Origin of the sequence: Streptomyces atratus (assembly GCF_040655115.1) — a bacterium.
GTDB classification, from domain to species: Bacteria; Actinomycetota; Actinomycetes; order Streptomycetales; family Streptomycetaceae; genus Streptomyces; species Streptomyces atratus_D.
The window spans coordinates 1-42,500 of sequence record NZ_JBFAJH010000056.1; the positions used below are offsets into that span (position 1 = coordinate 1).

The 42,500-nt window shown below is 69.2% G+C and carries 38 protein-coding genes and 1 pseudogene; 15 read left to right on the plus strand and 24 right to left on the minus strand.

Going from position 1 to position 42,500, the window contains the following annotated elements; all coding sequences use genetic code 11:
• Nucleotides 1-108: 108 nt before the first annotated feature.
• From AB0I23_RS35090 to AB0I23_RS35105, 4 genes are read right to left on the minus strand one after another with little or no spacing between them, the layout of a single operon-like run.
• Nucleotides 109-1,968 (minus strand): IucA/IucC family protein, encoded by a 1,860-nt coding sequence (locus AB0I23_RS35090; RefSeq protein WP_359115794.1) that lies wholly within the window; start codon nucleotides 1,966-1,968, stop codon nucleotides 109-111.
• A 60-nt stretch (nucleotides 1,969-2,028) separates the two neighbouring features.
• Nucleotides 2,029-2,763: a GNAT family N-acetyltransferase gene (locus AB0I23_RS35095; protein ID WP_359115797.1), complete on the minus strand. Its 735-nt coding sequence runs from the start codon at nucleotides 2,761-2,763 to the stop codon at nucleotides 2,029-2,031.
• 60 nt (nucleotides 2,764-2,823) lie between these two features.
• A complete protein-coding gene (locus tag AB0I23_RS35100) occupies nucleotides 2,824-4,719 on the minus strand; it encodes an IucA/IucC family protein (protein WP_359115800.1) in 1,896 nt (631 codons plus the stop codon).
• Nucleotides 4,720-4,748: 29 nt separating this feature from the next.
• A complete protein-coding gene (locus AB0I23_RS35105; protein ID WP_359115803.1) occupies nucleotides 4,749-6,140 on the minus strand; it encodes a diaminobutyrate--2-oxoglutarate transaminase family protein in 1,392 nt (463 codons plus the stop codon).
• Nucleotides 6,141-6,522: 382 nt separating this feature from the next.
• Between AB0I23_RS35105 and AB0I23_RS35110 the strand changes: the two genes are divergently transcribed.
• A complete protein-coding gene (locus tag AB0I23_RS35110; protein ID WP_359115805.1) occupies nucleotides 6,523-7,680 on the plus strand; it encodes a trypsin-like serine peptidase in 1,158 nt (385 codons plus the stop codon).
• Nucleotides 7,681-7,897: 217 nt separating this feature from the next.
• Nucleotides 7,898-9,070, plus strand: coding sequence for a trypsin-like serine peptidase (locus tag AB0I23_RS35115; RefSeq protein ID WP_359115807.1), 1,173 nt, complete (start codon nucleotides 7,898-7,900; stop codon nucleotides 9,068-9,070).
• A gap of 440 nt (nucleotides 9,071-9,510) precedes the next feature.
• On the opposite strand, the pseudogene AB0I23_RS35120 reads toward AB0I23_RS35115, so the two are convergent.
• From AB0I23_RS35120 to miaA, 7 genes and pseudogenes are all read right to left on the minus strand, one after another.
• Nucleotides 9,511-9,963: pseudogene (locus AB0I23_RS35120) on the minus strand (helix-turn-helix domain-containing protein); the annotation flags it as partial.
• Between the two features lie 86 nt (nucleotides 9,964-10,049).
• Nucleotides 10,050-11,570: a GTPase HflX gene (hflX, locus tag AB0I23_RS35125; RefSeq protein ID WP_359115810.1), complete on the minus strand. Its 1,521-nt coding sequence runs from the start codon at nucleotides 11,568-11,570 to the stop codon at nucleotides 10,050-10,052.
• A gap of 144 nt (nucleotides 11,571-11,714) precedes the next feature.
• The gene (locus AB0I23_RS35130) at nucleotides 11,715-13,169 is read right to left on the minus strand and encodes a M1 family metallopeptidase (RefSeq protein WP_359115812.1); all 1,455 of its coding nucleotides are present in this window, start codon (nucleotides 13,167-13,169) and stop codon (nucleotides 11,715-11,717) included.
• Between the two features lie 99 nt (nucleotides 13,170-13,268).
• Nucleotides 13,269-15,422 carry a RelA/SpoT family protein gene (locus tag AB0I23_RS35135; protein WP_359115814.1) on the minus strand — a complete coding sequence of 718 codons (2,154 nt, stop codon included), beginning with the start codon at nucleotides 15,420-15,422 and terminating at the stop codon, nucleotides 13,269-13,271.
• 142 nt (nucleotides 15,423-15,564) lie between these two features.
• Nucleotides 15,565-16,437 (minus strand): diaminopimelate epimerase, encoded by an 873-nt coding sequence (gene dapF, locus AB0I23_RS35140; protein WP_359115817.1) that lies wholly within the window; start codon nucleotides 16,435-16,437, stop codon nucleotides 15,565-15,567.
• Nucleotides 16,438-16,541: 104 nt separating this feature from the next.
• Nucleotides 16,542-16,979: a hypothetical protein gene (locus tag AB0I23_RS35145; protein ID WP_359115877.1), complete on the minus strand. Its 438-nt coding sequence runs from the start codon at nucleotides 16,977-16,979 to the stop codon at nucleotides 16,542-16,544.
• 107 nt (nucleotides 16,980-17,086) lie between these two features.
• Entirely contained in the window at nucleotides 17,087-18,025 is a 939-nt protein-coding gene (gene miaA, locus AB0I23_RS35150; protein WP_359115819.1) for a tRNA (adenosine(37)-N6)-dimethylallyltransferase MiaA, read from the minus strand.
• A gap of 234 nt (nucleotides 18,026-18,259) precedes the next feature.
• Here miaA and AB0I23_RS35155 point away from each other — a divergent pair, with 234 nt between their 5' ends.
• Together AB0I23_RS35155 and AB0I23_RS35160 are read left to right on the plus strand one after the other, a co-directional pair.
• Nucleotides 18,260-18,499, plus strand: a complete 240-nt coding sequence (locus AB0I23_RS35155; protein WP_359115822.1) for a hypothetical protein — start codon at nucleotides 18,260-18,262, stop codon at nucleotides 18,497-18,499.
• Nucleotides 18,500-18,521: 22 nt separating this feature from the next.
• Nucleotides 18,522-18,761: an antitoxin gene (locus tag AB0I23_RS35160; protein ID WP_037701395.1), complete on the plus strand. Its 240-nt coding sequence runs from the start codon at nucleotides 18,522-18,524 to the stop codon at nucleotides 18,759-18,761.
• A 119-nt stretch (nucleotides 18,762-18,880) separates the two neighbouring features.
• On the opposite strand, the gene AB0I23_RS35165 is transcribed toward AB0I23_RS35160, so the two are convergent.
• Both AB0I23_RS35165 and miaB read right to left on the minus strand, forming a co-directional pair.
• Entirely contained in the window at nucleotides 18,881-19,600 is a 720-nt protein-coding gene (locus tag AB0I23_RS35165; RefSeq protein ID WP_359115825.1) for a class III extradiol dioxygenase subunit B-like domain-containing protein, read from the minus strand.
• Nucleotides 19,601-19,712: 112 nt separating this feature from the next.
• Entirely contained in the window at nucleotides 19,713-21,215 is a 1,503-nt protein-coding gene (gene miaB / locus AB0I23_RS35170; protein ID WP_359115828.1) for a tRNA (N6-isopentenyl adenosine(37)-C2)-methylthiotransferase MiaB, read from the minus strand.
• Nucleotides 21,216-21,310: 95 nt separating this feature from the next.
• On the opposite strand from miaB, the gene AB0I23_RS35175 reads away from it, so the two are divergent.
• The gene (locus AB0I23_RS35175) at nucleotides 21,311-22,309 is read left to right on the plus strand and encodes a TAXI family TRAP transporter solute-binding subunit (protein ID WP_359115831.1); all 999 of its coding nucleotides are present in this window, start codon (nucleotides 21,311-21,313) and stop codon (nucleotides 22,307-22,309) included.
• A 41-nt stretch (nucleotides 22,310-22,350) separates the two neighbouring features.
• Here AB0I23_RS35175 and AB0I23_RS35180 read toward each other — a convergent pair whose 3' ends face one another.
• Both AB0I23_RS35180 and AB0I23_RS35185 read right to left on the minus strand, forming a co-directional pair.
• Nucleotides 22,351-23,745, minus strand: a complete 1,395-nt coding sequence (locus tag AB0I23_RS35180) for a sensor histidine kinase (protein ID WP_359115833.1) — start codon at nucleotides 23,743-23,745, stop codon at nucleotides 22,351-22,353.
• Nucleotides 23,746-23,760: 15 nt separating this feature from the next.
• Complete coding sequence (locus AB0I23_RS35185) at nucleotides 23,761-24,453, minus strand: response regulator transcription factor (protein ID WP_359115835.1); 693 nt, start codon at nucleotides 24,451-24,453, stop codon at nucleotides 23,761-23,763.
• Between the two features lie 341 nt (nucleotides 24,454-24,794).
• Between AB0I23_RS35185 and AB0I23_RS35190 the strand changes: the two genes are divergently transcribed.
• The 8 genes from AB0I23_RS35190 to AB0I23_RS35225 all read left to right on the plus strand — a co-directional run bounded on the left by AB0I23_RS35190 (nucleotide 24,795) and on the right by AB0I23_RS35225 (nucleotide 31,066).
• Nucleotides 24,795-25,580, plus strand: coding sequence for an amino acid ABC transporter ATP-binding protein (locus AB0I23_RS35190; RefSeq protein ID WP_359115837.1), 786 nt, complete (start codon nucleotides 24,795-24,797; stop codon nucleotides 25,578-25,580).
• Between the two features lie 51 nt (nucleotides 25,581-25,631).
• Nucleotides 25,632-26,474 (plus strand): glutamate ABC transporter substrate-binding protein, encoded by an 843-nt coding sequence (locus AB0I23_RS35195; RefSeq protein WP_359115840.1) that lies wholly within the window; start codon nucleotides 25,632-25,634, stop codon nucleotides 26,472-26,474.
• A gap of 75 nt (nucleotides 26,475-26,549) precedes the next feature.
• Nucleotides 26,550-27,215, plus strand: a complete 666-nt coding sequence (locus AB0I23_RS35200; RefSeq protein WP_359115843.1) for an amino acid ABC transporter permease — start codon at nucleotides 26,550-26,552, stop codon at nucleotides 27,213-27,215.
• Nucleotides 27,212-28,123, plus strand: coding sequence for an amino acid ABC transporter permease (locus tag AB0I23_RS35205; protein WP_359115846.1), 912 nt, complete (start codon nucleotides 27,212-27,214; stop codon nucleotides 28,121-28,123). Before AB0I23_RS35200 ends, AB0I23_RS35205 begins: the two co-directional genes overlap by 4 nt.
• A gap of 177 nt (nucleotides 28,124-28,300) precedes the next feature.
• Nucleotides 28,301-29,917 (plus strand): FAD-dependent monooxygenase, encoded by a 1,617-nt coding sequence (locus AB0I23_RS35210; RefSeq protein ID WP_359115849.1) that lies wholly within the window; start codon nucleotides 28,301-28,303, stop codon nucleotides 29,915-29,917.
• A 48-nt stretch (nucleotides 29,918-29,965) separates the two neighbouring features.
• Nucleotides 29,966-30,037, plus strand: coding sequence for a putative leader peptide (locus tag AB0I23_RS35215; protein ID WP_309544753.1), 72 nt, complete (start codon nucleotides 29,966-29,968; stop codon nucleotides 30,035-30,037).
• Nucleotides 30,038-30,110: 73 nt separating this feature from the next.
• Nucleotides 30,111-30,662, plus strand: coding sequence for a cysteine dioxygenase (locus AB0I23_RS35220; protein ID WP_359115851.1), 552 nt, complete (start codon nucleotides 30,111-30,113; stop codon nucleotides 30,660-30,662).
• A gap of 29 nt (nucleotides 30,663-30,691) precedes the next feature.
• Nucleotides 30,692-31,066: a rhodanese-like domain-containing protein gene (locus tag AB0I23_RS35225; RefSeq protein WP_359115880.1), complete on the plus strand. Its 375-nt coding sequence runs from the start codon at nucleotides 30,692-30,694 to the stop codon at nucleotides 31,064-31,066.
• 60 nt (nucleotides 31,067-31,126) lie between these two features.
• Here the strand turns inward: AB0I23_RS35225 and AB0I23_RS35230 are convergent, their stop codons facing one another.
• Nucleotides 31,127-33,688 (minus strand): FtsX-like permease family protein, encoded by a 2,562-nt coding sequence (locus AB0I23_RS35230; RefSeq protein ID WP_359115853.1) that lies wholly within the window; start codon nucleotides 33,686-33,688, stop codon nucleotides 31,127-31,129.
• Nucleotides 33,685-34,293 carry an ArsR/SmtB family transcription factor gene (locus tag AB0I23_RS35235; protein WP_359115856.1) on the minus strand — a complete coding sequence of 203 codons (609 nt, stop codon included), beginning with the start codon at nucleotides 34,291-34,293 and terminating at the stop codon, nucleotides 33,685-33,687. Before AB0I23_RS35235 ends, AB0I23_RS35230 begins: the two co-directional genes overlap by 4 nt.
• Before the next feature lie 224 nt (nucleotides 34,294-34,517).
• Here AB0I23_RS35235 and AB0I23_RS35240 point away from each other — a divergent pair, with 224 nt between their 5' ends.
• Nucleotides 34,518-35,171: a DUF6197 family protein gene (locus AB0I23_RS35240; protein ID WP_359115858.1), complete on the plus strand. Its 654-nt coding sequence runs from the start codon at nucleotides 34,518-34,520 to the stop codon at nucleotides 35,169-35,171.
• A gap of 121 nt (nucleotides 35,172-35,292) precedes the next feature.
• Here AB0I23_RS35240 and recX read toward each other — a convergent pair whose 3' ends face one another.
• From recX to AB0I23_RS35260, 4 genes are all read right to left on the minus strand, one after another.
• Entirely contained in the window at nucleotides 35,293-36,021 is a 729-nt protein-coding gene (recX, locus tag AB0I23_RS35245; RefSeq protein WP_359115861.1) for a recombination regulator RecX, read from the minus strand.
• A gap of 3 nt (nucleotides 36,022-36,024) precedes the next feature.
• Nucleotides 36,025-37,155, minus strand: coding sequence for a recombinase RecA (recA, locus tag AB0I23_RS35250; RefSeq protein WP_359115863.1), 1,131 nt, complete (start codon nucleotides 37,153-37,155; stop codon nucleotides 36,025-36,027).
• A gap of 410 nt (nucleotides 37,156-37,565) precedes the next feature.
• Complete coding sequence (locus tag AB0I23_RS35255) at nucleotides 37,566-38,723, minus strand: AI-2E family transporter (protein ID WP_359115866.1); 1,158 nt, start codon at nucleotides 38,721-38,723, stop codon at nucleotides 37,566-37,568.
• Between the two features lie 182 nt (nucleotides 38,724-38,905).
• Nucleotides 38,906-39,100, minus strand: coding sequence for a DUF3046 domain-containing protein (locus AB0I23_RS35260; protein ID WP_359115869.1), 195 nt, complete (start codon nucleotides 39,098-39,100; stop codon nucleotides 38,906-38,908).
• Between the two features lie 79 nt (nucleotides 39,101-39,179).
• On the opposite strand from AB0I23_RS35260, the gene AB0I23_RS35265 reads away from it, so the two are divergent.
• Nucleotides 39,180-40,094: a hypothetical protein gene (locus AB0I23_RS35265; RefSeq protein ID WP_359115872.1), complete on the plus strand. Its 915-nt coding sequence runs from the start codon at nucleotides 39,180-39,182 to the stop codon at nucleotides 40,092-40,094.
• Between the two features lie 107 nt (nucleotides 40,095-40,201).
• On the opposite strand, the gene AB0I23_RS35270 is transcribed toward AB0I23_RS35265, so the two are convergent.
• The 3 genes from AB0I23_RS35270 to AB0I23_RS35280 are packed head-to-tail and all read right to left on the minus strand — an operon-like array spanning nucleotide 40,202 to nucleotide 42,199.
• A complete protein-coding gene (locus tag AB0I23_RS35270) occupies nucleotides 40,202-40,507 on the minus strand; it encodes an AzlD domain-containing protein (protein ID WP_359115873.1) in 306 nt (101 codons plus the stop codon).
• On the minus strand, nucleotides 40,504-41,301 hold the full coding sequence (locus AB0I23_RS35275) for an AzlC family ABC transporter permease (protein ID WP_436847047.1): 798 nt from the start codon (nucleotides 41,299-41,301) through the stop codon (nucleotides 40,504-40,506). The genes AB0I23_RS35270 and AB0I23_RS35275 overlap by 4 nt, the downstream gene beginning before the upstream one ends.
• A gap of 10 nt (nucleotides 41,302-41,311) precedes the next feature.
• A complete protein-coding gene (locus AB0I23_RS35280; protein ID WP_359115875.1) occupies nucleotides 41,312-42,199 on the minus strand; it encodes a helix-turn-helix domain-containing protein in 888 nt (295 codons plus the stop codon).
• Nucleotides 42,200-42,500: the final 301 nt, after the last annotated feature.

Below are 42,500 nucleotides of genomic sequence, written 5' to 3' on the forward strand. Positions count from 1 at the left end.
GCATCGAACGCGGCACCCGCCGTGACGACACTCTCGCCAACGCCTACCGCGACTGGCTAACCGCCGCTTGACAGCCAATAGGAGCATCAACGGGGATCACTCCAGGACTCATGCCGAGGGGTGGAGCGGGTTGGGAACCGTGCCGTGGACAACGGCGTGCGGGCGCTCGGGCCGGTCGCGGTAGCCGTCCCGATACAGGCGGTTGCGGTTGAGACAGAGACGTTCAATACGTGGTGTCAGCATGTCGAACATCTCGAACCGGTCCTTGAGCTCGGGAAAGCGGGCGTGATGGCGCAAGATCTCGGCTCGGACGAGTGTCCAGAATTCGCCCTCCGGGACAGCGAGCTGCTCCTCGCACAGCCTGGACAGGAAGCGGAAGACACCGACGAAGAGCCCTGAATGGATGAACTGGGTGAGGAAACCGGGCTCCTCGGTGAGAAGGATGCCGCGTACGTCGTCCGGCATGGTCGCGTGCTCCGGCAGCGGCCGGGCGCTGATGTTCACATCGTCGACGAAGTCCTTGATCGCCAGTCGTACGGGCACGTCCTGGCCGTCGAAGACGACGATGGCGTTCTCGCCGTGCGGGGAGAAGACCGTGCCGTACTGGTAGAGGAAGTGCAGCAGCGGTGGGAGCAGTGCGGCGAAGAGCCGGGTCAGCCAGGCGGAGGGGGTCAGACCCGAGCGGGCGACGAGCTCGGCCGTGAAGGCGCGGCCGTGCGGATCCGTGTGGAGCAGCGAGGCAAGGGTGCGGGCGCGCTCACCGGCCGCGAGCCGGGGGTGGAGCGGTTCTCGCCAGATCGCGCCGAGGATTTCCTTGAACTGGTATGGGGTCTCGGGGAGATGGTCGTAGAGCGGGTGCTCGACCGTTACGGAGGCAACCTCTCCGAGCAGGATGACTCCGCAGGTGTCGCGCAGAAAGGGGTCGCGGTCGCGCAGTCCTTGGACCCAGGTGGTGACGGCGGGCGCCGCGAGGGTGCGCTCGGTCGGGAGACCCCGCCAGACCAGCGTGTTGAGGATCGACAGCGGCAGTTTGACGGTGTGCCGGTCGGGGCGTCCGAGGTTGGTGAAGGTGCGGATGGACTGCTGCGGCAGCCGGAGGTCCTCGTCGGTGTGCAGCGGAACGATGTCGCCGTCGGCGATGGCCGGGGCGAACAGCGGAACGATCCATTCGCCCCACTGCCAAGGGTGCACCGGAAGAAAGAGGTAGGAGTCCGGGTCGAGGCCGCGGGCGCGGAGCTCGGCGGTGAATGACGCGCGGACCGGGGCGTCGAGTTCCTGGTCGTACAGCTGCCCGGGAGTGGCGAGCCGAGTCACACCTCGGTAGCCGGCGATCCGGGTGTTCACGGCGACCCACGGCAGCCTGACCGGCCTGCGGGCCTCGGGCGTGAAGCGCGAGGCGTCGGCGGCGGAGAATCCGAGGCGCCCCTTGTTGGCGACGAGCCACGGATGGCCGGTCTGGTGTCCCTCGAGCTCGGCGTAGTCGAGTTCGGCCAGCCGGGCGGCGGTGAACGCGGTGTGGTCCAGCCGGGCGTCGGCGGCGAGTGTGGTGGTGACCTCGCGGATGAGGTGGCCGAGAGTGGCGCCATCGAGCTCAAGGAGACGATGGGCGCGGGCAAGGAACTGCAGCGGATCGCGGAACGGGATGGTCCCGGCCCCCTCGTCCTGACCGGTACCCGCGGGTGTGTTCCGGCCGGTGACGCGCATCGAGCCGGGGGCGACGTGCCAGCCGCCGTAGACACCGCGTCCGGCACGGAAGTTCAGAGTTTCGCCGTCGTCCAGCACAAGGGCGTATGTGTCACTCCCGTCGGCCCTGGGAACCGGCTCGATGACTTCCTCGTAGGCGAACTCGCCGAGCATTTTCGCGAGAAGGCGGGCGGCAGCCCGTTCCCAGACCGTCCGGTTCAGTTCTGGAGTGCTGAGCAGCGCGGGAGACTCTGCTGATTCATAGCTCGCAGGATTCTTCGGCACGGGGACTCCTCGGGACGGAACCGATGGGCTTCGAGCGGTGTAAGTAGTGCAACAGGTCGTTCACAGCTGGGCACGGTGGGCTCGGTCGCGGACCATCAGGGCGGCTCGTTTGTCGGGAAGTTCGACTTCCGCGGAGAACCGGAAGCCGGCGCTCAGAAAAGCGGAGACGGAGGGAGTGTTGCGCAGGTCGGGTTCCGCCACGACGCGTGCGCAGAGAGGACGGTTGTCGAGTACGAGGTCTGAGACGGCCCGGAGCAGGGTGGTGCCGACGCCGCGCCCGCGGTTCTTCACCCTGCCGATGAGGAGGTGGATTCCGGTGTCATGAGGTCGGGCGGGATAGTGGCGCGCCAATGGGTCGAGGTCCGCGCGGTAGATCTCCCAGTAGCTCATGGGAATGCCGGACAGCACGCCCAGGCAGGGGATGCTGCGTCCGTCACCGTCGAGCTGGGGGCGTAGATGGGTGGCGGTGACGGCTTCGGCCCCTGCGAGTTCCCAGAAGGCGGCGACTGCGGGATCGTTCATCCAACGACTGATCACGGCCAGGTCGCGGTCCAGTCGAACGGGAACGAGTTGGAACACTCCGGCGGTCGTGGTGACCGGTCGCCATTCGGCCGGGTTGTCGAGCAGATCGGAGGTGCCCAGCAGGGCGGAGGCCGGCGTTGTCGCCGGTGTGTCCTCCCCGAACAGCCCGAGGAACTCATCGGAGAGCTTCAGGTCCAGGGTGTCCTCGATGCCGGTGCCAGCCTGTGGGGCGGGGCCGGTTCCGGCATCGGCGTGCGCATCGGCGGGAGGCACGGTGACGCTCTCCTCTCAGCGGTTCAGACGGTTCGGTGGTCAGGCGGTGGTCGTGTTCCTTCACGCGTACAGGGGGTTGGCGATGGTGACGTAGACGGACTGAGTGTCGACGGGGCCGACGAGTTCGTCGAGACCGTGCAGTCGGGTCAGCATGTTGGCCTTGCACCGCAGGTGCGGGTTCTGCAGCAGCTGGGCGGGAAGCGGCGAGCCGAGATCGGTGACTCCGCTGAGGAACCGGCGCAGGGCAGCGATGAGCACTCGTTCATCGGCGAGATACTCGGAACCGAAGGCCCCGATCAGCCCGAAGATGTTGTTGATGCCCAGGTAGTAGGCGAAGCGCTCGTCGGTGACCGCATCGGAGACGAAGGTGTCGCTGACGGTTCCGATGCCGGGGAGCCTCTGCTCAAGTGCTACGCGGTGCGACTCGCGGAAATAGTAGCCCTGATTGTCCCGATATCGACCTCCGATGGGCCAGCCGGCGGCGTCCAGCAGAACCAACGTGTTCTGCTGGTGGGCTTCGAGGGCGACGCCTGATGTGGCGTCGAGCCACAGCACGGGTCGCACGACCCGGTCGAGGTAGCGCAGGAACCACTCGGCGGCGACCGCTCCCCTGGTCCTGCCGGTGGCGGCAGCGAGGCGGAAGACGATGTCGGCGAGACGCGATTGCATCCCTGGGCGGCCGGACCAGGGGCGCGGGGAAGTCAGCCCGGCGATGCACACCGCATCGTCGTACGGGCCGAACGGGTTGTGGCGCAGCATGACGTCGAGGCCGGGGACTGGTTCGCCCGCCGGTGTATCGACGGCGAGCCAGGCCGGGTCGCGGACGATGTCGAAGCCGGGGTGGACGGCGTGCCACTGCGCAGCGAGTCCACTGCGGAGCAGCCGGTGAACCTCCACACCCCGGTGGAGTTCCTTGCGCAGATTCTCACGACGGGAGTTGGTGATGCGTACGCCGAGGGAGAGCTTGAGCATGACGTCGGCGCCGGGCTGATGGACGGTACGGACGGAGGAGGTGGGGTGCCAGGGCTCGCCGTGCGGCCCCAGGTCATGGAGAAGGCCGGCTTCGAGCAGGGCCGCGACGTCGGGACGGCTGCCCAGTTCCCGGGCCTGCCAGGGGTGGAGCGGAATCGGTGCCGTGTTGGCGGGGAGTTTCAGTCCGTCGGCGTGTGAGGCGACGAGGTCTTCAGCGGGGACGAGGCGGCCTCCATCCGTCCACGAGGACTCGGTGGCCAGCAGGGAACGGTCCACAGCCAGCCAGTGCAGCGGGAAGGAGCCGTGCAACTCGGGTGAGTAGAGACGGGATTCGGTCTCGGAGATGCCTTCGCGGCTCTTGGGGCTGGGGTGCATGGGGTGACCGAGCAGAAGTGACTGCTCGGCGCTGAGGAAAAGGTCCGCGTGGGCGGGAGGTGTGGGTGTGCGACGTCGCTCGGCGATGAAACCGGCTGTACGGCGGACGGAGTCGGCGACCCTGGCCACCATGTCGGCGCCTTCGTTGCGGTCTGCCTCACGGCCCAGCAGGGCGGCGACGGTGACGGCATCGGTGGTCGGCGCTTCGTCGGCTACGTGCTCCAGGGTGGGCGGGGCAAAGCGGTGCCATCCCGTGGCGGACCAGTAAAGGACGGGGACGAGCAGTGCGGTGCCGCTGGCGGGAAGCGGGATACGGAGAGTGTCCCCGTCGGGTCGGGGCAGACCGTTCTCGCGGACCCAGCAGCGCAGCAGGTTCTCGACACCTGATGCGTCCGCGGCCCGGAGCGGGTCCGGGTGGTCGAGAGGATCGGCCGTTCCTGCGCCGACAGCGGGTGTATGTGGGGTACACCGCTCGCCATGGGGGGCTGCCATCTGGCGCGGCACCGTCGTCTGCTCGACTGCCACTCGACCGACGAGCACGGACTGGCCTCGTTGCTGGTCGGCGGGGGGGCCGTCGGCCTCGGGCGCGGGCGCGGGGGTGGGGTTCACGGCGGTCTTCCTTGTGAGGGTGTCCGGGGTCAGTGGGTCGACCCGGTCGTGATTCGGCGATGCGGCGAGCGTTCAGCGGCTGCCAGGGCGTCGGCGAGGCGGTCGACGACCGCCGTTGCCTGTTCGTCGGTGAGCGTGAGCGGAGGGAGCAGGCGTACGACGGTGGAGTGGCGTCCACCGAGTTCGACGATGAGGCCGCGTCGGAGGCATTCCTGCCGGACAGCCGCGGCGAGGACCGGATCGGGCGGTGCCTCGGTGGCGCCTGAGGTACCACCGGTGAGCGGGGCGGACTCGGGGTCGACGAGTTCGACCCCGATCATCAGCCCCCGTCCACGGACGTCTCCGATGCACGGGTGGTCGGTTGCCAGTGTGCGGAGGCGGGCGAGCATACGGGCGCCGAGCGTCGCGGCGTGCTCGGCAAGCCGGTTCTCGCGCACGTAGGCGAGGGTGGCCGTGCCGGCGGCCATCGCAAGTTGGTTGCCGCGGAATGTGCCGGCGTGGGCGCCCGGTTCCCAAGTGTCCAGTTCGGAGCGGTAGATGATCACGGCGAGGGGGAGGGAGCCACCGATGGCTTTCGAGAGCACCATCACATCAGGGGTGATCCCGCTGTGCTCGACTGCCCAGAAGGCGCCGGTCCGGCCGACGCCGGTCTGGACCTCGTCGGCGATCAGGGGGATGGAACGGGACGCGGTGATCTCACGCATCCGGCGCATCCAGCCGTCGGGGGCGGGGTTCACGCCGCCCTCCCCCTGCACCGGTTCGAGGATCATTCCGGCCGGCGCCGGTACTCCGCCCTTGGGGTCGTCCAGCAGGCTCTCGGTCCATCGGGCGGCGATGTCGGCACCGCGTTCGCCACCGATACCGAACGGGCAGCGGTACTGCAGCGGGAAGGGGAGCCGGGTCACCCGGACGTCCTCAGCTCCGCCCGAGGCCGCAAGGGCTCCCGCCGTCATCCCGTGGTAGGCACCTGTGAAGGCCAGGAGTCCGCTGCGCCCGGTCGCGGCACGGACCAGCTTGAAGGCCGCCTCGACGGCATCCGTGCCGGCCGGCCCGCAGAACTGGATGCGAGCGTTGTCGGCGAACTCCCGTGGCAGCGTGGCGAACAGCTCTGTGGTGAACGCGTCCTTGACCGGCGTCGCGAGGTCGAGGACATGGAGGGGCGCACCCGAGTCGATAACCTTCTTGATCGCTTCCAGAACCACCGGATGGTTGTGCCCGAGGGCCAGCGTGCCGGCGCCGGAGAGACAGTCGAGATAGCGCCGTCCGTCCGCACCCTCGATGGTCAGCCCCCGGGCCCGCACCGGCACGATCGGTAGCGACCGCGCATAGGTGCGGGCGGCCGATTCGCGCGTCGACTGCCGGCGCAGGATTCCCTCGTGCACCGCGGGCGGTGCCACCGGAGCTGGTTCGGTCACGGCCACGGCTTCTGGTCCTCCCGCAGTAACAGTTGAGTTGCACGTCAGTACGTTTCCGTAAGGACGGACTGCGCGGATGAACGCTGTCCGTAAGTCCCTCGTACGTACCAACGACGCCGGGCGCAGGGGATCACGGGCAAATCGGAAGATCCCCGCGGAGACGGAACTGTGGACCTGCTGCGTACCGTCCCCACCGGCACCGGCATAGTGGGGGACCGTGCCGACGCTCCGGGCACCGTGCCCTGAGTGCGCGGCACGTTCGGATCAGTACCCAAATGCAGTACAGAAGTGTTGAGTTACGAAGTCCCAGGGGGATCACCACATGCGACCGATTCGACCAGTTCTCACCGCACGTCGTGGGAGGAGCGCACGTCGCACGCCCCCATCCGTGCTCACTGTGGCCGCGGTCACCGCCGTTCTCGCGCTTACGGCCACCGCCTGCGGGCCGAGCGAGGACCATGCGAATGCCGAGCCGAGCAACTCCGCCGGGCAGACCTCGGACAACAAGATCACTATTCCGGACGATCTGCGGGACCGGCTCAAGGAACACGGAGTCGACCTCGACAAGTGGAAGAACGGCGAGTGGAAGAACTGGGACAAGGACACGTGGCTGCGTGAGGCCAAGGACTTCATCAACCCGATCATCGAGGGCCTCTGGGACCCGGAGCGTATGCGGGATGCCGACAAGGCACCCGAGCAGCCGGTCGACAACGACATCTCGGGTGACAAGGGTGTGACGGACCCGACGCCCGCGCCGGTCCAGGCCACGCATGCGCAGTCGCCTTACCACGACAATGCCGCAGAGTCGGGGAAGCTCTTCTTCGACGGCCCGGAGGGTTCCATGGTCTGCTCCGCAACAGTGGTGAAGGACCCGGCCAATCCCGGAAAGTCCAACATGGTGTGGACAGCCGGGCACTGTGTGCACGCGGGCAAGGAGGGCGGCTGGTACCGCAACATCGCCTTTGTACCCTCGTACAACAACAGCGGCCTGTCCCTCGCCGAGCTGAAGAACGCGCCCAAGGAGAAGATCGCTCCCTATGGCGTGTGGTGGGGCCAGTGGGCGCAGACGTCCGACCAGTGGATCGCCGACGGCGGCCCCACCGGTGGCCAGGGAGCCCCGTACGACTTCGCGGTCCTGCACGTGGCCCTGGAGAAGGGCTCGACCGGGAAGTCCCTTGAGGAGACGGTCGGTTCGGCGCTGCCCGTCGAGTTCAACGCCCCGGCCGTGCCGAAGATCGGCAGCATGACGGCAACCGGCTTCCCGGCAGCTCCGCCGTACGACGGCCAGAAGATGTTGCAGTGCAAGGACAAGCCGGGGCGCCTCTCGCTCACCGAGGCGGACCCGACGATGTACCGCATCGGGTGCTCCATGACCGGCGGCTCCTCCGGTGGTGGCTGGGTCACTGCGGGCCAGGACGGCAAGCCCACACTGGTGTCGAACACGTCCATCGGCCCGGTGTCGGCCGGCTGGCTGGCAGGTCCGCGCCTCGGCAAGGAGGCCAAGGGCGTCTACGACGCGGTCAGCAAGAAGTACGCGGGACAGTAACGCGCACGAACTCCCTTCACTCACCTTGCTGGTGACGGCATTTCAGGTGCCCCCGGCGCGACAGCAGTCCGTCGGGGGCACCTGTGTCCCGGTGACAGAAAAGCATGCCTCGAACCGTCATAGGGTGGGCCTGCATCCCGGGGTGGCCATGGGTCCGGTCACGCTCGCATGACACGTTCATGGCATTTTCTGAGTGTTTCAGGGAAGGAAATTTTTAGTGCGATCCATACGTCCGCTGCTCGCTGCGACCGGCCTCGTCGCCGCCCTCGCGCTGACGACCACAGCATGTGGCCCGAGCGAGGACAAGACGGCCGACAAGCCCGCAGCCGTCGAATCCGCCAGTGGCAACCACGTCAGAGGCGGCGCATCCGCCAATCTGGCCGAGACGCTCAAGAAGCACGGCGTCGACCCGGATAAGTGGAAGAACGGCGAGTGGAAGAACTGGGACAAGGACAAGTGGCTGCGTGAGGCCAAGGACTTCGTCAACCCGGTGATCGACGGGCTGTGGAAACCCGAACGAATGAAGTCCGCCAAGGACCCGGCGAAGACGATGGCGGCCGGTGACCTCTCCGGCGACCAGGGCGTCACGGATCCGGAGCCCGCACCGGTCAAGGCACAGCCTGAGGACCTGCCGTACCACGAGCACGCCGCCCCGGTCGGCAAGGTGTTCTTCGACTCCCCCGAGGGGTCCATGGTCTGCTCGGGCACGGTCGTCAAGGACCCGAAGAACCCGGGCAGGTCCAACCTGGTGTGGACGGCCGGACACTGTGTCCACGCCGGTTCGAAGGGGGGCTGGTACCGCAACATCGTCTTCGTGCCCGCCTACAACGACAAGGGCAAGTCCGCCGCCGCGCTGGAGAACGCCCGGCCTGAGGAAATCGCCCCGTACGGCGCGTTCTGGGCAGACTGGGCCACAACCTCCGGTGAGTGGATCGCCCGTGGTGGCCCCACCGGTGACGAGGGCGCTCCGTATGACTACTCTGTGCTACACGTGAAGCCGGAGAGCGGCACGAAGTCGCTTGAGGAGACCGTGGGCAATGCCCTGCCGGTCAACTTCGACGCCCCCGAGATCTCGCAGATCAGCGCCATGGGTGCCTGGGGCTACCCCGCCGCCGCCCCGTACGACGGTCTGATCATGCACAAGTGCATCGACCGTCCCGGCCGGCTCTCCATCAACCCCAGCACCCCGACGATGTACCGCATCGGCTGCACCATGACCGGCGGTTCCTCCGGTGGTGGCTGGTTCAGTGAGGGCTCTGACGGCAAGCTGGCTCTGGTCTCCAACACCTCGATCGGCCCGGCAACTTCGGGCTGGCTCGCAGGACCCCACCTGGGCCAGGGCGCGCAGGAGATCTTCATCACGATGAGCGACAAGTTCGCCGGCCGGTAGTCAGGGTCCGGTCCACGCCCGAAGGCCCGCCTCCTCACCAGGCGGTTTCTAGCAGTCGTTGCAACACGCTTGTAGTGGTGTGCCACTGGCTGCGGGGTTTCTTGCTTCACTTCCCGTCGGTGTGGCGGGAAGTGGCGCGTCTTCGTGTGCTGGGTCTTCGGCCGGCGCGCGGTAGCGGCCCATGCTCGCCGTGATCAGAACGGCTCCGGCCGGGGCTGCGATCCCGTAGACCAGGAGGAAGCTGTCTTTCACCAGGTTGAACAGGATGAGCAGGGCGATGAGGCCGGCGAACGTGCGTGCTCGTTATTGCGAATTGACGGCTCAGCAGGCTTCTCTCAAGTCACTCCCGGCCAGGGCTCTCGCCCTGTGGACCGCCGTGGACATCTCAACGGAAAGCCTTGCGGCACGTGTTCTCCGAGTCACCCAGCGCCTACCAGGGTGTTCTGGCTGATCCTGCACGGCTTGGGGCGGGGCCGGCGGGCATCGGCCTCGGCAGCGTGCGGCCGGTAGTGCCACAGGCCGCGCGCCCCGTCCGTGCGGTTGCGCCGTATCTCCCGGCTGACCGTGGACGGATTGCGGCCCAGCTCGGCGGCTGTCGCACGCACCAACGCCTTCTCCCGCAACCGGTCCGCGATGTACATCCGGTCCGCCTCGTCCAGGTACCGGGACGGACCAGAAGGCGGCACCACCGGTCGAACCGGGGGCCGCCTTCTGCTTGCGGTCGGCGCTGCGGCCGTTGCGCCGTCGGCGCCCGGTCTTCGCGTTGATGCCGCCTATCTGGCATGCGTGCGCGTTGCTGAAGCCCTGCTGCATGAGCCGGACGTATGTCTCCCGCTCACACAGCAGCCTCTTCGGCCCTGGGCCGTCCGGATCTTCCGGATCTTGAAGTCCATCGCATCCCCTGAACTGGGGTGTTGCGACAACCACTAGAACCCACGCCACGAGGGGGCGGGCCTTCGGTCCGTACTGAGTCGTACTGTCAGTGCGCCACAGGCACGAACGGCGCTAGGTCCGCGGCCAGTTCCTCGTGCACCCGCGCCTTGAGGAGAGTGCCCTCCGAGGTGTGTTCCTCGGAGATCACTTCACCGTCGGCGTGTGCCCGGGAGATGAGTCCGCCGTGCGTGTACGGAACGAGAGCCTCGATCTCGACCGACGGCCGGGGCAGTTCGGCATCGATGAGCGCGAGCAGCTCGTCGATTCCGGCTCCGGTCCGCGCCGAGACGGCGATGGCGTATTTCTCGTTCCGCAGCAGACGCTGAAGGACCAGCGGGTCGGTCGCATCCGCCTTGTTGATCACCACGACCTCGGGCACGTCCAGCGCTCCCACTTCGCGGATCACTTCGCGCACCGCGGCGAGCTGCTCCTCGGGTACCGGGTGCGAGCCGTCCACCACGTGCAGGATCAGGTCGGATTCGCCGACCTCCTCCATGGTGGAGCGGAACGCCTCGACGAGGTGGTGCGGCAGATGCCGAACGAACCCGACGGTGTCGGCCAGGGTGTAGATCCGGCCGCTCGGCGTCTCGGCCCGGCGCACGGTCGGGTCGAGCGTGGCGAAGAGTGCGTTCTCCACCAGGACGCCCGCCCCGGTCAGCCGGTTGAGCAGCGACGACTTGCCGGCGTTGGTGTAACCGGCGATGGCGACCGAGGGCACCTTGTTGCGCTTGCGCTCCTGCCGCTTGATCTCGCGACCGGTCTTCATCTCCGCGATCTCCCGGCGCATCTTCGCCATCTTCTCGCGGATCCGGCGCCGGTCCGTTTCGATCTTGGTCTCACCGGGACCACGGGTGGCCATGCCGCCACCGCCGCTGGAACCGCCGCCACCCATCTGACGGGAGAGCGACTGACCCCAACCGCGCAGGCGCGGCAGCATGTACTGCATCTGTGCCAGCGATACCTGCGCCTTGCCCTCTCGGGACTTGGCGTGCTGGGCGAAGATGTCGAGGATCAGGGCAGTCCTGTCGACCACCTTGACCTTGACGACGTCTTCCAGATGGATCAGCTGGCCGGGGCTGAGCTCACCGTCACAGACGACGGTGTCGGCCCCTGATTCGAGGACGATGTCACGCAGCTCCAGCGCCTTGCCCGAACCGATGTAAGTGGCCGGGTCGGGCTTGTCACGCCGCTGGAAGACGGCGTCCAGCACCTGGGCACCCGCCGTCTCGGCGAGCGCGGCCAGTTCCGCGAGGGAGTTCTCGGCGTCCTGCACGGTCCCCGAGGTCCAGACGCCCACCAGCACCACACGCTCCAGGCGCAGCTGTCGGTACTCGACCTCGGTGACGTCCTCGAGCTCGGTGGAGAGGCCCGCCACACGTCGCAACGCCGCGCGCTCGGAGCGGTCGAACTGCTCGCCGTCCCGCTCTCCGTCGATCTCGTGGCTCCAGGCGACGTCCTCTTCCATCAGGGCGTCGGCCCGAAGGCTTTCGGTGAGGCTCTCGGTGACGTTCTCCGTGGCACTCTGCGCATTCTGCGCGTCCTGGGAAAGGGAAGAAGAGGAGGTCATTGGATCCTTACGTCGATGGAAGTCCGTTACGTCAGTCACAACGCGTGACCTGTCCGGAAGATTCCCGCTCGGGAGAATCTCCGGTCCGGCTGCAGCGGCGACCTGTCGATAGTGGCACGGCCAGGTCGGCCCCGTCACCCGGGTTTACCGGTGTCCGGCGGGCTGCGTGCTGTGCCAGTCCGGGTGCCCGGGCATCGGCGGGGTCTTCTCGCTGTACAGCCAGCCGTCGAAGAACGCGCTCAGGTCGCGCCCCGCAATCTCTGACGCCAGCCGGACGAAGTCCGCCGTGGTGGCGGTGGAGTCCCGGTGCGTCCTCACCCAACGGCGTTCCAGCCGGCCGAAGGCGCTCTTGCCGATCTCCTGTCGCAGCGCGTAGAGGACCAGTGCGCTGCCGTCGTACACCACGGGCCGGAAGAGGCTGATCTTCTGTCCCGGCGAGGGCGCGGAGGGACGGGCCGGCGGACCTCCGACTGCGCGCCAGCTGTCGGACCGGGTGTAGGCGTCACGCATCCGGTTCACCAGCGACTTCTTGGCGTGCTCCTCCGCGTAGCGGGCCTCGTACCAGCTGGCATGTCCTTCGCTGAGCCAAAGATCGGACCAGGCCTTCGGGGAGACGCTGTCGCCGAACCAGTGGTGGGCCAGCTCATGAACCATGAGCGAGTCGACGTACCACGTGGGATACACCGACTCGGTGAACAGGGACCGCTCGAAGAGCGTGAGTGTCTGGGTCTCCAGCTCGAAGCCGGTCGCTGTGTCGGCGACCAGCAGTCCGTACGTCTCGAAGGGGTAGCGTCCGACCTGGCGCTCCATCCACTCCAGCTGTCCGGGCGTCTTCTCGAGCCAGGGCTGCAGGCGCGCGGCGTCCGCGGCCGGCACCACATCACGAACCGGCAGTCCGTGCGGCCCGGTCCGCCGCAGGACGGCCGAGTGCCCGATGGAGACCTGGGCCAGTTCGGTGGCCATGGGGTGCTCGGTCCGGTACGTCCAGGTGGTCGAGGCGCCGTGCCGGACCGTGCCGACGGGCAGGCCGTTGGCCACCACTGTCAGGTCCTTGGGGGCAGTCACCCGGAAGGTGAAGTACGCCTTGTCGGCGGGGTGGTCGTTGCTGGGGAAGACCCGGTGCGCGGCATCGGCCTGGTTGGCCATGGCCAGGCCGTCGGAAGTGCGCAGCCAGCCGCCGCTGTTCTGGTCGCCGCTGGGGTCGCTGGTGTGCCGGACGGTGATCCGGAGCGGCGCTCCGGAGGGCAGTGTGCCGAGGGGCTCGACGACAAGGTCCTCGCCCGTGACGGCGAAGTCGGCGCGCAGGCCGTTGACCGCGACGGAACGGACGGTGCCGCGGGTGAAATCGAGGTTGATGCGGTCCAGTGGTTCGGTGGTCCGCGCGTCGATGGTGGTGACGGCGTCCAGGAGTTTGCTGTTGCTGCCGTGGTAGGTGAATCCGATGTCGTACGAGAGGACGTCGTACCCCGGGTTGCCGAGGGTGGGGAAGAGTGAATCGCCGATGCCGAGCGGCACGGGTGCGGGCAGGGCGGCGGCAACGAGGGTGGCCGATGCGGTGGCCAGCAGGGCGGCCCGCAGGCGGCGGGGGATGAACGGCATGGACTACGGCTATCAGCGACCCGCACGGGTACGGGCGCGGCGCGCGCCGTGCCACTCGAACGAGGTCGCCGGGACAGCTGGGCGCCTCGGAGGACTGGTTCAGACGGCGGCGGCCGGGTGCTGGGCGCGGTTCACGTCGTACACCCCCGGTACGTCCCGCATCGCGCGCATCAGTGCGGGCAGTCCGGCGGCGTCCGGCAGCTGCAGGGTGTAGGTGTGCCGAACACGTTGTTCGCTGGGCGGTTCCACGGTGGCGGAGACGATCGCCGCATCCGACGACGCGATGGCCTCGGTGAGATCGGCAAGCAGCCCTGTTCGGCCGAAGGACTCGGCGACCAGCGTGACCCGGCATTCCGCCGCGTCGCCCCAGCCCACCATGACGGGCGTCCGGCCCCCTGCCAGCATCCGGGCCACTCCGGGACACTCTCGCCGGTGCACGGTGACGACGCCGCCGCGCACGGTGAATCCGGTGACGTCGTCGGGCGGTACGGGGGTGCAGCAGCCTGCGAGCCGTACGGTGGCGTCCGGCATGCCCACCACGACGGTCGCGGCGCGGCGTGCTGCCCGGTCGGCTCCGGCGTACGACGGGTCCGCCTGCCGCCGCTCGGGCCTGCGGCCTGCGGGCTGGCTGCCGTAGGCCCCCTGGGCTCCCCCCGGATGGGCGTCGAGCCAACCGGTGATGGCGATGCGTGCGGCAGGCGTACGGGCATGGTCGAGCCAATCCGGTGAGGGGCCGGAAGCGGCGTCCTCGGCGAGCAGCAGCTGCACGGTGTCCCCGTCGCTGAGCACGGTGGAGAGCGTGGCGAGCCGGCCGTTGACCCGGGCCCCGATACAGCTGTGGGCCTCCTCGCCGTACTGCGCGTACGCGGCGTCGACGCAGCTGGCGCCGGCGGGGAGTCCGAGCGTGCCGCCGTCGGTGCGGAAGACCGTGATCTCCCGGTCCTCGGCGAGATCGGCGCGGAGGGTGGTCCAGAAGGTGTCCGGGTCGGGGGCGGACTGCTGCCAGGCGAGGAGCCGGGAGAGCCAGCCGGGCCGGGTCGGGTCGGCGCGCTCGCCGTCCGCGGGTTCGGCCTGCGGCAGCACGGAGGTGCTGTCCGCGGTGTAGGGGTTGCCGAGCGCGACGACGCCCGCCTCGGCCACCTTGTGCATCAGATGCGTACGGATGAGGACTTCCGCGACCGCGCCCTCCGCGCCCACGACAGCGGTGTGCAGCGACTGGTACAGGTTGAACTTGGGAGCCGCGATGAAATCCTTGAACTCGGAGATCACCGGGGTGAAGCAGGTATGGAGCTCGCCGAGGACGGCATAGCAGTCGGCGTCCTCGCCGACGAGCACGAGCAGCCGCCCGAAGTCGGTGCCGCGCAGCTCGCCGCGTTTGATCCTGACGCGGTGCACGGAGACGTAATGGCGGGGCCTGATGAGGACTTCCGCGGGGATGCCGGCGTCCCGCAGCACGGTTCTGACGTTCTCGGCGATGACGGAGAGGGGGTCCTCGGTGGCGCCCGGGGAGCCGGATTCCGGTGCCGACGCCGCGGCGATCAGTGCCCGGGTGTGTGCGTACTCCTCGGGATGGAGGATCGCGAAGACAAGATCCTCCAGCTCGGTCTTGAGTGCCTGCACCCCGAGCCGTTCGGCGAGCGGGATCAGCACGTCACGGGTGACCCTGGCGATCCTCGCCTGTTTCTCCGGGCGCATCACCCCGAGGGTGCGCATGTTGTGCAGCCGGTCGGCAAGCTTGATCGACATGACCCGGACGTCGTCCCCGGTGGCGACCAGCATCTTGCGGAACGTCTCGGGTTCGGCCGCCGCCCCGTAGTCGACCTTCTCCAGTTTGGTGACGCCGTCGACGAGGTAGCAGACCTCGTCGCCGAACTGTTCCCGCACCTGATCGAGGGTCACCTCGGTGTCCTCGACCGTGTCGTGGAGCAGCGAAGCGGTCAGTGTCGTGGTCTCGGCCCCGAGCTCGGCGAGGATCAGCGTGACCGCGAGCGGGTGCGTGATGTAGGGCTCGCCGCTCTTGCGCATCTGCCCCCGGTGGGAGGACTCTGCCAGGACGTAGGCCTTGTGGAGGATGCTGAGATCGGCGTCCGGGTGGTGGGCCCGGTGGGCCTCGGCGACGTGGCCGATCGCGTCGGGCAGCCGGTCACGGGAGACCGGTCCGAGCACGGCGACGCGGCCGAGCCTGCGGAGATCGATCCGGGGGCGGCCTCGTCTGCGGATGGGAGCACCTGGGTTGGTGGCCTCTGCGCTCATGGGGGCACCTCCGGCAAACGTCGACCGGCGGTGGGAAGGTGCGGACGCGCCTCCGGGCCGGTGCTTGATGCTACCGACCCCACCACGTGGCGGAGTCCGGCTCTCGCTCAGCGTGAACCGGATCACCCATTCGAGCGAAGCTCTAGCCGGTCACCGTTTCGAGCCAGGCCGGATCGATCTTGCCCTCGGCGACGATGACAGCGGCTCCGGTCATCTCGATCTCGCCGTCCGGCCGCTCGGTGATCACCAGGGTGCCGCCCGGCAGATCGACGGTGTACGTGACCGGGGTACCGGTCTCGGCGGGGTCCGCACCGTCCCTGCGGGCGGCGGCGACGGCCACGGCGCAGGCGCCGGTGCCACAGGAGCGGGTCTCGCCGGAACCGCGCTCGTGGACCCGCATCGCCACATGGCGCGGTCCGCGGTCCACGACGAACTCGATGTTGACGCCATCGGGGTAGACGGCGGCAGGGCTGAACGGCGGTACGGAGAGCAGATCGCCCGCCTGTGCCAGGTCGTCGACGAAGGCCACCGCGTGCGGGTTGCCCATGTTCACGTTGCGGGCGTCCCAGCTGCGGCCCTCCACGGTGACCGTGACTCCGTTCTCGGGGAGCAGGGCGCGCCCCATGGAGACCGTGATGTCGCCCCCCTTGGCGAGGTGGACCTTCTTCACGCCGCCGCGGGTCGCGACCGCGAGGTCGCCCTCCTCGACCAGTCCGGCGCGCTGCAGATAGTGGGCGAAGACGCGTACGCCGTTGCCGCACATCTCGGCGATCGAACCGTCGGCATTGCGATAGTCCATGAACCACTCGGCGTCGGCCGCCATGGTCCGCGCCTCGGGGTGGGCGGCGGACCGTACGACGCGCAGCAGCCCGTCACCGCCGATACCGGCCCGCCGGTCGCAGAGCCGGGCGACGACGGATGCGGGCAGGTCGAGGGCATTGTCCGGGTCGGGAACGATCACGAAGTCGTTCTCGGTGCCGTGACCCTTGAGGAAGGCGATCTGCGAGGTGCTCACAGGGCAACTGTACGAGGCCGCACCAGCAGCGGACCAAGCCGGGCCGCGCGGTGGACGGGCGGCGGCGACGGGCAGACATCAGGAGGCCGAGCGCAGGCCCGGACTCAGCGCAGTCGTGCCACGCGCCAGATGGCCAGCGCGGCCAGTACGCCGCACACGGCCACATACAGGGCGATGACACGCCAGTCCGGGCGCTCCCCCGAGCCGCGGGGCGGCAGGCCCGGCCAGGTATGGCCGACACGGCGCGCGGCCATCATCCCCCAGCCCGCGGCGCAGCAGCTGATCAGCAGACCGAGCATGGCGACGACCGCGCCCCCGTCGCCGAACTCGAAGGCGAGCGGGAAGGCGAACATCAGCGAACCGACGGCGGCAAGCATGACGATCGGAGCGAGCTGCCAGATCCTCAGACGGCGTGCGGGCCGCAGCTCGACCTCGACCTCGGGGGTCACCTGGGGCTCGTCGGGCCCGTCAGGGCTCAGGCGTCCCGCCTCGTGCTGCGTGTCCGGTGCGTCTTGTTCTGTGTCGCGAGGGCCGGCCTCCATCGCCACGCGCCCTCCCAACTCGGACTCCACTGGTCGATCGATGCTCGATGATGGCACGCTCCCGGTCGCCTCAATGACGGGCAGGGCTTCCCGATGCCATCACGTGATCAGGCTGTAACCGCTCGTTCGACCAACGACAGCGCCTGCTGCGGGAGTTCCTCGCGGTGCTCAGCGGCGCCGCTCAGCCAGTGGACGCGGCGGTCGCGGCGGAACCAGGAGTCCTGACGCCGCGCGAAGCGTTTGGTGGCGCGGACCGTCTCGGCGCGTGCCTCGTCCTCCGTGCACTCCTTGGCCAGGGCGGCAAGCACCTGCTGATAGCCGAGCGCGCGGGAGGCGGTGCGCCCCTCACGCAGACCGCCGGCCTCCAGAGTCCGCACCTCGTCCACGAGCCCCGCCTCCCACATCCGGTCGACCCGGAGGGCGATGCGTTCGTCGAGTTCGGGGCGGGCCACGTCGACGCCGATCTGAACCGCGTCGTAGACCGCTTCGCGACCCGGGAGGTTGGCCGTGAAAGGCTTGCCGGTGATCTCGATGACTTCGAGGGCCCGGACGATGCGGCGGCCGTTGCTCGGCAGGATGGCCCGGCCTGCCTCGGGGTCCGCGACGGCGAGCCTGCCGTGCAGTGCCCCTGAGCCGTGCTCCGCCAGTTCCTGTTCCAGCCTGGCGCGTACGCCGGGATCCGTGCCGGGGAATTCCAGTGCGTCGATCGCACCCTTCACGTACAGCCCGGAGCCGCCGACCAGAACCGGTGTCCGGCCCTCGGCCAGCAGCCGGTCGATCTCGGCGCGGGCCAGCCGCTGGTACTCGGCGACGCTGGCCGTCTCGGTCACGTCCCAGATGTCCAGCAGTCGGTGGGGTACGGATCCGCGCTCGGCGAGCGTCAGCTTCGCGGTGCCGATATCCATCCCCCGGTAGAGCTGCATGGAGTCGGCGTTGACCACTTCGCCACCGAGCTGCTGGGCTAGGAATACCCCCAGATCGGACTTTCCGGCTGCAGTGGGACCGACGACGGCGATGACCCGCGGTGCGGGAGATGAACTACTCACTGCCCCAGTCTCGCAAACCTCCGTCCCTCTCCCCGAACGAGTTACGTGACGGAACGAAGCCGGAGTCGTTTGCTGTTCCGAGGTTTCGCGCGCCGGTTCGGACCGGCCCCGCCCGGTGGGCGGTCGGACGGCCGAAGGCCTGACGAGGGCCGACGGACGAGAGCCCGAGTGGCGCAAGGAGACGTTCCGGGCGGCGCGGAATTTCGATCACGCGAGTAAAATACTGGAGTAAATATGGGTGTTTTTTCATGGTTTCGCCGTTCCTCGTCCGGAGCGGTCGCGGCGTCGGCCGAGGAGGCCGCCGCGCCGACGGACAAGGCTTCCCAGGTCGCCGCGTCGGTCTCATCCGGGGCGACGCTGGACGAGTCGGCGATGTCCACCGGGTCGGAGTCCTCCGAGAGCGTGGAAATCCCGAAGCAGCAGTCGGCCGACGAAGCGGCGGACAACGAGGCCGGAGAGAACGCCCGCACATAGTCCCCAGCAGGGAAGGTGTCCGATGGGCTTCCTGGACAGTCTGAAGGCCAAGCTGAGTCCGGCGAAGGACAAGGTCGGCGACCTCGCGCAGCAGCACGGGGGCAAGATCGACCATGGGATCGACAAGGCCGCACGAACGGTCGATCAAAAGACAAAGGGCAAGTACAGCGACAAGATCGAGTCCGGCTCGCAGAAGGCCAAGGACGCGATTGACCGTCTGTCCCACATGGGCGAGGGCGGCACGCCGCCACCGGCTTCCTGACCTCGGCACCTCGACCTGATCACGGTGGACGGCCGTGGAGCGGTATCGCTTCACGGCCGTCACGTCCGTGCCCCGCCGGGAAACTTTCCGAACCGGTCCAAAACCAATCGGATCCGGTCTCAGGACCAGGTGGCGACCATGTATCCGACGCCGTACGGAGCGTCCTCGTAGAGCAGTCGGCCGTTCAGCCCGGCCCCTTCCGCGGCGCCCGCCAGCACCTGCCACGGTGCCCGGCCCGCCACCTTCAGTTCGTACGCCATCGACTCGTCCAGCGCACGCAGCGCGGCGAGGTCCGCTGCCCCCAAGGCCCGCGACACCTCCGTGTCGAACGAGACGGCGCGCTCGTCCAGATATCCGGGGGCTTTGACCGTGCGGCAGGCGCTGCCGTCACCCATCACCAGCATGGCCACGCGGCGGGCCCTGGCCGCCAGCTCCCGTCCGGTGCTCACGCAGCGCCCGGCATCGAGCGTCTCCCCCACGCCGAGACCCTCGATCGGCGCGTCCGCCCACTCCGCGCGGGCGAGCAGCCACGCGCCGACGGAAAGAGACGGCGGAAGCGGGCGCTCCGCCGCAGCGCCGGGGTCTCCCCCGAGTCCGAGCCGGACGTCGAGATCGACGCCGAAGCCCTTGAAGGAGCCCGGGGCCCCCTCGGGATGCGGCCCGCGGCCATCAGGATCCGCGGGCCCGATCACGATCAGCAGGTCGGGACGGGCCGCGGCGAGCACACCCAGGGCGTCGATGCACGCGGTCCTCGCGGCTCGTAGCTCGGGCGCGGCTCCGGCGGCGACCTCGGGTACCAGCAGGGGCGGACAGGGGCAGACGGCTGCGGCGACAAGCATGCTGGGCAGCGTACTGCGTCGGCCGATTCCGCCTGTTTCCCCCGTCCGTGCCGGAAGCGGGTCCATGACCCGGCGTACCGGCTGCGGGTCGGTGTCCCGATTCGGTGCGAGGTCAGTCGCACCCGCAGCCGGGAGCCGCCGCGGGCGGCAGCGGCGCCGGGGCGCCGATACCGGGCAGCCCCAGCATCACTCCGGCCGGCTTGGCGGCCTCGGCGCCCGTGCGCTTCTCCCAGGCGTCCCCCGACCGGGTCCGCCGTACGCCAAGCGGCGCGCCCTCGGCGAGCAGGTGGTGCGGGGCGGCGTAGGTGATCTCGACTGTCACCACGTCGCCGGGGCGCACGTCCTCGTCCGGCTTGGTGAAGTGGACCAGGCGGTTGTCGGGAGCACGCCCGGAGAGACGGTGCGTGGCGCCGTCCTTACGGCCCTCGCCCTCAGCGACCATGATCTCCAGGGTCCGGCCGACCTGCTTCTTGTTCTCGTCCCAGGAGATCTCCTCCTGCAGGGCGGACAGGCGCATGTACCGCTCCTGGACGACCTCCTTCGGGATCTGCCCCTCCATGTCGGCAGCCGGGGTTCCGGGGCGCTTGGAGTACTGGAAGGTGAAGGCGTTGGCGAAGCGCGCCTGACGGACCGCGTGCATGGTCTGCTCGAAGTCCTTCTCCGTCTCGCCGGGGAAGCCCACGATGATGTCGGTGGAGATGGCGGCGTCCGGCATCGCGGCGCGCACCTTCTCGATGATGCCGAGGAACCGCTCCTGCCGGTACGAGCGCCGCATCGCCTTCAGGATCGTGTCCGAACCCGACTGCATCGGCATGTGCAGCTGCGGCATGACGTTCGCCGTCTCGGCCATCGCCGCGATCACGTCGTCGGTGAAGTCGCGGGGGTGCGGCGAGGTGAAGCGGACCCGCTCCAGGCCCTCGATCTTCCCGCAGGCGCGCAGCAGCTTGGAGAAGGCCTCGCGGTCGCCGATGTCGGAGCCGTACGCGTTCACGTTCTGGCCGAGCAGGGTGATCTCGGAGACGCCCTCCGCGACCAGTGCCTCGATCTCGGCCAGGATGTCGCCGGTGCGGCGGTCCTTCTCCTTGCCGCGCAGCGCCGGAACGATGCAGAAGGTGCAGGTGTTGTTGCAGCCGACGGAGATCGAGACCCACGCCGCGTAGGCGGACTCGCGGCGGGTGGGGAGGGTGGAGGGGAAGGCCTCCAGGGATTCGGCGATCTCGATCTGCGCCTCCTCCTGGACACGGGCGCGCTCCAGGAGCACCGGCAGTTTGCCGATGTTGTGCGTACCGAAGACGACGTCGACCCACGGGGCCCGCTGGACGATCGTGTCACGGTCCTTCTGCGCCAGACAGCCGCCGACCGCGATCTGCATCCCGGGCCGCTTCGTCTTCATCGGGGCGAGCCGTCCGAGATTGCCGTAGAGCTTGTTGTCCGCGTTCTCCCGCACCGCGCAGGTGTTGAAGACGACGACATCGGCGTCACCGTCGGCGCCCTCGGGGGCACGCACGTACCCCGCGCCCTCCAGCAGCCCCGACAGCCGCTCGGAGTCGTGAACGTTCATCTGGCACCCGTAGGTGCGCACCTCGTACGTTTTCAAACCCTCTACCTCGCTCATCTCGTCCACAAGGGTACGAGGTCGCACGGACACCCAGAGCCTTTCCACAGGACCGGCCCTGGCCATCACGGGGAGTGAGCTGGCAGGATCGCGCCATGCTCCGCGCACTGTCCCGTATCGGCCGCCGACGCACCCTTCAGGGGGGTGCCGCCGTTGCCGTCGTACTCGGACTCGTGCTGTGGTGGGTGCTGCCGCTCGGGGATCCACCGCCGAGCGGATCGCTGACCCTCAGCACAGGGGTACGCAGCGGGGTCTACCACCGCTACGGCGAGCGGCTCAGGGGAGCGCTCGCCAAGGACCTGCCCATGGTCTCGATACGGCTGCAGACCAGCGAGGGCTCCCAGCAGAACATCGAGCGGGTGGCGACCGGGAAGGCCGACTTCACCATCGCCACGACCGATGCCCTCGCCACGTATCTACGGGACGGCAAGGCGGGGGCCGACCGGCTGCGCGGCTGTGTCCGGCTGTACGACGACTACATCCAGCTGGTGGTGCCCCGGGACTCGGACGTGCAGACGGTCTCGGATCTCGCCGGCAAGCGGGTCGGGGTGGGGCAGGAGGGTTCCGGCGTACGGCTGGTCGCCGACCGGCTGATGACCGCCGCGGGACTTGATCCGGCGCACGGCATCACTCCGGTCCCGGCCGGGATCGACACGATGCCGACGCAGTTGCAGAACGGTCTTCTCGATGCCTTCTTCTGGTCCGGCGGGCTGCCGACCACCGCTGTGCAGGAGCTGTCGGACCGCTTCCCGATCAGGCTCGTACCCCTGGAGGCATCGCTGATCAAGCGGCTGCGGACCGGGGGCGACCCCACCCGCTACTACCGCTCGGCCGTGATGCCTGCCGACGCGTACCACAAGGCCCAGCAGGGGTCGGCCATCACGACGGTGGCAGTCGCCAATGTACTGGTCACCACGGACCGTACGGATCCGGCGATGACCGAGGCGTTCACCCGGACCGTGATCGACAGCCGGGACCGCATCGGACGCGAGGTGCACGCGGCGCAGCTGGTGGACCTGCGGACGGCGATCTACACCGATCCGCTGCAACTGCACGACGGGGCCAGACGTTACTACCGTTCGGTCAAGCCCTGACGCACGCCGACGGGGCGCCATCGCGGCACCCGGTACCGGAGTCAGTCGCTCGGGCCGTTGCGCGGAACCGTCACCGTCACCCGCAGTCCGTGCGGCTCGTGCGGTGCGTAGGAGAGCGACCCACCGCCCGCGGCGAGCAGTGCGTGGGAGATGGAGAGCCCGAGGCCGGACCCCTGGACGTTCTGATGCTGGGCACTGCGCCAGAACCGGTCGCCTATCCGCTCGAGCTCCTCATCGGTCAGCCCCGGGCCGCGGTCGGCGACGGCCACGGTGACGGTGTCGCGGCCGGCGGCGACGGTGACACGGACCTCCTCACCGGCGGGGGTGAACTTGCACGCGTTGTCGATGACGGCGTCCAGGGCGCTGGAGAGCGCGATGGGGTCCGCCCAGGCTGTCACGGCGGATGCCCCGTCCGCGGTCAGCCGTACACCGTTCTCCTCCGCGAACGGGCTCCAGGAAGCCACCCGTTCCGCGGTGAGCGCGCCGATGTCCGTGAGCTGGAGGTCGGCCGTGGCATGCTCGGCCAGCGCCAGGTCCAGCAGGTCGTCCAGGACCTGACCGAGGCGCTTGCCCTCCGTACGGACGGAGGCGATCTCCTCGTTCCCCTCGGGGAGTTCGAGGGCGAGGAGCTCGATGCGCAGCAGCAGCGCGGCGAGGGGGTTGCGCAACTGGTGCGAGGCGTCGGCGACGAAGGCGCGCTGCTGCTCCAGCACTTCCTCGACGTTGTCGGCCATCTCGTTGAACGAACGGGCCAGGCGTCTGAGTTCCGGCGGCCCTCCTGATGCCACCACCCGGGACCGCATCCGGCCGCTGGCGATGTCGTGCGTCGCCGCGTCCAGGGTCTGGACGGGCAGCAGGACCCAGCCGGTCAGCCGGATCGCGGCGCCCACGGCCACCAGCATCGCAACCACCTCGCCGGCCGCGATCAGCAGCCAGCCACGCAACGTGTGGGTGCGCATCTCACCGGTGGGCGAGTCGAGGACGACGACGGCGACCACATCGCCGTCCCGTACGACGGGCGAGGCGACGACGACCCGGCCGTGCTGCCAGGGCCATACCTGCGGCGGATCATGACTGCGGCGCCCGAGGAGCGCCTCCCTGAACGCCTCGCGGCCCGCTCCCTCGACGGGAAGCCACCAGTCGGCCGGTGCCTTCGCCATGGCGGTGTCGTCGCGGTAGAAGACGCCGGCCCGGATTCCGTACACCGAGTCGTACATCTCCAGCTCCGACTGGAGCACACGGCGCCGCTCGTCGTTGCTGCCGGTCGGTTCCGTGACGAACTGCGCCAGTGCGGCAAAGCGTGCCGTGTCGTCGATGCGGTCGATCACCACGCGCTGCTGCTGGGCGGCGGCCACGCTGACGGCCAGCGGAAAGCCGAGCGCGAGCAGCACGGCCGCCATGAGGATGATGAGCAGGGGGAGGAGACGGTTACGCACCGGGGCCGTACGCCTTTACGCGGACGGGGCGACGAGCCGGTAGCCGACCCCGCGCACGGTCTCGATCAGTGCGGGCAGCCGCAGCTTGGAACGCAGGGACGCGACATGCACTTCGAGCGTGCGCCCCGTTCCCTCCCAACTCGTGCGCCACACCTCGCTGATGATCTGCTCCCGGCGGAACACCACGCCGGGGCACTGGGCGAGGAGTGCGAGCAGATCGAACTCCTTGCGGGTGAGCTGGACTTCGGCGCCGTCGACACTGACCCTGCGGGTCGGGAGCTCGATGTGGACGTGCCCCAGGCGCAGCGCCGCCACGGGGGTCGGCACCGTGTCCTCGCCGGCCGACTTGCGCCTGCTGACCGCGTGGATACGGGCGAGGAGTTCACCGGTGTCGTACGGCTTGACCACGTAGTCGTCCGCTCCGAGGTTCAGGCCGTGGATCCTCGACCGGACATCGGCCCGCGCGGTCACCATGATCACGGGGATGGAACAGCGCTTGCGGATCTTCCCGCAGACCTCGTAACCGTCCTGGTCGGGCAGTCCGAGGTCGAGGAGCACCACACCGAAGGGCTCCGTGTCCGCCGGCAGCAGGGCCTTCAGGGCCTCCTCGCCGCTGCGTGCGTGCACGACCTGGAAGCCGTGCCGGGCGAGCACCGCGGACAGGGCGGCCGCCACGTGGTTGTCGTCCTCGACGAGCAGCAGTCTCATGGCCCCCCTTCCTCTCCGCTTTCGCTTCGTGGTGCGGGCTTCCCGCACTCCCCGGCAACTGTCCATCTTCCCGGTACTTCCCTGTACCGAGGTGTTTCACGTCATCACGTACCAGGGCATCCACTCCGATAACCGGTACGCCAGTCAAGGGCCCTCCTCTTACATCGGGGTTTCCGTTATGCACCCGGTACGCCCCCCGGCACCTCTCCCACCGTCCCGTTCACGCGGAGTGTCCGGTTGCCGCCGGATCGTTATGCTCAATTTCCGCTCAGATGTAATGACGGTGGTCGCACTGCGTCACTAAGGTCCTTCCCAACCGAGGAGGACGGAGCAAGAAGCCGATGAGCGGAGTTTCAGTGACCAAGGCCGCCGAGGATGCCGTACCCGCGGCGAACGACCTTGTCGTACTGAGCAACGTCAACAAGCACTTCGGCGCGCTGCATGTGCTCCAGGACATCGACCTGACCATCGCCCGGGGCGAGGTCGTGGTTGTGATCGGGCCTTCCGGGTCCGGGAAGTCCACGCTGTGCCGCACGATCAACCGCTTGGAGACGATCGACTCGGGCGTGATATCGATCGACGGCAAGCCGTTGCCCCAGGAGGGCAAGGAGCTGGCCAGGCTGCGTGCCGATGTCGGCATGGTCTTCCAGTCGTTCAATCTCTTCGCGCACAAGACGGTGCTCGAGAACGTGATGCTGGGGCAGCTCAAGGTCCGCAAGGCGGACAAGACGGCTGCCGAGGAGAAGGCCCGTGCGCTGCTCGACCGGGTGGGCGTGGCGACGCAGGCCGACAAGTACCCCTCGCAGCTCTCCGGAGGCCAGCAGCAACGTGTGGCCATCGCACGGGCATTGGCGATGGACCCCAAGGTCATGCTCTTCGACGAGCCGACGTCCGCGCTCGACCCGGAGATGATCAATGAGGTGCTGGAAGTCATGCAGCAGCTCGCCCGGGACGGCATGACCATGGTCGTCGTCACCCACGAAATGGGCTTCGCGCGCTCGGCGGCGAACCGTGTCGTCTTCATGGCGGACGGGAAGATCGTCGAAGAGGCAACGCCCGACCAGTTCTTCAGCAACCCGCGCAGTGACCGGGCCAAGGACTTCCTTTCGAAGATCCTGCACCACTGATTTCCGGATCAGCTGTTCACTCACATCGCGTCAACTCTAGGGAAGTTCACCATGCAGCTTCGTAAGGTCACCGCCGCATCGGCCGCCGTGCTCGCGCTCGCCCTCACCGCCACCGCCTGTGGCTCCTCCAACGACAAGGGCGGCGACTCGGCCGGCGGCAGCAAGAAGATCACCATCGGCATCAAGATCGACCAGCCCGGTATCGGTCTGAAGACGCCCGACGGCAAGTACACCGGTTTCGACGTCGATGTCGCCACGTACATCGCCAAGGAACTCGGTTACGACGCCAAGGACATCACCTTCAAGGAGACCAAGAGCGCCGACCGCGAGACGGCGATCGAGCGCGGGGACGTCAAGTTCATCGCCGCCTCCTACTCGATCAACGACGAGCGCCTGCAGAAGGTCGACTTCGCCGGCCCGTACCTGCTGGCGCACCAGGACATCCTGGTCCGCGCGGACGACGACTCGTTCAAGTCCCCGGCTGACCTGAACAGCAAGAAGCTGTGCTCGGTGACCGGGTCGACCTCGGCGCAGAATGTCAAGGAGAAGCTTGCGCCGAAGGCCGACCTCCAGGAGTTCGGCGGGTACTCGGAGTGCCTGACCGGCCTGGAGAACAAGGTCGTCGACGCGCTGACCACCGACGACTCCATCCTGGCCGGTTTCGCCTCGCAGCAGAACTTCCAGGGCAAGTTCAAGCTGGCCGGCCTCAAGATGAGCAACGAGAACTACGGCATCGGTCTGAAGAAGGGCGACGCCGACCTCAAGAAGAAGATCAACGACGCGCTCACCAAGATGGTCTCGGACGGTTCCTGGGACAAGGCCGTGAAGGCCAACTTCGGTCCGGCGAACTACAAGAACGAGCCCGCCCCGAAGATCGGCAACATCGTCAAGTGAAGCAGGGCTGACCGGGCGCGCCGTCCGTGAACGGCGGCGCGCCATGCCCTCCTACACGCGGAAGCGCGGGAGATCGTGTTCGACTTTCTTGAAGGTTACGACCTGTTGGGGGCCTTCTGGGTGACGGTGCAGCTCACCGTCTACTCCGCTCTCGGCTCCCTCATATGGGGAACGCTGCTGACCGGCATGAAGGTCAGCCCGGTCCCCCTGATGCGCGGCTTCGCCACCGCCTATGTGAACGTGGTCCGGAACATTCCGCTGACCGTGATCATCGTGTGCTCGTCGCTGGGCCTCTACCAGACCCTGAGCATCACCCTCGGCGCCAGCGATTCCAAGGACATCAACTTCCGGCTCGCGGTGCTCGCCCTGATCGCCTACACCTCCGCCTTCGTGTGCGAGGCACTGCGCTCCGGCATCAACACCGTCCCGGTCGGCCAGGCCGAGGCGGCACGTGCCCTCGGTCTGAGCTTCACCGAGGTGCTGCGGCTGATCGTCCTCCCGCAGGCGTTCCGCGCGGTCGTCAACCCGCTGTCCAATGTCCTGATCGCGCTGACGAAGAACACCACGGTCGCCTCCGCGATCGGAGTCGCCGAAGCCTCGTACCTGATGAAGGTCATGATCGAGGCCGAGGCCCAGCTGATCCTGATCGCCGCTGTCTTCGCGCTCGGCTTCATCTTTCTGACCCTCCCGACCGGCCTGATCCTCGGCTGGGTGAGCAAGAAGGTGGCGGTGAAGCGATGACTTCCGTCCTCTACGACGCCCAGGGACCGCGCGCCAAGCAGCGCAACATCCTGTACACGGTGCTGTTCGTGCTGTGCGCCGCGGCAGTGGTGTGGTGGGTGTACGACGGCCTCGCCGCGAAACACCAGCTCGACTGGATCAAGTGGAAGCCCTTCTTCACCAGCTCCCAGCCCTGGGAGACGTACATCTGGCCGGGCCTCCAGAACACGCTCAAGGCCGCGTTCTTCTCCCTGATCATCGCGCTGCCGCTCGGTGCGCTGTTCGGCATCGGACGACTCTCCGACCATCGATGGGTACGGCTGCCGGCCGGTGCGGTGGTGGAGTTCTTCCGCGCCATCCCGGTGCTGATCCTGATGATCACCGCGAATGCGGTGTACTCCGAGTACACGAACATCAGCAGCGACTCGCGGCCGCTGTACGCCGTGGTCACGGGCCTGGTCCTCTACAACGCCTCGGTGCTCGCCGAGATCGTGCGGGCCGGCATCCTCTCCCTTCCGCAGGGCCAGACGGACGCGGCCAAGGCGATCGGCATGCGCAAGGGTCAGACCATGGTGTTCGTGCTGCTGCCGCAGGCGGTGACGGCCATGCTGCCGGCGATCGTCAGCCAGCTGGTCGTCATCGTGAAGGACACCGCACTCGGTGGCGCCATGATGACCTTCCCCGAGCTGCTGGCCTCGATCCGCCCGATGAGCGCGAACTACGGCGCGAACACCATTGCGTGCTTCACGATCATCGCCCTGCTCTACGTCGTGGTGAACTTCGCCCTGACCTCGTTCGCGAGCTGGCTGGAGGGCCGGCTGCGGCGCGGGAAGAAGAGCACGGGTGGCGCGGTCGGTGCCACACCCGGCGGCGGACTGGAGACCATCGGTGCGCCGGCGCTCAAAATCGATGACGGACGCGCCCTCTGACGGTTTGTCGTCCATGGCTGCGCGAGGAGCGCCGGTGCATGCACCGGCGCTCCTCGCCGTGCTCGGGTGTCACTTGACGCAAGCACCGGCAGTGGGTTGCATACGTTCTGTGATCGCCGACCGAGCCCCCGCTTCCGCTTCCACTCCTCCGACCGCACGGGCCCAGGGAGTCGCGCCGTGGACCCGGTGATCGTCGTCGGCGCCGGGCCCGTCGGCCTGACGCTGTCGCTCGCCCTCGCCGCGCAGGGCGTTCCCTCCGTCGTCCTCGACGAGGATCCGGGGAGGGACGAGACCCGTCCCGCCCGGACGGTGGTGCTGCGCGAGGACACCGCGGCCCTGGTGGAGCGGCTCGGGTGCAAGACGCTCCGGGACGAGGGCGCCCACTGGACGGGCTGGCGCTCCATGCGCCGCAAGCAACTGGTACGCGAACTGCGCCTCGGCGAGGACTCCCCGCACGGTGATCCGCTCCCGGCCCCGCTCCATCTGCCCCAGCACGCCCTGATGCGCGGACTGCGGGCCGCGGTCACCGGGCAGGAGCTGGTACACATGGCGCCGCTCAGCCGGATCGACACCCTCGAGCAGGATCCGGCCGGGGTCACGGTGCACACCAGGGAACCCGATTCGACCTGGTGGCGCGGGAGTTACCTGGTCGGCTGCGACGGCGCCAGATCCACCGTCCGCAAGCTCCTGGACATCAGGTTCCCGGGGCGCACAGCGGTGGAGCGGCACGCCGTCGCCGCACTGCGCACCGAACTTCCCTGGCCTGGGCAGGCCGTGCTGCACCGGCTGCCGCCGTGGCGCACCGGGGGCGCCGAGGTCACCGCGCGCCCGCTGCCGGACGGTGCGTGGCGGCTGGACTGGCTGCTCCCGCCACGCGGCGAGCTCGTCACCCCCGACACCCTGATCACCCGGGTGCGGGACACTCTCGCGGGCTGGTGCGGCGGCGAGACCCCGCCGTACGAACTGCTGGACACGGGCGTGTACACGCTGCATCACCGGCTGGCCCGGCGCTGGCGGGTCCAGCGGGCCTTCCTCGCCGGGGACGCCGCCCATCTGCTCGGTGCACTCGGTACGCAAGGGCTCGACGAAGGGCTGCGGGACGCCGAGAACCTGGCCTGGAAGCTGGCGCAGGCCTGGCATCACGGCGCCTCCGAGGTGCTGCTCGACAGCTACCAGGCGGAGCGCCGCGCCGCAGTCGCCTCCCGGCTGCGCGCGGCGGACCAGTCGCTGCCGATACTGCGCGGCAGCGGAGGGCTGCGGACCATCGTCCCCGGGAGCGCACGGGGGCACGATTCACTGCTCGCCGACGGTCACCTGGGGTGCGGCCCACTCGGTGCGCCCCCCTCGTACTCGCACTCCCCCCTTGCGCCTGCGTACACCGAGGCGCACACATCGGTGGGTACGCCCCCGGGCGCGCCGGTCGCCGATGTACGGGTGACGGCACCCGACGGCACGACCGTACGGCTGCGCGAGCGGCTCGGGCGGGGCCGTCTGCTGGTCGTGCTGGTCGCTCCGGGGACCGGTGTGTGGGACCGGCGCCACTGGTTGACCGCGGGCGTGATGCCCCGGCTCGTCGAGTCGGTCGACGCCCTGCCGGTGAGGGGGGAGCTGCTGGTGACCGAGGCCTACCCGGGTGCCTCGGCCCATACTGTGCTGCTGATCAGGCCGGACGGGCATCTGGTGGCATCGTTCGGCGGGGTCCGGCCCGCGGAACTTTTCGCGGCGGCGGACGCGGCGCGCGGCGGTGCCCCCCGTGCCTCCGCACGCTCCGACCGGACCGCAGACATCAATTGACCCCCACAGGCAGCACGTGGTGTACTCCGGAATGTGACCGACACCGATGTGCGCCTGTGGCGGAGGGTCCATATGGACCTCGTCCGCTATGCGGGCTGTGTGTGTCGCCCGTCCTGCTGAATCGCCTCTCCCTGCCGCGGGGCGCGCTCTGTCGCACGCCGGGCACCACGCGCGAACTCTCAGGACGGTCCCTGTGTCTGTCTCTCCCCCACCTTCCGTACGCACACCCGCTTCCGGCCGGGGCTCCGGTGCCGGTCCCACGGCTGCGGAACTGCTCGACTTCGTCGGTCGTACGGCGGCGGACGCAGGTCTGATCGCCTCGCTCCCCCTTGATCCCGAGGGCCGCACCTGGGTCCGCCTCGACGGGCCCGGCGGCAGCGAGGCGTGGCTGATCGGCTGGCCGCCGCACACCGGCACCGGCTGGCACGACCACGCCGACTCGATCGGCGCCTTCACCACCGCGAGCGGCACGCTCAAGGAGCATTCGCTCGCGGTCAGACTGCCCGCCGACGGCTGGAAGACCCTGGAACTGGCCGAAGATGTCGACCGGTCCCGGCAGTTGACGGCCGGTCACGGCAGGGCGTTCGGGCAGCACCATGTGCACGAGGTGCTGAACGAATCCGGCACCGAGCACGCTGTCTCGGTCCATGCGTACTATCCGCCGCTGCCGCAGATCCGGCGCTACAGCCGCACCGGTGCGGTACTCCGCCTTGAGCACATCGAACGCCCGGAGGACTGGCAGTGAGCGACGAGCGCGACAACGGTGCGGAGCGGATGGGGATCGTCGAACTGTTGGAGCGGGTCCGGGCCGGGTATGACCGGATCGGTCCGCACGAGGCGATCGCCGCCGTGGCGGACGGGGCCCTGCTGGTGGACATCCGCTACGCGGCGCTGCGCGAGCGGGACGGGTTGATCCCGGGGGCGCTGATCGTCGAGCGCAACGAGTTGGAGTGGCGGCTCGACCCGCAGGGCAGCCATCGCGCACCGGAAGCGGTCAACCACGATCTGCGGGTGGTGGTGGTCTGCAACGAGGGGTACGCGTCGAGTCTCGCGGTCGCGTCCCTGAGGCAGTTGGGGCTGCACCGGGCGACCGATCTGATCGGCGGGTTCCAGGCGTGGCGGGCGGCCGGGCTGCCGGTCGGCGCCTGACCGGTGGCGGGTCCGACCGCGCTGCGCCCTGCGCCCTTCCGCCGCCACCGGCCGGTGGCGTCACTGCTTGGACATCGCCACCTCCACCGGGCTGACCTTGAGTGCCAGCCGGCCGGGCAGGGCCGAGGCGACGAGTGCCAGCAGCGCGGCTGCGCCCACCACCGTCGCGTACACCGACGGCAGGACGGTGGGCGCCGCACTGCCGGTCATGCCGATGCTGAAGGCGGTCAGCACGGCGAGAGCGATACCGGTGCCGAGGACGGCGGCGATCAGCAGGACCGACAGGGCTTCGATACGGAGCATCCGCAGGACCTGTCGGCGAACGGCACCGGCCAGCCGGAGCATGGCGAACTCCCGGATCCGCTCGGACACCGACATGGCGAGGGTGTTGACGACCGCGATCGCGGTGAAGGCGATGATCAGGGCCATGGCGAGATAGTTGACCTCTGCGTTCTGCTGCTGCCGGTCCGCCTGAAGCCGGTCGGCGGTGGCAGGGGCGAGCACGGCGACACCGGGGAACTTCTGCAGTGCGGCGGCGAGTCGGCTGCCGTCACTGTCCCCGGCGACCAGGACCGTGGCGGCGAGGGGGTTGTCCATGTGGTGGGCGACGAGGTCGTGGGGCAGGGTCAGATCGCCGAAACCGAGGCCGCGGGCGTAGACGGCGGCGACAGTCAGGGTGGTGGGTGTGCCGTCGCCGAGGTGCAGTTTCAGTTCGCTGCCGGGGTGCAGTCCCAACTGTTCGGCAGCGAGTTCACTGATCGCGGCGGTGCGGGGACGGGCGGCGAAGTCGGCGAGCGAGCCGCTGGTCACCTCGGGGTCCCAGGTGTGGACGAGACCGGCCTGGGTGACGCCCTGGGCCGTGAACTTCGCAAGACCGACCCTGACCGAGGTCCGTACGACCTCGGTGGCGGCCGTCACGCCCGGTGTCCTGCGCACGGCCTCGGCAGCGGCGGACGGGACTCCGGGGCCCTGGGAGGAGAGGATCCGGGTGGCACGGGTTCCTTCGCGGGCCTGGGCGCGGGCGGCGTCACCGAGGGTCGGCTGAACGAAGAGAACCGTGCAGGTCATCGCGATGAGCAGGGTGAGCGGGGTGACGACGGCGGCCATCCGAGTGGAGTTTCCACGGATGTTCGCGATGGCGAGAGTACCCCCGGGCCCGGCCGGCCGGAGCGGTCCCGCGAGCAGTGCCGCCGCCACCTTGACGAGGAGCGGGCCGAGGAGCGACACGGCCGTGGTCAGCACCACGACGGCCAGGAAGGTGACGGGGGTCGAGGCCGCTTCGGTGCGCAGGCTGCCGAGTACGGCGACGAGCGCTCCGCCGCCCGCGAGCAGCACCAGACCTGCGGAGATCCGAATCGAGGCCGGGCGCTCGCGCTCGACCGTGGACTCGGTCATGGCCTCGGCAGGACGGATACGGGCAATCCGGCGGCCGGAGATTCTGGCGGCTGCCCAGGCGCCGAGGAGGGTGACGGCGAGGGCGGCGAAGACCGGGAAGATTCCCGCGGTGCGTTCCAGTGACGGTGGGATCGCATCCATGTCGATGAATCGGCTGTGGAGCCAGCCGGCGAGCGGCAGTCCGGCGAGCGAGCCCAGCAGGCCGGCCACGGCACCGACGACCAGCGCCTCACGCCCGAGCAGACTGCGGACCTGGCGTGGAGTGGCGGCGATGGCGCGCAACAGGGCCAGTTCACGGTGGCGCTGCTGGATGGAGAGCGCAAAGGTGCCGACGACCACGAGAATCGCGACGAGGAGTGAGGTGCCACCCATCGCACCGCCCATGGAAACGAGCTTGATCCGGGCGCCCGCGGCGTCCAGGAACTCGACGGGACCGCGGTCGTCGCCTGTGGCCACCTGCGCGGTGGTGCCTTTGAGCGCCTGCTCCACCCGCTGCTTCAGCCGGCTGAGGTCGACGCCGGGCGCGGGTTCCACACCGAGGACGGTGACCTGGCCGGGGCGGACGGCGAGGCGGGTGGCCTCTGCATCGGAGAAGAAGAGGGAGGTCTGCTGCCGGAGGTCGCCGCGGTGCGCCGGGGCCGCGACGCCGCTGATGCGGTACGTGCGGGGAACACCAGTGGACTGCACGGTCAGCCGGTCTCCGGGCTTCAGGCGGGTTCGCTCGGCGAGCCCCCGGTCGATCACCACGTCGTCGGCGGAGACGGGGGGACGGCCCGCGGTGAGCGCGAAGGGCGTGAGTGAGGCGGAGGCCCAGGAGTGTCCGTACGACGGCGTGGAGGATGTGGCGGGCTCGGCGGTGAGCTGGGCAGCGGGCACGGCGAGGAAGGTGAGTTCGGGGACCACCTTGCGTACGCCGTCCACGGTCCGGATCCGGTCCGCGGTGGCCGCGGGAAGCCAGGCGCGCTCAGCAACGGGTTTCGCCTTGTGCTTGACCTTCGTCTTCCCGTTGCCCTTGTGCGTGACGGTGGTCCGGTGAACGTTCTGGTCGGCGGAGACGATGAGCGGAGCCGCGGCATAGCGCTCGGTGGCGATCCGTCCGCGCAGGCCGGTCTCCAGGAGCGTGCCGCAGGCGGTGACAAGGGCGGCGGCGCACATCAGGGCCAGCAGGGCGCCAAGGAACCCGCCCTTGCGGTCACGGATCGTCTGCAGGGCGTAGCACAGCATCATGATGCCTCCGTCTCTCTTGTGTTGTCGCCCGCAAGGAGTGGGGCCGGGAAGGCGAGCAGCCGGGTGTGGACCGTGCGGGCGCCCGGCGGAGTGTCGGCGTCGGACCGCTTGCAGCGGTTCATGAGAGCGATGTACTCCTCGAAGAACGCGCGGAGTTCGGGGAGCGTGAGCCGGATGGAACCGCGCGAGTACGGGAACGCGTCGGCCCACTCGCCCCGTTCGCCGCTGTCGCGCTGAAGCTGCTCGGAGAGGGCGAGGCCGGCGCCGTATGCGTGGCGGTTCAGCGCGTCCATGGCGAGCCGCACCTCGGGGCTCTGGCGTGACCGGGGCGGGAAGCGCCGGTCACCGGGAACGGCCCGCCACCACCTCGCCCGACGCCTGTCCGGCTCCTGGGCCGAGATGTCCTCCACGAAGCCGTACCTGGCCAGTTCGCGCAGGTGGTAGCTGATGGCCCCGGTGTTCAGCTCGAGGGCGCGGGCAAGGATCGCGGACGTCGCGGGGCCGTGCAGGGTGAGGTGTTGAAAGATCTGCTGCCGCCTGGGCTGGGCGAGCGCTCCGAGAGCGGCCAGCTCTGTGATGTCGGTGCCACCGGGCTTCTCTGCCATGCGTCACACACTGCTCTGTGCACAGATACCTGGGCACTGGAGCGTGTCGGCGTCTTCGTACGGGGGGTTTCCCCCGGCACCTGTGCTCTTGCCTCCCCTAGGTCCTGAACCGAGCCGGATCCGACCCGACAGCACCCGAATGACCCACCCCAGTGGGGCGCATTCGTCACAAGGCGGACATTTGTCTCACTATCAAGGACCGTTATGACGGAGATGCCACACCGATGCCGACCACCGCCTTCACCCCCGACCAGCTCGACCGTCAGGCCGCCCGCCTCCATGACACGGAGGCCTGGCAGCAGATCGTCACGGGCTGGGACATCACCACCCCCGAACCGGTACGTCCCGCCCCACCCGGCTCCGCGCCGCACCCGACGGACGGGCACTCGGCGGACGGGCATCCGGCCGACTGGCGCGATCTACTGTCCGTGCCGGTCGATCAGCTGATCGCCGACTCGGTCCGCTCCGTGCCCCCGGCCGCCCCGCGCGAGCGCCCCCTCCCCGGACGCCTCGGCGCGATCCTCCCCGATCGGTTCCACGGCTGGCGCCGCATCGGGCAGCCCGAACTGCGGCCCTCCACCCACCTCGCCTACGCGCGACAGATCCTGACCGAGTGGGGCTGGCAGAACACCCCGTACCGACTGCGGAACGCCCGCGGCGCCCGGTGCGTCTGCGGCGCCCTCCTCACCGCGCACCGTCTGGGCTACGGCTCCCTCGACACCGTTGACCGGGCCGGCGCCTGGATCGTCGCCGAGCTTCGCTCGCAGGGCTGGACCGACCTGATCGGCCCCTGGAACCGCCACCCCGGCCGCACCGCAGCGGATGCCGTGGCCCTGCTGGACGCCACCATCCGCCGCGCCTCACATGCCGGACAGTGACCGCCGCGCATCCCCGATCCGCGGCACCCCCGACCACCACGACATGCACACCCCGCCGCGCACGCCCGCACCGTGCGCACCCCCCTGTGTACACATCCCTGCACACCCCGACGCGGACCCGTCAGAAGGGCTCGTCCAGGCCTTCCGTGTCCTCGCCCTCTGCTTCGAGTGCCTGGCGCACCACGCGCAGCGCCATCCCCTCCCCGTACCCCTTGCGCGCGAGCATGCCCGCGAGGCGGCGCAGCCGCTTGTCGCGCTCCAGGCCGCGGGTGGAACGGAGTTTGCGCGCGATGAGCTCGCGGGCCGTCTCCTCCTCCTGCTCGGAGTCGAGTTGCCCGACGGCCTCGTCGATCACCGCCGAGTCCACCCCCTTGGTTCGCAGTTCCCGGACGAGAGCGCGGCGAGCCAGCCCACGGCCGTGGTGCCGGGACTCCACCCAGGCATCCGCGAACGCCGCGTCGTCGATCAGCCCGACATCCTCGAACCGCGACAGCACCTCCTCCGCGGCCTCGTCCGGAATCTCCCGTTTGCGCAACGCGTCCGCAAGCTGCTTGCGGGTGCGCGGAGTCCCGGTGAGCAGCCGCAGACAGATATTGCGCGCCTGCTCGACCGGATCTCGCGGCTCCCCCTTCTCGGCCCTCGACGAGGAAGGGGAGCCGCTGTTCCTGGAGCGGGAGCGGGCACGATGCCCCGCGCCCTCGCCGAATCGCCCGCCCGAGCCGGTGCCGCAACCGGGACCGGCCTCCGGCCGGTATGCGGACTCGGACGCGGAATCGTCCGCGGGCCCGACGTCTCCTGGGCCGGGACCGGCGCCGACGGCGCTGTCCGGCCACTCCGTACGACGCGTCACGGTCTAGCTCTTGGCCGCCGCGGCCTTGGCCGGCTTGGCCTTGCCGGCCGGAGCTGGCACCGACTTCGCGCCGTCGGCCGGAGCCGCAGCGCCACCCGCCGCGTCCGCACCCGGCTCGGCGCTCAGAGCCGCATCCGGCCTGACGCCGATGCCCAGCTTCTCGAGGATCTTCTTCTCGATCTCATTGGCGAGGTCGGGGTTGTCCTTGAGGAAGTTACGGGCATTCTCCTTGCCCTGGCCGAGCTGGTCGCCCTCGTACGTGTACCAGGCGCCCGCCTTGCGCACGAAGCCGTGCTCCACGCCCATGTCGATCAGACCGCCCTCACGGCTGATGCCCTGGCCGTAGAGGATGTCGAACTCGGCCTGCTTGAACGGCGGCGCGACCTTGTTCTTGACAACCTTGACGCGGGTGCGGTTGCCGACCGCGTCGGTGCCGTCCTTGAGCGTCTCGATGCGGCGGATGTCGAGGCGCACCGACGCGTAGAACTTCAGCGCCCGGCCGCCGGTCGTGGTCTCCGGGGAGCCGAACATCACACCGATCTTCTCGCGGAGCTGGTTGATGAAGATCGCGGTGGTCTTGGACTGGTTGAGCGCGCTGGTGATCTTGCGGAGCGCCTGGCTCATCAGACGGGCCTGCAGACCCACGTGCGAGTCACCCATCTCGCCCTCGATCTCCGCACGCGGCACGAGCGCTGCGACGGAGTCGATGACGATCAGGTCGAGAGCGCCCGAGCGGACCAGCATGTCCACGATCTCGAGCGCCTGCTCACCGTTGTCCGGCTGGGACAGGATGAGGCTGTCGATGTCGACGCCGAGCTTCTTCGCGTACTCGGGGTCGAGGGCGTGCTCCGCGTCGATGAAGGCCACCGAGCCACCGAGCCGCTGCGCGTTCGCCACCGCGTGCAGCGTCAGCGTCGTCTTGCCGGAGGACTCCGGTCCGTACACCTCCACCACACGGCCGCGCGGCAGTCCGCCGACGCCGAGGGCGACGTCGAGTGCGGTCGACCCGGTGGGGATCACCTCGATGGGCTCGTTCGGCCGCTCACCGAGGCGCATCACCGCGCCCTTGCCGAATTGCCGTTCAATCTGTGCGAGTGCGGCGTCCAGCGCCTTCTCGCGGTCGGTTCCTGCCATGGGTTCCACCCGATTTGCTTGAGTCGATCGCTTCACGTCAAAGACGCTAACCCCTGCCACTGACAATGGGCCTCGACGTCCTCCCGGCCTGTGGACAACTCCACGGTCGGGCCCGGGAAAACCCGGCCGGAATCCCATGAGAATGGATGTTTGATTTTGATGTCAAGCACACCGCGCCGGACCGGCCCGCCCCCAGAGTAGCGCCCTAGCATCACACATTTGGAGAGTCAAGGAGACGTGGTCAACCTCATACTGGATTCCGGCCGTATGGGGACATCGCCGACAGAAGGACCGATGTGACGGGCTATCGCTGAGCCCGCCCGCCGCCCACGCCCAGCACCCCTCACTCCCGCACCGGCGCACCGCACGCGCCGGGCAACCTGCCGGACCGCCCGCGTCCGGTTGTCGTGTCAGGCCTGCGGATCCGGGACGTTCGGCCGCTCGGCATCGTTGCCCGGCGCCCGGGTCGTCAGGCCCCGCAGCCGTGAGAGCACCGGATCGCCGCGCCGCCACAGATGCCGGCCGTGCACCCGCGGGTCGTCCGTCACGTCGTAGCGCTTCACATAGGCACCGAGGAATGCCTGCAGCGTGGCGACGGCCGGAATCGCGATGAGCGCGCCCACGGCGCCCATCAGAGCCGTACCGGCGATGACCGAACCGAAGGCGACCGCCGGATGGATGTCCACAGTTTTCGAGGTGAGCTTGGGCTGCAGCACATAGTTCTCGAACTGCTGGTAGATCACGACGAATCCGAGCACCCACAGGGCGTACCAGGGGTCGACGGTGAACGCGATCAGCATCGGCAGGGCGCCCGCCAGATACGTACCGATCGTGGGAATGAACTGCGAGACGAGGCCGACCCAGACCGCGAGCGCCGGGGCGTACGGCACACCAAGGATCACCAGCAGGATGTAGTGCGCGCTCCCGGAGATGAGCGCCATCAGTCCGCGCGAGTAGAGATAACCGCCGGTCTTGTCGACCGCGATCTCCCAGGCCCTCAGCACTTCGGCCTGCCGGGCGGGCGGCAGCACGGAGCACAGGGCGCGGCGCAGCCGGGGACCGTCGGCCGCGAAGTAGAAGGAGAACAGGAAGATCGTCAGCAGCCGGAAGAGCCCGCCGAGCACGGTGGTCGAGACGTCGAGCACACCGGTCGCGCTGTTCTGGACGTACTTCTGCAGCCAGTCGGAGTGCAGCAGGCTGTCCTGAACCTCGACCCGGGAGAGATCGGTGTGGAAATTCTGGTTGATCCAGTTGATCACCGAGTCGAGGTACTTGGGGAACTCTTCGACCATGTCGACGATCTGGCCCGCGAGCATCGAGCCGAGCAGCACGACGAACCCGGCGCCGGCGATCAGCACCACGAGGAAGACCAGGAAGGTGGCCAGACCGCGGCGCATACCGCGCTCCGACATCCGGCTCACCGCAGGCTCTATGGCGAGCGCCAGGAAGAACGCGATCAAAATATTGATCAACAGCCCGATGAGCTGGTCGAACGCCCAACTGCCGAGCCGGAAGCAGGCGTAGAGCGCCAGGGCGAGAACCATGGCTCGCGGCAGCCATGCGGGCATTCGGGCCGACCCATTGCCGGAAGGCGGGATCGGTGGCGCGGCCGGCGGAACGGCTGGGGTCAGAGGCCGCTGGGTCTGGGCTGTCTCGTCTGTCGGTGCCACGGATCCAGTCTCGCCTACGGCTGTGACAGCCGGCCGCCCACCCCGGGAACAGCTGAGGTCAGCGGTGGGCGGACACGGCGTCAGCGTCTGTCGGCGGGAATGCCGACCGCCGTGCAGACACCGCGCCAGACGTCCTTCGCTTCCCAGCCCTCGGCCAGCGCCTGGTGCACCGTACGCCCGCCGAGCTCGGCCATCACATGGTCGCGCGCAAAGGAGTCGGCGTACCCCGCACCGAAGTGGTCCGCCATCCGTTCCCAGAAAATCGTCAACCGCATGACTTCAGTATCCCGCTCCCGAGTGTGCAGCCGGGCCACTACGCCCTGTCGAGAGCGCTTACCGGCCTACGGTCGGTCCATGGCCGGAACAGGAGCAAGCCCCCTCAAGCGTGCCGAGCATTTCATCTGGCTCACAGCCCGCGTCCTCGAACAGCGGCGGTTCACCCATCACTTCCTGGGAGGCAGCGCGGACGCCGTGGAGACCGCACTCGCCGCCTATCTCCATGAGGACGGCGGATACGGTCACGCACTCGAACCCGATCTGCGGGGCCCCGCCAGCCAGCCGCTGCACACGGCCCATGCGCTCAGCGTCCTGGACTCCATCGGGCGCTGCAGCGGTCTGCGGGTGGAGCGGATCTGCCGCTTCCTGACCGAGGTATCGACCACGGAGGGGGCGCTGCCCGCGCTTCTGCCCTCGCAGCGCGGCTATCCGGCCGCGCCGTTCATCCCGATCGTCGACAACCCTCCGGCCGAGTTGCTGGCCACCGGCCCCGTCGTCGGACTGCTGCACCGCAACGCGGTGTGGCACGCCTGGCTGTTCCGGGCGACGGACTTCTGCTGGGCGGCGGTCGACGCGCTGGAGAAGTCGCATCCGTACGAGATCGAAGCCGCGGTCGCCTTCCTCGACGGCGCTCCGGACCGGGCACGGGCGGAGGCGGCGGCGGACCGTCTCGGGCGGCTCGTGCGGGAACAGCGGCTGGCCGTACTGGATCCGGAGCGGCGTGCGGAGCACCCGGTGGCGGCCGGGTACGCACCGGGCGAGCAGCATTTCCCGTACGACTACGCCCGCACCCCCGAATCGCTCGCCCGCCGCTGGTTCACCGACGAGGAACTGGAACGCTCGCTCGACCATCTGGCGGCGGAGCAGCAGGCGGACGGCGGCTGGCCGGTGAACTGGCGGCAGTGGGCACCTGGCACCGCCTTGGAGGGCCGCCCCCTGGTGACGCTGAAGGCGCTGCTGACGCTGCGGGCCCATGGCCGCAGCCTCGGCTGAGACCGACCGGCACAGTCGATTCCGCCGCCGTCGTTCGTGGGGCGGTCAACGCTGGGACCGCTTCGGGCGCCTCTGTCCGATCGGGGTTGCCTCTCCCGGCATGTTGTCTATCCGAGCGCACGCGCCCCGGCCGTGACGACGACGGCGGCTCCCACGACCACCAGGAAGGGAGCGCGCAGCACCAGGGCGAGTGCGGCGGCGGCGAGCCCGGCACCCCTGGCGTCGAGCACCAGCTGTTGTCCGTTCCCGAAGGTCTGCTGCGCCGTGAGGGCCGCCAGGAGCGCCACGGGCAGGAGCGCGGCAAGACGCTGTACGAGCGGGCGTTCCAGCGCCCCTGCGGGGACCAGCAGTCCCAGCAGCTTCGCAAGGTAGCATCCGGCGGCAGTGAGGGCGATCGCTATCCATACGTTCATCGGGCTTCCTCCGTCGTGGTCGCGTCCTTGGCCGGCCTGTCAATGGCCGATGCCTTCCTGCGTCCCATCAGGAAAAGGACGGCAGGCGCGGCAAGCGCGGCGAGCAGCACGGGTACGCCCGCGGGCAGCATGGGCAGCGCCCCCAGGGCGAGCAGGACGGCGAGAGCGGCGGTGACGCGCTCCGTGGTGCTCTTCAGCATCGGAGCGAGCAGCGCGAGGAAGACTGCGGGACTTGCCGCGTCCAGCCCCCAGGTGTCGGTGTCGCCGAGCGCCTCGGCGCCCAGCGCCCCCAGCAGTGTGGTCAGGTTCCACAGCACGTACAGGGTGAGTCCGGTGACAGTGAAGCCGATCCGCGCGGCCCGTCGGGTGGGCTGCGGCAGCGTCACCGCGGTCGTCTCGTCGATGACCCACTGGGCGGCGAGCGGTCGTACGGCGCGCGGGAGGGCGAGCAGCTGCGACAGCCGCAGACCATAGAAGGCGTTGCGTACGCCGAGGAAGAACGCACCGGCAGCGGCGGTGTACGGATTTCCGCCTGCGGCAAGGGCGCCCACCAGCGCGAACTGCGAGGCGCCGGTGAAGACGAGGAGGCTGAGCGCGCAGGTCTGGAGCAGGCTCAGGCCGGAGCCCGCCGAGGTGACACCGAAGGCGAAGCCGGAGAGGCCCACCGCGATACCGACGCCGAGCGCGTCGCGGATGACGGCCGCGTCGGGTTTCGCCTCGCCGACGGCGGTTATGCCGTCGGCGGCCTCGGCCGTCTCGCCGAGTCTTTCTGAGGATGCTGTCTGTTCTGGCACGTCCGGAACGCTACGCGGACGAATCAGGACTGGTCTTGTACGTTTTTGCGCGTTCACGCTGGTACGCGCCGGGCGGCACCCCCACGATCCGGGTGAAATGACGGTTGAGGTGCGGCTGATCGGTGAAGCCGACCTCGGCCGCCGCGTCCGCCGGTGGGATGCCCGCATCGAGCATCCTCCGCGCACGCCGCACCCGGGCATCAGTGAGCCAGGTGTGCGGCGGCATCCCGTACTGCTTCTTGAACGCCCGCAGCAGGGCGAAGGGGCTGGTGCCGAGCTCGGCGGCCAACGTCTCGAGCGTCGGCGGCTCGGCCATCCTGCTCTCCAGCACCGCACGCGCCCGCGCCGCGTCCCGGGCACCCGCCGACCGGGGAGCGCGAGCGGGCAGCACGCTGCCGTGGCGGCTGAGCAATCGCGTGACCATGATCCGCAGAACGCTGTCGGCGGCGAGCGCATTGCCCTCCTCGGCCGCCCGGTGCACCTCGCCGATGAGCCGGGACGCCTCCGTGTCGAGGACGCTGGTCTCGGTGAAGCCGACCGTGCCGCGCAGCCGCGTCGTATCGGCCGCGATGTCGTTGATCACCTGCGCGGACGGGTACAGCGTGGCGTACACCCAGCCCTCGGGGGCCCCGGCCCGGGCGGTGTGAGGCACCTCCGGATTGATCATGACGACGGTGCCGGGACCCGCGTGCACGGTGCCGCCGGGCAGCCCGACGTCCTCGATGCCCCGGGTGATGGTGCCGAAGACATAGCCCTCGTGGCTGTGGCGCGGGAAGGCGTGGCGGACGTACCGGGCGCGCAGAAGATCGAGGTCGGGCAGTTCCGCGTACTGCCAGTACCTCGCCCACTCCCCCGCAGCCGCAACCGGGGCCGGCTCCGGGACCGATGGTGCCGCCATACCCGAATTCTCGCAGGCCCCGGCCGTGGTCGGCGTCCAGTACCGGCCGTCTTCACCGTCCGGTACCCGACCCTCGTCAGCTTCTGGTGCCGAACCTCGTCACCCTCCGGAATCAGTCCGTTGATGCTCCTATTGGCTGTCAAGCGGCGGTTAGCCAGTCGCGGTAGGCGTTGGCGAGAGTGTCGTCACGGCGGGTGCCGCGTTCAATGCAGGAGATGACTGCCGGCCAGACGTTGAAGTGGTGGGCGGCGGCGGTGAGGGTGATGTTCTTGGCCTGGCGCGCGGGTCGCAGGTCGGCGAT

Coding starts and splice junctions, on each gene's coding strand:
- AB0I23_RS35165 (WP_359115825.1), bottom strand. CDS start 19,600: ATGCTTGTCGCCGCAGCCGTCTGCCCCTGTCCGCCCCTGCTGGTACCC.
- AB0I23_RS35230 (WP_359115853.1), bottom strand. CDS start 33,688: ATGATGCTGTGCTACGCCCTGCAGACGATCCGTGACCGCAAGGGCGGG.
- miaB (WP_359115828.1), bottom strand. CDS start 21,215: ATGAGCGAGGTAGAGGGTTTGAAAACGTACGAGGTGCGCACCTACGGG.
- AB0I23_RS35205 (WP_359115846.1), top strand. CDS start 27,212: ATGACTTCCGTCCTCTACGACGCCCAGGGACCGCGCGCCAAGCAGCGC.
- AB0I23_RS35155 (WP_359115822.1), top strand. CDS start 18,260: ATGGGTGTTTTTTCATGGTTTCGCCGTTCCTCGTCCGGAGCGGTCGCG.
- AB0I23_RS35135 (WP_359115814.1), bottom strand. CDS start 15,422: ATGAGCGCAGAGGCCACCAACCCAGGTGCTCCCATCCGCAGACGAGGC.
- AB0I23_RS35255 (WP_359115866.1), bottom strand. CDS start 38,723: ATGCCCGCATGGCTGCCGCGAGCCATGGTTCTCGCCCTGGCGCTCTAC.
- AB0I23_RS35235 (WP_359115856.1), bottom strand. CDS start 34,293: ATGGCAGAGAAGCCCGGTGGCACCGACATCACAGAGCTGGCCGCTCTC.
- AB0I23_RS35130 (WP_359115812.1), bottom strand. CDS start 13,169: ATGCCGTTCATCCCCCGCCGCCTGCGGGCCGCCCTGCTGGCCACCGCA.
- AB0I23_RS35280 (WP_359115875.1), bottom strand. CDS start 42,199: ATGGCGGCACCATCGGTCCCGGAGCCGGCCCCGGTTGCGGCTGCGGGG.
- AB0I23_RS35185 (WP_359115835.1), bottom strand. CDS start 24,453: ATGAGACTGCTGCTCGTCGAGGACGACAACCACGTGGCGGCCGCCCTG.
- AB0I23_RS35240 (WP_359115858.1), top strand. CDS start 34,518: ATGCCGACCACCGCCTTCACCCCCGACCAGCTCGACCGTCAGGCCGCC.
- AB0I23_RS35225 (WP_359115880.1), top strand. CDS start 30,692: ATGGGGATCGTCGAACTGTTGGAGCGGGTCCGGGCCGGGTATGACCGG.
- AB0I23_RS35160 (WP_037701395.1), top strand. CDS start 18,522: ATGGGCTTCCTGGACAGTCTGAAGGCCAAGCTGAGTCCGGCGAAGGAC.
- AB0I23_RS35175 (WP_359115831.1), top strand. CDS start 21,311: ATGCTCCGCGCACTGTCCCGTATCGGCCGCCGACGCACCCTTCAGGGG.
- AB0I23_RS35265 (WP_359115872.1), top strand. CDS start 39,180: ATGGCCGGAACAGGAGCAAGCCCCCTCAAGCGTGCCGAGCATTTCATC.
- AB0I23_RS35145 (WP_359115877.1), bottom strand. CDS start 16,979: ATGGAGGCCGGCCCTCGCGACACAGAACAAGACGCACCGGACACGCAG.
- AB0I23_RS35195 (WP_359115840.1), top strand. CDS start 25,632: ATGCAGCTTCGTAAGGTCACCGCCGCATCGGCCGCCGTGCTCGCGCTC.
- AB0I23_RS35270 (WP_359115873.1), bottom strand. CDS start 40,507: ATGAACGTATGGATAGCGATCGCCCTCACTGCCGCCGGATGCTACCTT.
- AB0I23_RS35260 (WP_359115869.1), bottom strand. CDS start 39,100: ATGCGGTTGACGATTTTCTGGGAACGGATGGCGGACCACTTCGGTGCG.
- hflX (WP_359115810.1), bottom strand. CDS start 11,570: ATGACCTCCTCTTCTTCCCTTTCCCAGGACGCGCAGAATGCGCAGAGT.
- recA (WP_359115863.1), bottom strand. CDS start 37,155: ATGGCAGGAACCGACCGCGAGAAGGCGCTGGACGCCGCACTCGCACAG.
- AB0I23_RS35190 (WP_359115837.1), top strand. CDS start 24,795: ATGAGCGGAGTTTCAGTGACCAAGGCCGCCGAGGATGCCGTACCCGCG.